Origin of the sequence: Dinoroseobacter sp. S76, from assembly GCF_049801095.1 — a bacterium.
In the GTDB taxonomy this organism is placed as follows: Bacteria; Pseudomonadota; Alphaproteobacteria; order Rhodobacterales; family Rhodobacteraceae; genus Dinoroseobacter.
Window position 1 is genome coordinate 1 of the sequence record NZ_JBNAGH010000013.1, and the last position, 54861, is coordinate 54861.

Annotated in this window: 65 protein-coding genes (1 of these 65 only partly in view); 32 read left to right on the forward strand and 33 right to left on the reverse strand. The window is 60.3% G+C overall.

What is annotated here, in order from left to right; all coding sequences use genetic code 11:
- From ACP153_RS20755 to ACP153_RS20795, 9 genes are all read right to left on the reverse strand, one after another.
- A partial coding sequence (locus ACP153_RS20755) for a type IV secretory system conjugative DNA transfer family protein (RefSeq protein WP_424972920.1) occupies positions 1–1211 on the reverse strand: 1211 nt, incomplete at its 3' end.
- Positions 1211–3118 (reverse strand): relaxase/mobilization nuclease domain-containing protein, encoded by a 1908-nt coding sequence (locus ACP153_RS20760; protein ID WP_424972921.1) that lies wholly within the window; start codon positions 3116–3118, stop codon positions 1211–1213. The genes ACP153_RS20755 and ACP153_RS20760, both read right to left, overlap by 1 nt.
- The gene (locus ACP153_RS20765) at positions 3111–3695 is read right to left on the reverse strand and encodes a helix-turn-helix domain-containing protein (protein ID WP_424972922.1); all 585 of its coding nucleotides are present in this window, start codon (positions 3693–3695) and stop codon (positions 3111–3113) included. The genes ACP153_RS20760 and ACP153_RS20765 overlap by 8 nt, the downstream gene beginning before the upstream one ends.
- A gap of 329 nt (positions 3696–4024) precedes the next feature.
- Complete coding sequence (locus ACP153_RS20770) at positions 4025–4252, reverse strand: hypothetical protein (RefSeq protein WP_072779902.1); 228 nt, start codon at positions 4250–4252, stop codon at positions 4025–4027.
- Complete coding sequence (locus ACP153_RS20775) at positions 4249–4608, reverse strand: DUF2958 domain-containing protein (protein WP_424972923.1); 360 nt, start codon at positions 4606–4608, stop codon at positions 4249–4251. Before ACP153_RS20775 ends, ACP153_RS20770 begins: the two co-directional genes overlap by 4 nt.
- A 64-nt stretch (positions 4609–4672) precedes the next feature.
- Positions 4673–4879 (reverse strand): hypothetical protein, encoded by a 207-nt coding sequence (locus ACP153_RS20780; protein WP_424972924.1) that lies wholly within the window; start codon positions 4877–4879, stop codon positions 4673–4675.
- Positions 4880–5282: 403 nt separating this feature from the next.
- Positions 5283–5831, reverse strand: a complete 549-nt coding sequence (locus ACP153_RS20785) for a methyltransferase family protein (RefSeq protein WP_424972925.1) — start codon at positions 5829–5831, stop codon at positions 5283–5285.
- Positions 5831–6466 carry a cation transporter gene (locus ACP153_RS20790; protein WP_424972926.1) on the reverse strand — a complete coding sequence of 212 codons (636 nt, stop codon included), beginning with the start codon at positions 6464–6466 and terminating at the stop codon, positions 5831–5833. The genes ACP153_RS20785 and ACP153_RS20790 overlap by 1 nt, the downstream gene beginning before the upstream one ends.
- Entirely contained in the window at positions 6466–7236 is a 771-nt protein-coding gene (locus ACP153_RS20795) for a transglutaminase-like domain-containing protein (RefSeq protein ID WP_424972927.1), read from the reverse strand. Before ACP153_RS20795 ends, ACP153_RS20790 begins: the two co-directional genes overlap by 1 nt.
- A gap of 70 nt (positions 7237–7306) precedes the next feature.
- Between ACP153_RS20795 and ACP153_RS20800 the strand changes: the two genes are divergently transcribed.
- Positions 7307–7723 (forward strand): MerR family transcriptional regulator, encoded by a 417-nt coding sequence (locus ACP153_RS20800; protein WP_424972928.1) that lies wholly within the window; start codon positions 7307–7309, stop codon positions 7721–7723.
- A 126-nt stretch (positions 7724–7849) separates the two neighbouring features.
- Here ACP153_RS20800 and ACP153_RS20805 read toward each other — a convergent pair whose 3' ends face one another.
- From ACP153_RS20805 to ACP153_RS20850, 10 genes are all read right to left on the reverse strand, one after another.
- Complete coding sequence (locus ACP153_RS20805) at positions 7850–8749, reverse strand: ArdC family protein (protein WP_424972929.1); 900 nt, start codon at positions 8747–8749, stop codon at positions 7850–7852.
- 271 nt (positions 8750–9020) lie between these two features.
- On the reverse strand, positions 9021–10184 hold the full coding sequence (locus ACP153_RS20810) for an ATP-binding protein (RefSeq protein WP_424972930.1): 1164 nt from the start codon (positions 10182–10184) through the stop codon (positions 9021–9023).
- A gap of 61 nt (positions 10185–10245) precedes the next feature.
- Entirely contained in the window at positions 10246–11511 is a 1266-nt protein-coding gene (gene repC, locus ACP153_RS20815; protein WP_424972931.1) for a plasmid replication protein RepC, read from the reverse strand.
- A 164-nt stretch (positions 11512–11675) separates the two neighbouring features.
- Complete coding sequence (gene repB, locus ACP153_RS20820) at positions 11676–12671, reverse strand: plasmid partitioning protein RepB (RefSeq protein WP_424972932.1); 996 nt, start codon at positions 12669–12671, stop codon at positions 11676–11678.
- 73 nt (positions 12672–12744) lie between these two features.
- The gene (gene repA, locus ACP153_RS20825; protein WP_424972933.1) at positions 12745–13962 is read right to left on the reverse strand and encodes a plasmid partitioning protein RepA; all 1218 of its coding nucleotides are present in this window, start codon (positions 13960–13962) and stop codon (positions 12745–12747) included.
- A gap of 515 nt (positions 13963–14477) precedes the next feature.
- Positions 14478–14816 (reverse strand): DUF736 domain-containing protein, encoded by a 339-nt coding sequence (locus tag ACP153_RS20830; protein ID WP_424972934.1) that lies wholly within the window; start codon positions 14814–14816, stop codon positions 14478–14480.
- A gap of 822 nt (positions 14817–15638) precedes the next feature.
- Positions 15639–17495 carry a ParB/RepB/Spo0J family partition protein gene (locus ACP153_RS20835; protein WP_424972935.1) on the reverse strand — a complete coding sequence of 619 codons (1857 nt, stop codon included), beginning with the start codon at positions 17493–17495 and terminating at the stop codon, positions 15639–15641.
- 138 nt (positions 17496–17633) lie between these two features.
- Entirely contained in the window at positions 17634–18002 is a 369-nt protein-coding gene (locus ACP153_RS20840) for a hypothetical protein (RefSeq protein WP_424972936.1), read from the reverse strand.
- Between the two features lie 529 nt (positions 18003–18531).
- Positions 18532–19089, reverse strand: a complete 558-nt coding sequence (gene petA / locus ACP153_RS20845; protein ID WP_424972937.1) for a ubiquinol-cytochrome c reductase iron-sulfur subunit — start codon at positions 19087–19089, stop codon at positions 18532–18534.
- Positions 19090–19196: 107 nt separating this feature from the next.
- Positions 19197–19721 carry a hypothetical protein gene (locus ACP153_RS20850; protein WP_424972938.1) on the reverse strand — a complete coding sequence of 175 codons (525 nt, stop codon included), beginning with the start codon at positions 19719–19721 and terminating at the stop codon, positions 19197–19199.
- Between the two features lie 126 nt (positions 19722–19847).
- Between ACP153_RS20850 and ACP153_RS20855 the strand changes: the two genes are divergently transcribed.
- Entirely contained in the window at positions 19848–20360 is a 513-nt protein-coding gene (locus tag ACP153_RS20855) for a Crp/Fnr family transcriptional regulator (RefSeq protein WP_424972939.1), read from the forward strand.
- On the opposite strand, the gene ACP153_RS20860 is transcribed toward ACP153_RS20855, so the two are convergent.
- From ACP153_RS20860 to ACP153_RS20875, 4 genes are read right to left on the reverse strand one after another with little or no spacing between them, the layout of a single operon-like run.
- Positions 20357–20806, reverse strand: a complete 450-nt coding sequence (locus ACP153_RS20860; RefSeq protein WP_424972940.1) for a DUF411 domain-containing protein — start codon at positions 20804–20806, stop codon at positions 20357–20359. The genes ACP153_RS20855 and ACP153_RS20860 overlap by 4 nt on opposite strands.
- Complete coding sequence (locus tag ACP153_RS20865; protein WP_424972941.1) at positions 20803–21816, reverse strand: cation diffusion facilitator family transporter; 1014 nt, start codon at positions 21814–21816, stop codon at positions 20803–20805. The genes ACP153_RS20860 and ACP153_RS20865 overlap by 4 nt, the downstream gene beginning before the upstream one ends.
- Before the next feature lies 1 nt (position 21817).
- Positions 21818–22474, reverse strand: coding sequence for a TVP38/TMEM64 family protein (locus ACP153_RS20870; RefSeq protein WP_424972942.1), 657 nt, complete (start codon positions 22472–22474; stop codon positions 21818–21820).
- A gap of 6 nt (positions 22475–22480) precedes the next feature.
- Positions 22481–22867: a DUF6010 family protein gene (locus ACP153_RS20875; protein WP_424972943.1), complete on the reverse strand. Its 387-nt coding sequence runs from the start codon at positions 22865–22867 to the stop codon at positions 22481–22483.
- Positions 22868–23112: 245 nt separating this feature from the next.
- Here ACP153_RS20875 and ACP153_RS20880 point away from each other — a divergent pair, with 245 nt between their 5' ends.
- The 10 genes from ACP153_RS20880 to ACP153_RS20925 all read left to right on the forward strand — a co-directional run bounded on the left by ACP153_RS20880 (position 23113) and on the right by ACP153_RS20925 (position 30980).
- Positions 23113–23841, forward strand: coding sequence for a response regulator (locus ACP153_RS20880; RefSeq protein ID WP_424972995.1), 729 nt, complete (start codon positions 23113–23115; stop codon positions 23839–23841).
- Complete coding sequence (locus ACP153_RS20885; protein WP_424972944.1) at positions 23841–25292, forward strand: ATP-binding protein; 1452 nt, start codon at positions 23841–23843, stop codon at positions 25290–25292. The genes ACP153_RS20880 and ACP153_RS20885 overlap by 1 nt, the downstream gene beginning before the upstream one ends.
- A gap of 121 nt (positions 25293–25413) precedes the next feature.
- Positions 25414–25983, forward strand: a complete 570-nt coding sequence (locus ACP153_RS20890; RefSeq protein ID WP_424972945.1) for a L,D-transpeptidase — start codon at positions 25414–25416, stop codon at positions 25981–25983.
- Positions 25984–26108: 125 nt separating this feature from the next.
- Entirely contained in the window at positions 26109–26423 is a 315-nt protein-coding gene (locus ACP153_RS20895; protein WP_424972946.1) for a c-type cytochrome, read from the forward strand.
- A 25-nt stretch (positions 26424–26448) separates the two neighbouring features.
- Complete coding sequence (locus ACP153_RS20900) at positions 26449–26793, forward strand: copper resistance CopC family protein (RefSeq protein WP_424972947.1); 345 nt, start codon at positions 26449–26451, stop codon at positions 26791–26793.
- A 3-nt stretch (positions 26794–26796) separates the two neighbouring features.
- The gene (locus tag ACP153_RS20905; protein ID WP_424972948.1) at positions 26797–27663 is read left to right on the forward strand and encodes a CopD family protein; all 867 of its coding nucleotides are present in this window, start codon (positions 26797–26799) and stop codon (positions 27661–27663) included.
- Positions 27660–29045 carry a multicopper oxidase family protein gene (locus tag ACP153_RS20910; RefSeq protein ID WP_424972996.1) on the forward strand — a complete coding sequence of 462 codons (1386 nt, stop codon included), beginning with the start codon at positions 27660–27662 and terminating at the stop codon, positions 29043–29045. The genes ACP153_RS20905 and ACP153_RS20910 overlap by 4 nt, the downstream gene beginning before the upstream one ends.
- Positions 29042–29518 (forward strand): c-type cytochrome, encoded by a 477-nt coding sequence (locus tag ACP153_RS20915; protein WP_424972949.1) that lies wholly within the window; start codon positions 29042–29044, stop codon positions 29516–29518. Before ACP153_RS20910 ends, ACP153_RS20915 begins: the two co-directional genes overlap by 4 nt.
- A 10-nt stretch (positions 29519–29528) precedes the next feature.
- Positions 29529–30257 carry a DsbA family protein gene (locus ACP153_RS20920; protein WP_424972950.1) on the forward strand — a complete coding sequence of 243 codons (729 nt, stop codon included), beginning with the start codon at positions 29529–29531 and terminating at the stop codon, positions 30255–30257.
- A gap of 54 nt (positions 30258–30311) precedes the next feature.
- Positions 30312–30980: a L,D-transpeptidase gene (locus ACP153_RS20925; RefSeq protein WP_424972951.1), complete on the forward strand. Its 669-nt coding sequence runs from the start codon at positions 30312–30314 to the stop codon at positions 30978–30980.
- Between the two features lie 14 nt (positions 30981–30994).
- On the opposite strand, the gene ACP153_RS20930 is transcribed toward ACP153_RS20925, so the two are convergent.
- Genes ACP153_RS20930 through ACP153_RS20940 form a run of 3 tightly spaced genes read right to left on the reverse strand, consistent with a single transcriptional unit; the run spans position 30995 to position 31830 of the window.
- Positions 30995–31264, reverse strand: a complete 270-nt coding sequence (locus ACP153_RS20930; protein WP_424972952.1) for a hypothetical protein — start codon at positions 31262–31264, stop codon at positions 30995–30997.
- 8 nt (positions 31265–31272) lie between these two features.
- Complete coding sequence (locus tag ACP153_RS20935; protein WP_424972953.1) at positions 31273–31485, reverse strand: heavy-metal-associated domain-containing protein; 213 nt, start codon at positions 31483–31485, stop codon at positions 31273–31275.
- Between the two features lie 51 nt (positions 31486–31536).
- Positions 31537–31830, reverse strand: a complete 294-nt coding sequence (locus tag ACP153_RS20940; RefSeq protein WP_424972954.1) for a DUF2933 domain-containing protein — start codon at positions 31828–31830, stop codon at positions 31537–31539.
- Between the two features lie 205 nt (positions 31831–32035).
- Here ACP153_RS20940 and ACP153_RS20945 point away from each other — a divergent pair, with 205 nt between their 5' ends.
- Together ACP153_RS20945 and cueR are read left to right on the forward strand one after the other, a co-directional pair.
- A complete protein-coding gene (locus ACP153_RS20945; RefSeq protein ID WP_424972955.1) occupies positions 32036–34546 on the forward strand; it encodes a heavy metal translocating P-type ATPase in 2511 nt (836 codons plus the stop codon).
- Positions 34547–34558: 12 nt separating this feature from the next.
- Positions 34559–34960 carry a Cu(I)-responsive transcriptional regulator gene (cueR, locus tag ACP153_RS20950; RefSeq protein ID WP_424972956.1) on the forward strand — a complete coding sequence of 134 codons (402 nt, stop codon included), beginning with the start codon at positions 34559–34561 and terminating at the stop codon, positions 34958–34960.
- Positions 34961–35027: 67 nt separating this feature from the next.
- Here the strand turns inward: cueR and ACP153_RS20955 are convergent, their stop codons facing one another.
- The 3 genes from ACP153_RS20955 to ACP153_RS20965 all read right to left on the reverse strand — a co-directional run bounded on the left by ACP153_RS20955 (position 35028) and on the right by ACP153_RS20965 (position 38456).
- Positions 35028–37142, reverse strand: a complete 2115-nt coding sequence (locus tag ACP153_RS20955) for a protein-disulfide reductase DsbD family protein (protein ID WP_424972957.1) — start codon at positions 37140–37142, stop codon at positions 35028–35030.
- 16 nt (positions 37143–37158) lie between these two features.
- Entirely contained in the window at positions 37159–37554 is a 396-nt protein-coding gene (locus tag ACP153_RS20960) for a rhodanese-like domain-containing protein (RefSeq protein ID WP_424972958.1), read from the reverse strand.
- Between the two features lie 119 nt (positions 37555–37673).
- Positions 37674–38456, reverse strand: coding sequence for a DsbA family protein (locus ACP153_RS20965; RefSeq protein ID WP_424972959.1), 783 nt, complete (start codon positions 38454–38456; stop codon positions 37674–37676).
- Between the two features lie 134 nt (positions 38457–38590).
- Here ACP153_RS20965 and ACP153_RS20970 point away from each other — a divergent pair, with 134 nt between their 5' ends.
- From ACP153_RS20970 to ACP153_RS20990, 5 genes are all read left to right on the forward strand, one after another.
- The gene (locus ACP153_RS20970; RefSeq protein ID WP_424972960.1) at positions 38591–38983 is read left to right on the forward strand and encodes a hypothetical protein; all 393 of its coding nucleotides are present in this window, start codon (positions 38591–38593) and stop codon (positions 38981–38983) included.
- 218 nt (positions 38984–39201) lie between these two features.
- Positions 39202–41484: an efflux RND transporter periplasmic adaptor subunit gene (locus ACP153_RS20975; protein ID WP_424972997.1), complete on the forward strand. Its 2283-nt coding sequence runs from the start codon at positions 39202–39204 to the stop codon at positions 41482–41484.
- Positions 41481–44663: an efflux RND transporter permease subunit gene (locus ACP153_RS20980; RefSeq protein WP_424972961.1), complete on the forward strand. Its 3183-nt coding sequence runs from the start codon at positions 41481–41483 to the stop codon at positions 44661–44663. Before ACP153_RS20975 ends, ACP153_RS20980 begins: the two co-directional genes overlap by 4 nt.
- 33 nt (positions 44664–44696) lie before the next feature.
- Positions 44697–45038 (forward strand): copper-binding protein, encoded by a 342-nt coding sequence (locus tag ACP153_RS20985; RefSeq protein WP_424972962.1) that lies wholly within the window; start codon positions 44697–44699, stop codon positions 45036–45038.
- A 91-nt stretch (positions 45039–45129) separates the two neighbouring features.
- Positions 45130–45645, forward strand: coding sequence for a disulfide bond formation protein B (locus tag ACP153_RS20990; protein ID WP_424972963.1), 516 nt, complete (start codon positions 45130–45132; stop codon positions 45643–45645).
- On the opposite strand, the gene ACP153_RS20995 is transcribed toward ACP153_RS20990, so the two are convergent.
- Positions 45642–46283 carry a hypothetical protein gene (locus ACP153_RS20995; protein ID WP_424972964.1) on the reverse strand — a complete coding sequence of 214 codons (642 nt, stop codon included), beginning with the start codon at positions 46281–46283 and terminating at the stop codon, positions 45642–45644. The two genes, ACP153_RS20990 and ACP153_RS20995, sit on opposite strands and share 4 nt — an antisense overlap.
- 184 nt (positions 46284–46467) lie before the next feature.
- Between ACP153_RS20995 and ACP153_RS21000 the strand changes: the two genes are divergently transcribed.
- Complete coding sequence (locus ACP153_RS21000; RefSeq protein ID WP_424972965.1) at positions 46468–47817, forward strand: ISNCY family transposase; 1350 nt, start codon at positions 46468–46470, stop codon at positions 47815–47817.
- On the opposite strand, the gene ACP153_RS21005 is transcribed toward ACP153_RS21000, so the two are convergent.
- Positions 47814–48221 carry a MerR family transcriptional regulator gene (locus ACP153_RS21005; RefSeq protein WP_424972966.1) on the reverse strand — a complete coding sequence of 136 codons (408 nt, stop codon included), beginning with the start codon at positions 48219–48221 and terminating at the stop codon, positions 47814–47816. The genes ACP153_RS21000 and ACP153_RS21005 overlap by 4 nt on opposite strands.
- Positions 48222–48258: 37 nt before the next feature.
- Here ACP153_RS21005 and ACP153_RS21010 point away from each other — a divergent pair, with 37 nt between their 5' ends.
- The 5 genes from ACP153_RS21010 to ACP153_RS21030 all read left to right on the forward strand — a co-directional run bounded on the left by ACP153_RS21010 (position 48259) and on the right by ACP153_RS21030 (position 49863).
- Positions 48259–48657, forward strand: a complete 399-nt coding sequence (locus ACP153_RS21010; protein ID WP_424972967.1) for a hypothetical protein — start codon at positions 48259–48261, stop codon at positions 48655–48657.
- Positions 48654–48863 carry a mercury resistance system transport protein MerF gene (gene merF, locus ACP153_RS21015; protein ID WP_424972968.1) on the forward strand — a complete coding sequence of 70 codons (210 nt, stop codon included), beginning with the start codon at positions 48654–48656 and terminating at the stop codon, positions 48861–48863. The genes ACP153_RS21010 and merF overlap by 4 nt, the downstream gene beginning before the upstream one ends.
- On the forward strand, positions 48839–49063 hold the full coding sequence (locus ACP153_RS21020; protein WP_424972969.1) for a GDCCVxC domain-containing (seleno)protein: 225 nt from the start codon (positions 48839–48841) through the stop codon (positions 49061–49063). The genes merF and ACP153_RS21020 overlap by 25 nt, the downstream gene beginning before the upstream one ends.
- 356 nt (positions 49064–49419) lie before the next feature.
- Positions 49420–49632, forward strand: a complete 213-nt coding sequence (locus ACP153_RS21025; RefSeq protein ID WP_424972970.1) for a helix-turn-helix domain-containing protein — start codon at positions 49420–49422, stop codon at positions 49630–49632.
- Between the two features lie 33 nt (positions 49633–49665).
- Complete coding sequence (locus tag ACP153_RS21030; RefSeq protein ID WP_424972971.1) at positions 49666–49863, forward strand: hypothetical protein; 198 nt, start codon at positions 49666–49668, stop codon at positions 49861–49863.
- A 1-nt stretch (position 49864) separates the two neighbouring features.
- On the opposite strand, the gene ACP153_RS21035 is transcribed toward ACP153_RS21030, so the two are convergent.
- The gene (locus ACP153_RS21035; protein ID WP_424972972.1) at positions 49865–50113 is read right to left on the reverse strand and encodes a hypothetical protein; all 249 of its coding nucleotides are present in this window, start codon (positions 50111–50113) and stop codon (positions 49865–49867) included.
- A gap of 158 nt (positions 50114–50271) precedes the next feature.
- Here ACP153_RS21035 and ACP153_RS21040 point away from each other — a divergent pair, with 158 nt between their 5' ends.
- Positions 50272–50736: a helix-turn-helix domain-containing protein gene (locus ACP153_RS21040; RefSeq protein WP_424972973.1), complete on the forward strand. Its 465-nt coding sequence runs from the start codon at positions 50272–50274 to the stop codon at positions 50734–50736.
- Positions 50733–51311: a PIN domain-containing protein gene (locus ACP153_RS21045; protein ID WP_424972974.1), complete on the forward strand. Its 579-nt coding sequence runs from the start codon at positions 50733–50735 to the stop codon at positions 51309–51311. The genes ACP153_RS21040 and ACP153_RS21045 overlap by 4 nt, the downstream gene beginning before the upstream one ends.
- A 14-nt stretch (positions 51312–51325) precedes the next feature.
- Here ACP153_RS21045 and ACP153_RS21050 read toward each other — a convergent pair whose 3' ends face one another.
- Positions 51326–51904 (reverse strand): hypothetical protein, encoded by a 579-nt coding sequence (locus ACP153_RS21050; protein WP_424972975.1) that lies wholly within the window; start codon positions 51902–51904, stop codon positions 51326–51328.
- Between the two features lie 128 nt (positions 51905–52032).
- Here ACP153_RS21050 and ACP153_RS21055 point away from each other — a divergent pair, with 128 nt between their 5' ends.
- The 5 genes from ACP153_RS21055 to ACP153_RS21075 all read left to right on the forward strand — a co-directional run.
- Complete coding sequence (locus ACP153_RS21055) at positions 52033–52389, forward strand: hypothetical protein (protein WP_424972976.1); 357 nt, start codon at positions 52033–52035, stop codon at positions 52387–52389.
- Between the two features lie 82 nt (positions 52390–52471).
- Positions 52472–52954: a lytic transglycosylase domain-containing protein gene (locus ACP153_RS21060; RefSeq protein ID WP_424972977.1), complete on the forward strand. Its 483-nt coding sequence runs from the start codon at positions 52472–52474 to the stop codon at positions 52952–52954.
- 21 nt (positions 52955–52975) lie between these two features.
- Complete coding sequence (locus ACP153_RS21065; RefSeq protein ID WP_424972978.1) at positions 52976–53257, forward strand: TrbC/VirB2 family protein; 282 nt, start codon at positions 52976–52978, stop codon at positions 53255–53257.
- Complete coding sequence (locus tag ACP153_RS21070) at positions 53257–53535, forward strand: type IV secretion system protein VirB3 (protein ID WP_424972979.1); 279 nt, start codon at positions 53257–53259, stop codon at positions 53533–53535. The genes ACP153_RS21065 and ACP153_RS21070 overlap by 1 nt, the downstream gene beginning before the upstream one ends.
- Positions 53525–54861: the 5' portion of a type IV secretion system protein B4 gene (locus ACP153_RS21075; RefSeq protein WP_424972980.1), read on the forward strand. It continues 1045 nt past the right edge of the window; 1337 of the gene's 2382 nt are visible here — the first part of the coding sequence; it begins with the start codon at positions 53525–53527; its stop codon lies off the right edge, out of view. The genes ACP153_RS21070 and ACP153_RS21075 overlap by 11 nt, the downstream gene beginning before the upstream one ends.

The window sequence follows — 54861 nt, forward strand, 5'->3', positions numbered from 1 at the left end:
AGATAGGGCATCGCGCCCATTTGCTGAAACTCGTCGATCATCATCATGACCGGCCACGGCTCATCGGGACCCGGCTCATTCTGCCGTAAACTGGCGATGAGATCCGCGAACATCAGGCGCAGGAGCGGTGCCAGCGTCGCGATGTGGTCTTCCGACACCACGATGTAGAACGCGTGCGGTTTTTTCCTGAAGTTCGCAAACTCAAAATCGCTCGCATCGGTTGCCGTCCGCACCGCCGGGTTGTCCCACTGCTTCAGACCGGCCGTCATCAACGCCTGGATGTTGGACGTCAGAAGCCGTGACGACGCACTCGCGGCATTGATCCAAAGCTCGCGCACCGTCGATTCCTTGGCCTCTTCGGCATAGGCACTGTACTGTGCGTTCTTGTAGTCTCCGCCGGTGACGATCTTGTTGACCTCGCCCAAGGTCGGTCTGCCGCGTTGGATCGCCAGTAGGCAGGCCGCGACGAATATCGACTTGCCTGCCTCGGAGAAGGTGTCGAGTGTCTTGTTGTCCTTGTCGAGGAAGAGGTCTGCCAGGATCGAAACTTCCGTGAATTGTTGGGCAAAACTGGGGGCGGCCGCGATCCGCGCGAGCGGGTTATAGCGATGCGAGCTGTTCGCCCAATCGAATGGGCTGAAGCGAAAGACTTCGTCGCCATTGAGCGCCCTCAGCCGCGCCGTTTTCTCGAAATTCTCGCCCTTCACGTCCAGCACCACGACGGAGCCCGCGAAGGACAACAGATTCGGGATGACAAAGCCCACGCCTTTCCCGGCCCGGGTCGGCGCCACCATCATCACATGCGGGATGTCGCTCGCTGAGATGTAGGGAGCCTTTGACGCGGGCTTTCCAAGCTTCCCACAGACAAACCCGGATCCTGGTGCTTGAAGCATGCCGTTCGCCTTGAGCTCACGTCTGGTCTGCCAATGTGCGGATCCGTAATCATCCCGGTCCTGCGCCCAGGTCCAGCTGAAGGCCAGAACCGCCAGTCCGACAGCCCCGAAGCCAACGGCCCCAAACGCGACCTTGAACGCTTCGGGATGGGCGGCGCGCAGACCCGCGCTCGCCGTCCAGACGGCAAACATGTCAAATTCGGCAAATCCTGTTCTCAACGCCAAAGCGAGATAGAAGCTCGCTGCGATTGTGCCGAGCGCCGTTCCACAGAGAGTCCCGACGGGCACGGCAGCCCAGAGAGGAAGCCGGGTGCTCATCAGAAGCTGATCTCATCGTCGAGATCGCGCGATAGCCCCCTGCCCCGCTGCATCTCGAGATGGGTATCACGGGCCAACGCTTCGACCTTGTCCTGCTGCAAGGCGGAGGCACGGTCGGTAAAGACCTGATCACCGGTCTCTTCATGGGTCAGTTCGAGGAATTCCTGAGTAACAGTGATCTGATCGATCCGATTTGGAAGCACCTCTGCCAGCACCTCGTAGTTGCCGCGCCGCAGCTCCCCAAGACCTTCCTCGCCCAGCTCCTTGAAAAGCTCGGCCGCAAGGGTGCGTTCGACGGTCTCTTCCTGAGCCTCTGACAGGGTGCCGTCACGCAACATGTCCGCGAGGTCGTGCAGATACGGGTTGGGCCCACGGTCATCGTCATCGATCAACTGCAAGTCGTCCGATACGCGCGACAGATCCGTCGCGATGCCGAGCTCCTTTGCCCGCTCCAGCAAACGGTCCATGAGCCGATCGACTGTCTCCAACGCGCGATCTTGTTGATCATCGCTGGCCTGGGCGAGATCGATGCCATCCTTGGCCAGAACCGCCGCCATGTCGCGGTCCACCCAATCCTGAGCAAGCCCATAGTTCGTCGTCCCACCAGCTTCGATCCGGGCAGCCATCTCTTGCGGATCGAGACCGACCTTTGCAGCATCTGATTTCAAAGCCTCAAGGACAGCGTCCTGGCCCGATGAGAGCGCGGCACTCAAACGCGCGTCGCCGGCTCCCGGCGGATAGGGCTCGATCAAGTCGCGTCCAAACCGGGCGCGTAGTTCGGGGTCTGGCACCATCTGCGAGAGATCACGAACGACGCCCGCCGCCCTCGTCTCGAAACCCGGGCGTTCGGTGGGATCAAGTTCCTCTGCTTTGAGCCGCAACGCCTCGATGGTTTTCTCGGCATAGTCGATGGCCTCGCCGACCGTTCGAATGGTCTCCATATCGATCTCTCCTGCGGTGAATTTGTACGGCGTGTCCGACCCTAGCGAAGCCGCCATGCGCCGCATCACGTAGGCCAGGTGTTTCTGATCCATGCGATCCAGCACATCGGCCAGGGCGTGGTAGTCCTTGGCGAACCCGGTGACCTGCGCCTTGACGATGGCCCGCTCCTCAACCGACAATGCGATCTCGCGCGGCAGGCGCGCCTCGTCTTTTGCCCGGTAGATTTCTGCGATCCCTGGAGCCTTCTCGAAGATGCCACGCTCGAGCCGGGTCGTGGCCTCGAGCATCACACCGTAGCGTTCGGCGATCTCCGCCTGCTTTTCCCGCATCAGCTGGGGCGACATCACGCCCTCGGCCCAGCAGGAGAACCAGCTGCCGTTGGCGAGGCCCCGGTTGTTCAGCAGGATATGCGCATGCTTGTGGGCTCGGTCATCATGCACCGAGAGCACGTAGTCCCACTGATCGCCGTAGTCGCCACTCTCAAAGAAGTGCTCGGCCCAATCGAGTGTGATCTCGCGTACCTGATCCACCGTGACGTCGGTCGGGAACGACAGCAGCATATGTGAGGTAAACCCGAGCTTCGTCGAACCGCGCCAGGTTTGCGACCAAGCCTCGACGATCTCCGCCTTTTGCGCCTCGGACAGAACGGCCTCAGCCATCAGCGGGTTGGTCATCGTCGTGTATGTGAAGACCGCCTTGTCATTCACATAAGACAGCTGGTTGCCAAGGCTTTGCTTCGTCTTGCACCCCCCTGCCCTGATCCGCTTAAACACTGCGGCGCGGCTCTCCGGCATGACTGACTTCAGCAGATTGCGCGCCGAGGCCCGGCCTACGCGCTGGTAACTGCGACCCTGCCGCCGCCCTGCCAGCCGCGCGTCTATGCGCGCCTGACGCTGACCCTGGATGCGCTCCGTCTCCCAGAGCCTGCCCATGACGGCGTGATAAAGGGCGAGCGGCTCAGACATGGTCCACCAACTCCTCTTGCGGGCCTGAAGCCTCGGGATCCGCCGCGCTCCACCCCACGCCCCGCCGCTGACTGGCTGACGCTTTCAGTGCAGCCAATTCGCGGTAGGTGCGCTGCGCGAGATCATGCAGCGCGACAAGCGTCGCACGGTCCTCCGGCGACAGCGTCAGCTGTCCGCGCTGCACCGCCTTCGCCAGAACGCGGCCGCTGTTTGCAACGTCTTGTGCCTGCTGCAACGTCTCCGAGAACGCCCGGAGATCGTCTCGCATCAGATCAAGCAGCCCGCACCGCGCCCGCACAACTGCCTGCAAGGCCTGGCTGCGGCTCGTAAAGCCACGGGCCTGCCAAGCGGCGTCGAATACAGCCAACTCAGAACGCGCCGCGCGGAAACTCACCGCGATCGAAGGATCTCGAACCTCCTGCCCTTCGCCCCGCTCCTCCTTGGCAAGCCGGGTCACGTGCCGCCGCGACACACCGTAGGCCTCCGCCAGAACCTTCGGCGTCTCGCCGGCATGGTAGCGGCGCGCGAGTTCGATCCGCTCTTCGAGTTTCAGGCGTTTTGGGCGTCCCGGTTTCACGTCTCAGACCCCTCGGACAAAAGTCGCAGACATTTGGCATATCCTGCCAACGTCCCTCTCTTTTCATCCTTAGGACTATATCAATTCGTTACTTTGCGCAATTTGTCTTTTTGCGCACCGTATCACTGCGCAAAATGCTGCCGAGTCGTCGGGATCAGTCTAGCACGGCTCGGAACTCAGACTCTTGGTGAGTCGAGATGCGAAGGGCCCGTACAGATTTGCCATGAATGCGGGATGTAGATATGCTGACGATACGCCTCTACGCAGGAAAAAAGCTGGCGTATCGCGCTGATGCTTGGCGGGCCACCGGAGCGGCCCGCAGCACAATGTCAGGCCGGTCTTCCCCCGTGGTCAGTGACTACCATCGTGTCAGTCACACTGACGAAGAGCGGCGTGATGACATATTCGCCTCCCGCGTCTTCAGGTGCTGTTACGGCGACGATGGCCGAGGCCGGCGCACCGTCCACGAAACAGGAGAAAAGCGCGAAGTTCTCGAAACGACCGGACGTCAGCGCCTCGAAGGCGCTGACGTGATCTCTGCGGATGTTAGTGCTCACGCGACGATCCCTCCCGCTGCACGGGCGCGCTCGGCATAGGCGCTGAGCGGGCCGTCGGCCTTGAAGTGCAGATCCCGTTCGACAGGCAACCCCAGGCGGCCCCGAACGGCGCGAATTTCGCTGAGGCGCACCGAGCCAATCTCGGGAAAGCCAAGCCCAAGGTCGCAGAGGCCGTGCGCAATATCCGGGTCTTCCGGATCGGTTTCGGAAAGCAGCCAGGTCGCTCCGGCATCGGGGGTGAAAAGCTTCACCACTGGTTCGAAGTCAAAAGTGTCTTCGCCTGCTTCGATGCGGTCTTGGTTGGTGCGCCCATTCGCAGCAAGCTGCTCGAGCATGGATTGTGGCAGAAGGTCCATAAGGTGTCTCCTTGGATGTCGGTTTGGAAAGACCGGGACGTCACGAACCGGCCCAGAGGGCGGCTCACTCGACGAGGGCAGGGGCATCGCCCTGCCCGTCGGGCTTCGGCTCGAAGAGGACCAACTGGCCGGTCACAGGCACGGCAAAGAGCTGGATGGTGAGGAAGGATTTCGCGTCAGGCTTTTGCGGGAAGGCGACACCGATCTTGTGGAAGCGGGTCTTGCCGTCCTTGCCTTCTTCGGGGGTGGTGACGGTGTAGTAGCGGGTCATGTCGATCTCCTCTCGTTTTCGATGCAAGAAGAGAGCGGGACCGGACGGATCGGCTGTCAGGCGGAACTTTGTGCCGCGAGGAATGACCGCATCGGCGGTCAGGGGAAAGTTCTGCTTGAAGGAAGCAAGCGGCGCGCGCGACCGTCAGCCGAGCCAGGTTCCGCAGATTGCATCAAAAGAAAACGCGAGGCGATCGACCGGTCCTTGTCGCGGTACCCCACTCCGGGGTGCTGGCATGACGCGCAGGCGCACCAAAGGCGCGGGGGTGCCGAACCATAGTCCGCCGTACAAAGCCAGAGAATGGCAGCTCAGGGAACGCAGTCGCCGCAGCATCCGGGTTCAGCCTGACATTGTGGTCAGGGCCCATGCCTCCAAAGGTACCGGAATGTGTCGAAAGCCCGTTTCAGAGAAAGCGCCGAACGCGCGAGGCGTAACCCTCGAATTCCGATCCATATTGCGCGCGCAACCATGGCTCCTCAGCGAACGGCGCGGCCAACAGCGCGAGGATAGCTGCGCCTCCCACCACCGAAACCAGTGGTGCGGCGGAAAAGAGCATCCATCCCAAGATCATCACCAAGTCCGCAACATACTGGGGATTGCGGGAGTGGCGATAGAGGCCACCGGTCCGAAGTTCTCCCACCGCCCCGCCTGTTTGGGCGATGCCGAAACGCGAGACTTCTAACCAGACCGCCGCATTGCCGAAAAGGATCAGTGGCACGCCAAGCCCGAAGCGGACCCATGCTGGCAATGGCAGGCTCCCCCATCCAAGAATGCCAAGAACGATGAGTATCCCAAACAGCGTGAATGTGGGTATCCAGACCAGAAACGGCGTCCACGTTGTGTAGTCGTCTGGTGGCCAGAGGCGGCGCGACGGATGTGCGACAGACCAGAGGATCGCCGCCAGTGTGCCGAGCGCAATCCCTAAACCGAGACACGTCAGGGCGGTCTCCATCAGACTTCGGCGTGGCTATGAGCGACAACCTCACGCCGTTCCGCAAGCGCCTGACGAATGATCTGATACGCTGAGGACAGGAACAAGCTTGCCATGATCGCGGCGACGATGAGGTCCGGCCATCCCGACGCAGTGCCCCACACACCCAAGGCGGCGATCATGACGGCGACATTGCCGATGGCATCGTTGCGCGAGCAGAGCCAGACCGAGCGCACATTGGCGTCACCATCCTTGTAGCTGACAAGGAGGACTACGCTTGCGAGGTTTGTCGCCAGAGCCAAAGCGCCAATGACACCCATGATCTCCGCTTCCGGCACGCCGACATAGAACACACGGTAGACGGTGGAGCCAAAAACCCACGCCCCCATCAGAAAGAGGCTGACCCCCTTCGCCAAGGCCGCGTTGGTGCGCGCGCGAATGGATGCGCCGATGACGGCAAGTGAGATGCCATAGGTCAAAGCGTCCCCAAGAAAATCCAAAGCATCCGCCTTCAATGCCTGCGACTGCGCAATCTGGCCCGCCGTCATCTCGACGCCAAACATGATCGCGTTCAATGCGATGACAATCCAAAGCCGCCGCTTGTATTCGTCCGATACACCATCGAACTTAGCGTCGTTTCCGCAACATCCGGCCATCACACGCCCTCCTTCAGTTCAAAAGGCATCTGAGCCGGTTCAAGACTGTTTTGGCCGCCGGGGATTGTGGGCACTTGGCCAGCCCGGATGCGCGCGACGCGCCTGTTCATCCAATGCCGGATGACCAGGCGATAGACCAGCCCGCGCAAACCCGACAGCTGATGGTGGTCTGCATAGAAATCATCGGGGCTGTCGAAGACCCCGAAATCGTGGTTGATGCCTGTCTTCTGGATATAGGTGCTGTCGCCTGTCCATTCGACGCGCGGGGCCTGCAGGCAATCTGTCCCGGCGCCATAGGCGCAAAGCGATGTGCGATGTGAGAAAGCTTCCTGAAGCGCGCGCAACACGCCCTGGTCGAGAATAAAGCCTTCAAGATTGATCCAGGTGCCATCGATCAGAACCTCGACCCAGGAATGGATGATGTTGCGCGGTGCGATGGGATAGACCAGTTCCGGCACCACCCCGCGCTGCAATCCTTTGTCGATGAAAAAGCCATGAAACCGACAGGGGATGTCCAGCGCCCTGAGGAGCGCCATCAGAAGCGTGCCTTTGGTGTTGCATTGACCATATCCGTCAGCCAGCACCTGAGAGGCAGGCAGCGCATCGTCGCTGTTGTAGCCGAACAGGATTTCGTTGCGCACAAAGTCATAGGCCGCGCCAATGCGCGCGTGGGGGTCAAGTGAGGACCATCCGCGTTCAGCGACCAATGCTTGAATGGCATCGGATCGAAAATCGAGGATGGGGGTTTCGGCAAGGTATTTCCGGGACATGATTCACTCTGGTTCTGGTGTCCCACATCATATACGATCTCTAGTGACTAGAGGTTCAAGAGGTTTCTTCATGTTCTCTATCGGCGAACTGTCCCGGCGCACAAACGTTAAGGTTCCGACCATCCGATACTATGAGGAATCGGGGCTTCTGGACGCCCCGGAACGGACGGAGGGCAACCAACGCCGGTACGATGCGGCGGGCCTAGAGCGTCTGAGCTTCATCAAGCACGCCCGCGATCTCGGCTTTTCGATTGAGGCAATTGCCACCTTGATCGATTTACAAGGCCACCCGGATCGGTCGTGTCGCGAGGCGACAGACATTGCGACGGCCCAACTCTTGGACGTTCGCGCAAAGATCAAACGCCTTCGAGCGCTTGAAAAAGAGCTGGTGCGGATTTCGAAAGGCTGTGACGGCGATGGCGTGTCGGAAGACTGCTACGTGCTCGCCTCATTGTCTGACCATGACCTCTGCGAACGTGAGCACTGAGAGACGACAAGATCTTCACATAAGATCAAATGGTCGGTTAACCCCGCAGTCCGGTCAGCAGTGGTTCCATGAGGGAAGCTCCAGACGTGCCAGGGAGGCATCGCCTGTTGCTTCCCTTGAGGGCACCTAAGCGGCGGCCTCGTCTTTTTCAGGCTGCAATTCATACAGAAAATCGACCGCACGCTGCGCATGGGCCGCGGCCTGGAAGATATATCGTGTGTCGCTCCGAAGACCGCGAAGCCAGTGGTCGATATAGGCGGCATGCTCTGCGCGCGGTTCCAGCGATAACCCCAGATCGGCGGCCAGAAATGCAGCGCCCAGTTCAGCCACAAGCTCCTCTTGCGCATAGCCTTCATCACCCCAGCGTTTTCGACCGAAACTCCGGTCCAGGCGATCGGGATGGCGGGTCCAGTGGGTGATCTCGTGACCGAGTGTGGCGTAGTAGCTCTCGGGGTCTTGGAAGGTCTCGAAGGGCGGCATCTGCACATAATCCGGCTCAACCGCATAGAATGCCTGGGCTCCCCCGTGACGAATGTCGGCCCCTGTCGCTGCAAAGAAGGAGTCTGCGGCCGCATCGCGATCGACTGTGTCAGGCATCGGCTCCGGGACGGCGTAGAACGCCGCGGGAAGGCCCTCGATCTGGTCGACGTTGAAGACCGTGTAGCCTTTCATGAAGGGGATTGCGACCTCGCGGTCCTGACCGGCCTCATCGCTTTCGGTCTTGCGGAATGTGTCGGCATAGACGACCAGCTCGCCCTTCGCGCCCTTGCGCACCTGGCCGCCGAGTGCCAGCGCCTGACGATAGGTCATCCAGGTCGGCGCCGCGAACCCTTTTGTGACCGAAGCGGCCCAGAGCAAGACGATGTTGAGACCGCGATAGGCGACGCCATTGTGCCGCAGGGGTCGTGAAATGCGCCCTGCAAGGTGTTCAGCGCTCCAGGGCTTGTGCCAGGGCCGGGTACCGGCTTCGAGATCGGCGATGATCTTCACGGTGACGCGGGTGTAGATGTCGGGTCGATGTGCCATGATGTCCTCCTTTCGGCAGGTCCCTCGTGCGGGACGCGGAAAGGCAGGACGGACGCAGGAAGCCGACGGCGCATGGTCAACACGGGGGGAGCGCCCGCGACCGGCGCGGGCAGACCATTGCGCTGGCGGCGGCGTCTGTCAGGCCCGCGCTCCCCTGCTCGCACCGGGGATCTGACGGGAGGCGCGGCTGGCAAAAAGAAACGGAGCCGACGGGTCCGTGTCATCGGGACAGATCATCGGATCCAAGGGAGCAGGAGCCAGAAATGCAATTCTAGAGCGCGCGCAGCTGGTCGATTGCGGCCGACAGCGGCATGGCACGGAGCCCGCCGGGCCCCGGCACTTCGCGGGTCTCGGCATAGACCAGAAGCCGCTCCGCCACGTCGAGATCGTCTGCGGCGATGTGGAACCCGCGGGTGACCTTGGGGCTGGTCGTGCGTTTGACCTCAATGGCCCAGAGCGCGCCGCCTGGCAATTTCAGGACCAGGTCGATCTCGGCCCCGGCCGAGGAGCGGTAGAAACTGGCTTCCGTGCCGCGTGGGGCGGCGGCGATCAGGTTTTCGATGCAAAAGCCTTCCCAGGACCCGCCAACCACCGGGTGACCGAGGAGCGCCTCGGACGTCTCCAGCCCGAGAAGCGCGTGGGTCAGGCCCGCATCGCGGATGTAGACCTTGGGCGATTTCACCAGCCGCTTGCCGGTATTCGCGTGCCAGGGCGGGAGCCGTCGCACCAGCATGAGATCCACCAAGAGATCGAGATAGCGGGCAACGCTTTGGCCGGAGACCCCGAGACCAGCTGCCAGCTTCGCCGCGTTCAAGAGCCCGCCTTGCTCATGGGCCAGCATGGTCCAGAATCGCCGCAGGGTTTCGGCCGGGATGCGCAGACCGAAGCTCGGGATATCGCGTTCGAGATAGGTGCGAATGAAATCCTCGCGCCAGCTCAGGCTTGTCCGGTCCGACTGTGCGAGAAAGCTGTCGGGAAAGCCGCCGCGCAGCCAGAGCCTCTGCAAGGCCCCCTGCCCCGCCTCGTCCAGCGTGAACGGGGTCAGCTCGTGATAGCTGACCCGGCCTGCCAGCGATTCAGCGCTTTGCTGCAATAGCGTATTGGAAGCCGACCCCAGAAGCAGGAATTGCCCGGTCCGGTGCCCGGCCCGCCGACGGCGATCGATCTGTCCCCGAAGTGCACCAAACAGCCCCGGCATCAGTTGCACCTCGTCGATCACCACCAGCTTGCCCATCTGCGCATCAAGATAGAGGTCGGGCTCCTCGAGAATCTGACGGTCTGCGGTCCGCTCCATGTCGAGATAGACGGCCTCACGGGTCTCCGCGATATCCTGGGCCAGCGTGGTTTTGCCGACCTGGCGGGGTCCGAGAAGGACCACACCCGCCTGGGCATCGAGGGCATCTTCGACGCGTTGGAGGTGATTGCGGACGATCATACCTTGCATTTATTCCATCCATTGGAAGATTTGCAAGGATATTGAAGGATCGAGCACAGTTTCACGCCGCCATCCCGCTCAGCCGACCGAAGAAGCTGCGCTCCAGATGCAGCTCCCCTGCCCCGGCCTTTTCAACCATGCCCCGCAAATATCCGCCCGGTGAGTTGACCTCGCCTGAATGGACCTTCTCGAAGACCAATGCCAGGGCTGCAGCAGCGGCGGGTTTGCCCATCTGCTCCTCTGCAGCGATCCAGGCATGGTCCGAAATGCCGATCATCGGCCGCAATTCACCGGCAACCCGCACGAAATCGCGCCAATCCCGGATATAGCCGCCCAGATTGCGGCCCCAGGAGGTGAATTCCGGGCAGGCTTGCAATATGGTCCCCAAGTCGATCCCGACCTGCGCTCTGGCCGCCTCCCCTGCCCCATTGTCCGACGCTGCCCGTGCCACAGGCGCTGGCTTTGCTGATCTGGGTGGTTCGGTTTCCGTTTCCTCATTTTCTGAGGAATTACAAATTACAGGATGAAGTTGTTTTGTAATTCGTATGTGGGGTTCGGAATTGACCTCCCTGGGGTCCATATTTTCTGTTTCCTCAGTCATCTCTGTACTTTGACCCACAGGGTTTGCCTCCCACAGAAACACCTTCTCGACCCGCGACAGCAGGTCAGCGAAGCGATCAGCCAGTCGCTGAAGCATGTCGGCTCCCGCACGCGGGCCCGGCAGGCGCGCCAGAAGCGCCTCGAAGGCCTGTTGCAGGCTCCGGAGCCCCTGCATGTGTTCCTCGCGCTCCAGAGCCGCCTCGAGACGCGCCCGGATACTGCGCCGGGCGATCGTGATCTGACGCCGCAGACGCTGACAGAGCGCCCGCTCCGTCGCCAGATCGGCGGCCAGCGCCTCGAACTCTGCGACGCGGGCGCTCAAGGGGGCGAGATCGAACCCGTAGGCCTCGACAATCAAGCCGTCGGCATCGCGGCGGCCCCAGCGTTTGCCATTGGGGCTGTCTCGGAAGGTGAGCACACCGACCTCGGCCAGGCGCCGGGCGTGGCGCTTGAGCGTCGACAGGGAAAACCCGGTGCGCTCCATCAGATAGGCGTTGGACGCCCAGACGATGGGCCGCCGTCCCTCTTCCCAATCCTGGGGCTGGGTGAAGGCCGCCAGCGTATCGAGCAGCAGAAGATCTGCCGCTTTCAACCCGATATGGGCCCCCACGCGTTTCGCCGCGACGACACTGCGTGTCTTAGCAATAGAAATCTGTTCGCCGTCTCGGGCCAGCTGATCCGCGGTCCCGAGAGCCGGCGTCGGCTTGCGCCAACCGCTCTGTGTCATGCCTGTATCTCACCTCCGGTTTTGTGGAGGCAAAAGGGTCCCGTTCGCCAAAACGACGTTCTTTCGTTGACAGTGATTCGCGGGAGCGGTATCCAGAAGGTGTCTAATCTAATTGGATAAGCTCTCGGGCCGGATCGGCTTGGGGGCTTTTCTTTTGCCTCAGGTCATGATGTCGATGTCTCCTCTGATTGAGACAGATACTCCGCGTAGAGCTGATCGAGGTTCTCCGAGAGAAACTCTCCAAAGCCTGCGGAATCCTTAGATGTCAGCGAGATCGTATAGGCACGGCCCGCGCGTCCGATGACGCCCTTGATCCGGCCTTCTCCGGCGGTCCAGGTGCGCTTGGCCGGAGTGGCTTTCGCCGCCCGGCGCCGGGGTGCCCTGCCCGCCTCGGTCACCTTGCTGTGCAAAATCTCGAACTTGGTATCGCTGTCGAGCTGGTCGAACCCCTCCGTGGCCAGGATACGATCGGCCACCGTCACGTTGCTTTTGACCGCCATCAGCTTTTTGAAGTCTTCCCAGCGGTCCCGCCCGATTTGCTTGGCCGGTCCAATCGCGGCGATGACATGGCCCGGCACCGTTCCCGCCACTGACAGCATGCGCGACAGCAGCGTGCCGTCGATGGTCAGCGCCTGCTGGATCACCTCCTTGGCCTGGCCGAGATCATGCAGGTTCTTGGCAAAAAGCGCCTTCTCGATAAAGGAGAGATCGGCCCGGGCCGTATTCTCCTGGCCCTGTGCGAGCACATGGGCGACGTCATCCATCTCCTTGACCACGGCGCGGACCGGCCGTCCGAGCGCGCGGGCGACGCGCACCCGGCGATGCCCGAAGACGACCATGTAACGGTTGGCGGCCTCCGGATGCGGTCTGAGCAGGACCGGCGTGTCCTGCCCGCTTGATGCGATCGAGGTTTTCAACTCGTCGAAGGCCTCGTCATCGCCGCTGAGCCGGTCATTGACGAAGGAGGCATCGATCAGAGCGGGATCGATCTCGACGATGGTTTCGCCTTCGAGGAGGCGCTTGGAGTTTTCGGCAAGACTGTCGATCGAGACTTTCATGGATTTCGACGCACCGCGCATCGCATAGCTCGAACGGCCCCCATCGACCGGCGGATCGGTCGGTTGCCCGATTACGGATTTCAACAGGTCTTTTCTGGCCATGATGCCCTCCTTTCCGAGGCAGGGAATCCCTCGTCTGCACGGCTGTCAAAACGCATCTGCACGGCTGTCAAACTCATGGGCTTTCGCGCCCCCAGGCCTGATGCACGAGACCGGCGATTTCATCATTGACGGCGTTCAGCGAGGTGATTGCGCGGTCATAGGTCGACCGCACGAACTGCGCCCGCTCGACCTCGTAAAGCGTCTGCTTGGTGATCCCGGCATCCGAGATCGCCGTCGATTTCACCATCTGCGCTTCGAGCATCTGGTTGGGAAACATCGCCTGCAGGAAACCGACCATCTGCTTTTGCGGGCCGTCGGTGGGTTCGAACCGTGTCACCAGATACCGGAACCATTTGAGCCGCATCTCGGCCCCGGCTTCACGGATGGTGCGCAGGATGCCACCCAGCATCAGAAGGAACTGACTCATGGACATCACATCGAGCATCTGGGGATGCACGGTGATCAGCACTGAACTCGAGGCTGTCAGGGCCGTTAGGGTCAGATATCCAAGCTGTGGCGGGCAATCGATCACCACCACATCGTAGCGGTCTTCGACCTCTTCCAGTGCCTTCGAGATGCGCGTGAAGAAGGCGCGGCCTTCAGAGGGGTCGCGGCTGGTCAGGGCCACTGGCGTGTCGTATTCATATTCCTGCAGATCGAGGCTGGCCGGGACGATATCGAGGTTCGGGAAGTTCGTGGGCCGGATGACCGCGCTGATCGGCTGGCGCTCCGCGTCGTAGCGCAGGGTCTCGTAGAGCGAGGATACAGAGTCTAATTCAGGCTGAATCCCGTGCAGTGCGGTGAGCGAGGCCTGCGGATCGAGATCGACCGCCAGCACACGATGGCCTTTGAGCGCGAGGTGTTGGGCCAGATGGGCGGCGGTCGTCGTCTTGCCGCTGCCACCCTTGAAGTTGACGACAGAGATGACATGCAGCTCTTCGCCTTCGGTGCGATGGGGCAGGTACCGGCGCTTGCCCGGACGACCATGGGCATCGAGATAGGCGCGCAGCTCGAGCATTTGTGCTGCGGAATAGGATCGCCGCCCAGAGGCCGAGGTTTCTGGCTCCGGCCCTTTGCCCTCCAGATGCAGCTTCTTGATCGTCGACTGCGTGACGCCGAGAAAATAGGCCACTTCTGCGAGAGAAAACTGTCGCAGACCCTTCTGGGCATCGGGGGGATATTGTTCCTGACGCAAGATATTGAGTCGGTCGGAAATCAGTTCTCCTTGCTGGAGAATGATTTCATCGAAGGCCAACTCGCCTGTATCCTGCCGGAATGGTGCTGTCGCCATCCTGCCGCCTCGCCTAATATCGCTTTTATCGCGATTTCTTTCGTTAAACTGTGACTACAGCGGAAGTGGGTTATCCACAACGATTTTTTCAGCCGGTGGCAAAGCGCTGCCGGATCATGGCAGAGATCGGGGAGACCACAAGACCCCGTAGACAGGGCAAGAGAACCTTCAACATCTGGTAGGACGGAGCGCCGATCCAGCCAGCGCACCCAAGCATGAAAGGCGACAGAATTCACGTATATTATTGTTTTAAAATCTTTTTCTCGATTTGCACGGCTGTCAAAAAGCAAATGACGGTCCGCAGCACATAGACCGCGCAGCCAGACAGACGGTGCCTGCGACCACCCGCGCAGGCTTGAGACACAAGCACGGTCTGCCGCAGAGAGCGCATTGCAGCCATCCTGCCGGAATGCCGGTGAGACACAATCCAAGTTGCCGTATCGGCGAGAATCGGACGGCTGATTCTCAGGCCCAAGTCCGGGTGGGTTGGCCGGGTGTCCCGGCCAACCGCTGGCTCATGCGGCTTCTTTCGGGCCCCAGGGGATCACAGCCTGCAGGGTCGGGTCGTCCTGATGCGCTGCCTGGCCGAGATTGGCGTTGAACCCATAGTCCCGGATCGTCAGCGTGAAATAATCCGCGCCGGTTTCCCGGTTCTGTTTGCGCCAGATGCCGCCGCATTCGACGAGACGACCGCGGGGCGAACGGCCCAGCACCCGGTGGGTGGGGGCCATCGGATTGTCGCTGGTCACAGGTTCCACGGAGATGTCGAGATCGAAGGTCAGGGTCGAGATCGACCCGGTGCCCTTGGCGGTGCCGATCTCGGCGGTGTCGAATTTGATGCAGTTCGGGGTCATTGCGTGTCTCCTTGACTGGTGTTGCAATGCCGGTGACAGAAGCAGGGTACCCGAGGGGCAGCACCGCAGGCGGAGCGCAGCGGAGAAGGGCAGGGGACCGCGCTTTTTGCTCCGCGCGGAATGGCCGGAACGGGCAGGGGAAAAAGACGGGCTCCCACCTTTGCGGCCCCCGGGCGCCCTGCCACCGGCCACGCTCAGCAACACCGGTCGGAGACAGGCCGGACTTCCGGACAGCAACAGGTGACCGCCCCGGTCAGCGCCAAGGCGTCGGAACTGCTCTACGCAGCGGCGATGCATGCCATCGGACACTCAAAATCGGCACGCTATCCCGCCTCTCACCCTGAAACTTGCTGGCCCACCGCCGCCGCCCGTCATCGGCATGGGCCCCGCACCGCACACCCCGGAGGCGGCTTCACCCGGTCGTCGGCCTAAGGCGATCCCGTACTATGCCCGTCAGGGTCTCGGCCCAGGTCGCCGCGGGCAGACCATCCATCCAAGCCCCATGCCTGCAGCGCCGGGCGTCACCCTCCCGCCCGGCTGCGCGCCACCGGCCCGGTCCTCTGGCCAAGACGGCACATTCGGGAGGCACCACAAGGTATCTCTCCAAGACCCATCCGTCTGACGCCCCCAAACTGAGGGTCTCGCCGGCCTCTCACGTCGCGCAGCGACCCCCGCGCGGGCAGCGCCGGTCCGGCGGCGGGGCAGGGGACGTTCCTCTGCCCCGCCGCCGGACAATTTTTGGGTCATCCCGCAATCATTCTGGCCAAAGCAAAAAAAGACCCCGCCGGAGCGGGGCCAGGTGGTCTTCCCACGAAGGAAGGCTCAGAGGCAATCCGGGACCCAGACTGCCAGCTTGTGTTTCTGCTCGGAGGTCAGCCCCATGAGTTTCTGCGTGGTCGCATCGCCGATCAGCTTTTCCAGCTTCTCGGCCTTGTCCCCCTTCTTGAGCTTGCCGAAAGCCACCACCCGCGCGTCGCGGGCATCGCACTCAAGGAAGGTGCAGAGCAGTTCGGTCAGCACTCCGGCAGAGACGCGCGAGAAGAAATTCTCCGCCGTGGGTGTCCAGTGGGCGCGGATATCGGCCTTGGCCTCGGCGGCGATGGCCGCAAAGAACCCGGCATCCCCGGCCTGATCGGGCAGGGCGCGCGCGAAGGCCTCGGTGAGCACTGCGTTGCGGGCCTTCTTGCCGGTCGCCCGAAAGGCCGCGAAGGCCCCCTCCAGATCATCGACACGGGTGCCGTCCTGCCATGCTGTGGTCGGATCGCGACCGTGATCGAGGCGCGGCTCGCGGTCAAACCCGTCCTCAACGCTCGGGATGTTGATCGGGCGTCCGAGGCGCAGATCAAAGAGGCTTTCGAAAGACCCGGAGGTCTCCGACAGACCGAAGGCCAGCAGATCGAGCACCAAGTCCGGTTTGGCCAGAAGGGCCGATTGCACCGCCGCCAGCCGGATCGCCCGCATATCGGCAGACAATTTTTGCGAATACGGTGATTTCGGCGCCGGGGCAGGGCGGTCAGGGGCGGTGAGCACCCCGGCGGCAACCGCCGCGTCCTTGTCTTCGGGGCGCACGAGACCGCCGGTGATTTCTACCTTACCCGATTGATTCACAACGACAAAGCAACCTGAAACGCGTTTCTGATCATCGGTGTACTCTCCGTCGAGAATGGCTTGCAACTCGGCCAAGCGCGCCTCGCCCTCCGCGTCGAGCACGCCCGCCTCGCACATCTCGGCCAGCCGGTCGTAGGCCTCGACCTCCGTGTCGCTCAAATCGCCCTCGACCGGATAGAGCCGTGTCAGCTTCGCCTGATCGATTTCGTAATAGTTCAGCCATGGCTCGCGCTTGGCCTCGGCCCAATGCCAGCCGGTGTTGTTTACAAGGGCCGCGCGCGCCGCCTCGAGACCTTGGTCAAAAAGATCGTCGAGCAAACCCGGATCGGTGAAGTAGACCGCCTGCGAGAAGAGATCACGCGTGATCGCGCCGCCTGCCGCCTCATAGGCCTCTTGCCCGACAAAGAGGGCGCGGCGGTCACTGCCGGTCACCGCTTCGGGGTTGAGCGCGGATTTCAGCTGCGCCTCGGAGATCGGGTGCCCCTTGATCTGGTCGAGAAGCGTGAGCGTCAGCGCCTCGTCCTGCGACAGGGTGAAGGCCTTGGCCGCGCCAAGGGTGATCTCGCCTGCTGCCAGCGCGTCAATGACCGGGCCGGGCAGGGCGGCCAGCGCCAGCCGCTGATAGACACGGGCCTCGCTGGTGGCGAAGGCCAGCGCGATATCTGGCACGGACGCGCCCTTGGCCGTCATCGCCCCGAAGGCACGGATTTCATCTGCCGGGGTCAGGGCTTCACGCGCGGCATTCTCGGCATTGGCCCAGATGGCGGCTTCCTCGGCATCTTCGGTGATGCGCACAGGGACGGTGACCGGGGCAGGGGTTTCGGCCTCGGCGGCGATCTTCTGCAGTGCCCGCAGGCGGCATCCGCCTGCGACGATTTCGACGCGGCCTTTCTTTCCGCGCAGGCCTGCAAGGTTCTGGATCAATCCGAAGCGGGCGATGCTTGCCGCCAGCGTGTCGATATGAGCGTCCGAGACGCTCTTGCGCGGATTGATATCCGAGAGCGTGAGGGCGTCGAGAGGCACCAGTTCGATGCTGCCTGCGTCGATGGGGATTGGGTCTTGCTTGGTCATGGGAAAGTCTCCTTTCGGTTTGGATGGGCAGGGGCCGCCCCGCGCCCTGTGGGCGGCGCAGAAAGGCCTGTGGTTGGAAAAGGGTGGGGGAGAGGCCAGAGACGCGCTCAGGGCGTCGCTGAGGCGCTGTCGGGCAACCTACCACCAGCAGGAATAGATCACGGTCGATCCGGTCTGCATTTCGGCCCGCGCCCAAGCGCAGAAATCCAGATCATAGGCGCGGTAGTCTTGCGCCTGTTCGTCCTGAAACTGGTGGCCATAGAAAAAGCCGCCCTCGCATTGGGGCAGCGTGCCATCGGTGACGGCCTGTTCCAGACGGTCGATATCCTCCGGCGCGAGCCGCAACTCGCCGCAGTTGAGGTCGCTGGCAGGCAAGCCGGTGCGGGCAACATAGAGAGTTTCCATGAAGGTCTGCAGTCTGGAATGCTTGCGCCAGACGAACGCGGGCACTTCCCCTTCGTCTCCGCTTTCGGGTGTCTTGAGATAGGCATATTGATCGAGGCCCATGGTCTCGCTCCTTTCCTTCGTGGTTGGCGCGGCATGGGTCTTTTTTGCTTTGGCCCATTGTCCGCCTTGGGCGCGGGCCATCCCTGTCTCTGGCGTTCGGAAGACCCCCGCGTCTTCCGAAGGGCAGAGCAGGGGAGGGCACAGCCCGACCTGCGGCCGGACGGCGGCGGGACACAGGGGGCCGGAGCGGTGAAATCGGGAGGGGCCCGTCGGCCTCAACCGACGGGAGGCACCGGATTTCTCCGGCGGAGGCTGACGCGCCAGCGGCACCCGAGCCCCTGTTCGCGCTGTCGCCCGGATGTCAGGCGGAGGAAGAATGCAGAACTGTCGGGGGTGCCACAGCAGAGCGGCGGCACCCCCGTCGATTGGCCCCGTGATCGCGGGCAGTCCCGCGATTGCATTTTTGTTGTGCCCGAAGGATCGTTACCCGGGAGGGCGGAGACAGCATTGGCTCCGGGGCATCTTACGCCCTAGAGCCTGTCCAACCGGACGGTTGGCGGGCCAGTCCGATTGGCAAGGCCTCAGGCGTTTAACCGAGCGTCAGCACCATGTCCTCGGATAAGGCCAGGGGTGGAATGTGCAGGTTCTCCGGCGCGGGCCCTTTGCGAATGCGTCCCGCAGTATCGTAATGCGACCCGTGGCAGGGACAGAACCATCCCCCGAAATCGCCCGCGCCATCGCCAAGCGGGACACATCCCAAATGCGTGCAGACACCGATCATCACCAGATAGGCGCCATGGCCGGGAATGGCGCGGTTCCCATCCAGCGCTGCGGCCTCGCCAGAAAGATTGGGATTGCGCGCATCGGTGTCAGGCAAGGTTGAGACCGCCTGTTCACGGGCCTGGGCCATCTCCGCCTGCGTTCGGTGGCGGATGAAGACCGGTTTCCCGCGCCAATTGACGGTCAGTTGAGTGCCCTCGGCGAGCCCGGAGATATCCACAGAGATCGTCGCCAGAGCGCGCACATCCGCCGAGGGGTTCATCTGATTGATCAGCGGCCAGAGCGCCGCACCGGAAGCGACCGCGCCCGCGCCGGCGGTGGCATAATACAGGAAATCCCTGCGTTCAGTGTCGTCGGTCGCCTCCATAGCCGAGAAGTCTGCACCCTTCCCGCCCCGGAACGTCAACGTTGAGTTTGTAACGTTTTGTCTGCATCCCGAACGCAAGCCCTGAGCGTCCGTACGCCGTGTGACACTCAGTGGTGGGGCGGTGCGCCTTTCGCCATCATCAGATGGTGCTCCTGGTGATGCGCGCCGATGGTCATCAACCCGAAGAACCCCAGACCCTGTATCTGACCGGAATCGCCGTCGACAAGGAGCGCGACACCGTCCCCGAACTCCTCTACCGTGACCTCCCAGCCCGTCTCGGCCGCCAGGAACGGCGCATGGGCAGGCACCATCGCGCGAATGGCCTCGAGAACGCGCGGTGCCCCCCGGATCTCAAAGCGGATACCGGAGGGCCGCACACGGCGAGTGACCTCGGCTTGCGTTGTCAAAAGCTCCATGTCCACGAGATGTCGCCTCAGAGCCGCGATATCGACCTTGGCCCAATCTGTGTCGGGATCGGCACGCAGGAGCGCCACGATCTCGGCCATAGCAGCAAAGGCCGATTGCCCGGTTTCCTGCGGACGCGGCATCGCATGTCCGGTCGTGGAATGGCTGTGCTGGGCCGCGACGGGTCCGGAGAATGACAGGGCGAGCAGGAGGGCTACAAGGCGCATGGCGGGGTCCTTTCGAGGGATACATCAGGTTTGCCTCTAGCACGCAGGCCTGCTTCAGAATATGATTTCAATCATATGCTGCCAGAGCCCTATCACCTTCTCCCGACATCTGCCCTGCGGCCGCAAATGGTTTCGGCGGGCGACGTGCTCTTTCGAGAGGGTGCACGGACCCGGGGCCTCTATGTCTTGAAGACTGGGCGCGTGCATCTCGAGCGGGCGGGGCCAAATGGCGAGCGCCTCATCATTCATCGGGCGACATCCGGGACCAGTTTCGCCGAAGCCTCGGTCTTTTCGGAGCGCTATCATTGCGATGCCATCGTGATGGACGCAGCAGAGCTGGTCCGGATCGACAAATCCGCAGTCCTTGCCGCCTTCGCGAACCCGGATTTCGCGCGGGCCTATGGACGCCACGCCGCGCAGCAGGTTCAGGCCCACCGGCAGATCATGGAAATCGTCGGCATCCGCCGCGCCGAGGACCGGGTGATGGCGGGGATGGTCGCGGGTCTTCTGGAGGGCACCGTCGTCGACTTCGCAGCCCGCCTCCAGCTGACGCATGAGGCCACGTACCGCGCGTTGCGGGCTCTCGTCGAAGCGGGTCGGGTCACCAACCCGTCGCGCGGGACCTACAGGTTGGCCTAGCTGTGGCTGGCAAAGACCGATGTCGCGCCATCGAGCCCGACGAGCAACGTATCGAAGGTATCCCCCGCCCCGGGACCGCCCATGCCGGGGGAACTCATCGGCATGCCCGGCACAGTCAGACCGCGCGCCGCCGGTTGCTCTGCGAGAAGCCGGGCGATGTCTTCAGCCGGCACATGGCCTTCGATGAAATAGTCGCCGACCACCGCAGTGTGGCAACCGGCAAGCTCTGGCGCGATCTGGAGCCTGTCTTTCAGCGCATAGAGGGTGTCTTGATCGACATCCTGGGCTTCGATGGGCAATCCGGCCTGCCGGACATGATCGACCCAGGCCGTGCAGCATCCGCAGGTCGGGGTTTTGACAACCTTGATGATTGGTCCGGTATCGGCCATGGCCGGAAGCGCGAGCGTCGCGGCAGCGCCGGTCAGCAGAAAGGTACGTCGTTTCATGTGTCGTTTCCTCTTGAATTGTTGTCTAAACTAACATCGGGAGCGGGCCTGTCGAGGTGATCGTGGTGCGCGGATGGTGCATGATGCTTTGCCTCCGGTTCCATCGATTGCGTTATGTCCAGATCCTCCGCGTGGCGCTCGTCGAGGCAATCCGTTTCAAGCTGCAGGGTCACCATGTGAAACCCGTGATGCTTGGTCAGGTGCGTATAAGCGGTCTCAAGGATATGGGCGGCATCGGCAGGCTCGGCGTGGCGCAGATGGGCCGAGAAGGCGTGCTTGCCGCTGGTCAGCGTCCAAGCGTGAACATGATGGACATCGAGAACGCCGTCTTGCGCGCGCAGATCTGCGGTCACAGCGTCGAGATCGGTGTCCTCGGGGGTGCCCTCCAACAGAATATGCACCGCCTCGCGGATGACCCCGACCGAGGCCCAAAGGAGCACGAACCCGAAGGCCATGCCGAGGATCGGATCGATCGCCAGAAAGCCGGTGAATTCGATGACGAGGGCGGTCACGATGATCAACAGGCTGCCGACAAAGGTCTGGATGATGTGCCAGAGGGCGCCGCGGGCATTGAGATCATCCTGGCTGGATTTCCACATCAGGCCAAGCGAGATCACCTCGGTGACCAAGCCGCCGAAGGCCACCCAGAGCATCGGACCCGTGGGCAGATGGATCGGATCCCCGAGCCGCATCGCCCCCATCCAGATCACCAGAAGCGCCATCCCGAGAAGAAAGCCGCCATTGACCAGCGCGCCGATGATCTCGGCGCGATACCAGCCGAAACTGCGCGCCATGTCCGCCGGGCGGCGGGCGATCCGCTGCGCGATGATGGCGACAAGCACACCTCCGACGGCGGACAAGGTGTGAAATGCATCCGACAGCACCGCGATCGAGTCGGTCCAGAGCCCAACAGCCAGTTCGATCACGAAGTATATGCCGGTCAACCAGGCGGATATGGCCAGAGCCTTGCCCGAAGATGGCATGTGTCCCGCGTGCGCATGAGCGGCCATGTCAGATTTCCTTTTTTGCAGTGTGGTTGCCGCGCCAGACCGCAACGAGGACGGACAGGGCGGTGAACCCGCCGAGCGCCAGCGCCGTCCAGGTGGCGGTTTGCACGTCGCCATTCATGGCCTCGCTGCCGAGATGAGCGAGCAAGAAGCTGGCCGGTATGATCCCGACGAGTGTCGCCAGTGCAAACCGCCAGAGATGTAGGACACTCAATCCCGCCGCGTAGCTCACCATGTCGAAGGACAGGAACGGCAGCAGCCGGCTCCCGAACACCACAAACGTCAGGGTATTTTGTGATCCCAGCAGCCCGCGCCCGATCGTCTCGCCGACATGGCGTTCCACGAAAGGGCGCCCCAGCCCGCGCGCGAGCAGAAAGGCGGCAAGCGCGCCGATTTCAGCGCCGAGCACGACGAGCAGGGTTCCGAAGGTGTGCCCGTAGGCGGCCCCGGCGGCGAGCGCGATCGGCGCCGAGGGCAGGGGGCTGGCCACGATCGCCAACGTCATCAGCGCCACGACCAGAACCGGGCCAAGAAGACCGGCCGCATCGATCCAGCGACGCAGGTCGTCGCGCTCCGGCAGATCGATATCGAGGCCCGCAAGGTCCGGACGCGCCAGTATGACCAGCACAAGCCCCAGAAGGATGAGAACGACGAGACGCACCTTGGCCTACCTCGTATAGAGCAGCACAAGAAAGGCTGCCGCCATCAGGTCGAAGACAACGCAAAACGGGATGTACCAGCGCGGGACCCAGGCAAGGCGACGCGCATTGTGATGCGCCAGGTCCCAGAGCGCGTGGAGCGTGAGGCCCAGAGACAATGCTGCCCAATGCCAAAGGAGACCCGCTACGGCCGCCGCCCCGAAGACGAGAGCGACCGCCAGCTCGGACCAGAACACGGACCGGCGGCCATCGGCGGCCCCGAACCCGATATAGGCCCCGCCGATCAGGGCCAGAGTGATTGCTGCCAGAACCAGCGAGCTGTCCTGTTCCACAAAAAGATGGGCGGGCAGCGTTAGCCCAAAAAGTGTTAAACCGAGCCACGTTGGCCGCCCCACGCTCTGTTGCTCCCGGTGGCTTGGAAATTGCCGTGATGGGTTAGGGTATACACCTGTCATGCAGAGTGACTTGGGGCTTCCAGCTACTGGAGGGTCAAGACATGTTAGGAGTATTGATACATATTGCGACAAACGACAGGCGGGCCTTTCCGCAAAGATCAATCTATTCTGTGCGTTATGACGAGAGAGATATTGGATGTTTGGTGGATGAAGCAGTTATCCCGGTGTACCGGGGTCAAGAGCTGATGGGATCCGCTGCGCATATTCTGGTCGTCGACGATCACGCCGAGATCCGGCACTCTGTGACGCGCTATCTTGAGAAAAACGGGCTGCGCGCGACAGGCGCCAAGAGCGCGGGCGAAATGGATGCGCAGCTTGCCGAACACAGCTTCGATCTGATCGTGCTCGACATCATGATGCCGGGGGAAGATGGGCTGGCCGCCTGCGCGCGATTGCGCCGCGAACAGCAGCAGACGCCAATCCTTATGCTGACAGCACTCGGCGATGATGACGATCGGATCAAGGGGCTGGACACCGGGGCTGATGACTATCTGGCCAAACCGTTCAATCCGCGTGAGCTTCTGGCGCGGATCAATGCAATCCTCCGCCGTGCGGGAGACGGATACACCCCGCATGGCGGAACATTTGCGGGCAAGCGCGCAACGTTTGCCGGGATCACATTCGATCATGATGCCAGGCAAGTCATTTGCCCTGACGGCACGGTCAATCCACTGACAACGGCAGAAGCAAACCTGCTGACAGTCATGCTGGAGCGCCCCCGGGCGGTGATCAGCCGGGATGAGCTCCTGGAGCTGAGCGCCGGCCGCGTCGCCGGACCCTTCGATCGGACGATCGACAACCAGGTGTCGCGCCTGCGCCGGAAAATCGAACCGGACGTGCTTCGCCCCCGCATTATATCGACAGTGCGCAATGGCGGGTATTGTCTCAATTGCGACGTGGAGATCGAGACCTGATGCGTATGGGGTTCCGCTCGCAGATTGCCCTTTTGGTGGTGTCGGTGCTGTTCGTGGCGCAGGTCGTGGGTTTGTGGCTGTTTGTCGATGAACGATCGCTTGCCGTCCAAGCGGCCATCGGCAGTGAGGCCGCCGGACGCGCGGCAAACGTTGCCCGCCTGATCGAGGAAGCCCCGCCTGAATTGCATGAGGACATCGTTGCGGCCGCGAACTCGCCCCTCGTACGCTTCGATCTCGGCGACACGCCTGCCGTCACGCACACCCACCATGATGAGAACGGGGCGATTGAAGCGCGTATTCGTGCGCTTTTAAACGATGGCTACACCCGCGATATCCGGGTCGAGGTGCACGAGATTGAACAGGGGCTGTTGCCGCTGCCAAACCTCTCACCGGAAATGGCGGAAATGCACGCCGAAATGATGCAGGGAACCCTGGCGGCCATCGAAATGGAAGTCTCGATCGCCATTACCGGGGGTCAATGGCTGAACGTCGCTACCCGATTCGAGCGCCCGCCAATCCAATGGTCATGGGCCTCCACGCTTTCCTTCGTGTTGACAGCCGCCGTGTTGCTGCTGGCGATCTTCTGGTTCCTGCTGACCCGGCTGACGCGACCCCTGAATGAACTCGCTGCGGCAGCCGAAGAGTTTGGGCGCGGTGGCGGTCAGGGACCCCTCACGCCGGTCGGCCCAAATGAAGTGCGGAACCTGACGACGGCCTTCAATGACATGCAAGCGCGTCTGGCCCGCTTCGTCACGGACAGAACGCAGATGTTGGCCGCCCTGGCCCATGACTTGAGATCCCCGCTCACCGCGCTCAGGGTTCATGCCGAGATGGTGGAGGATGCGGAGACCAAGACCGGCATCGCGGCCTCTCTCGACGAGATGCAGGATATGGTGGAAGCGACGCTGGCCTATGCGCGCGGCGTGGGACAGGACGAGGCCCTGCAACGGATCGAGATTGGCGCGTTTCTGACCGACATTCAGGACACAACCCACGATACGCTGGATGTATGCCCGGGACCTGAGGCAATGGTGCAGATCAAGCCCAATGCTCTGCGCCGGGCCTTGCGCAATCTGATCGACAATGCGGGGCGCTACGGGCGCAACCCGACCCTGTCTTGGGCCATCTCCGAGGGCGGCATCGAGATCTTGGTCGAGGACACTGGGCCCGGGATCCCAGACGACCGCTTGCGCGATGTCTTCCAGCCGTTTCTGCGCCTCGAAGGATCGCGCTCCCGCGAGACCGGAGGCCATGGGCTCGGCCTTTCGATCGCCCGCAGCATCGTCTTGCAACACGGCGGCACCATCACGCTTTCCAATCGCGCGGAGGGCGGGCTGTGTGCCCGCATTGTTCTGCCGGTGAACGCGCACCAGACCACGACCATTCTCCCATCCGAGCATCCGGAAACGGGCACCGAAACCGGGGTTCCCATTCAGACCACGAAGGTGTGACGCCGTCGTCCGACGCGCGGGTTGATACATAACCTTACAAAATTCCAAGGCCTCACAAGTTCCGTCGCTCACTGATCTTCGATAGAAAACAAAGCGCTCGACATGGAAATGAGGCAGTCTCATGCAGGCAAGAAATCGATCCTCTCTGTCGCGTCGTCGTTTTGTTGGCGGCATCGGCGCAGCGCTCCTGTTTGCGCCATCGGTAATGCGCGCCGAAACTCTCGCACCGGTTCGGCGCAACGCTTCAGGCTTCCGAACCCACAATTGGAAAGACCACTTTGATCGTCTGGGCAAAGGCATCATTATCGCAGACACCAATTCCCGGGCGCTCCAGCAATGGACAGCCGACGGTGAAATGTTCCTTTATCCGACATCGGTCCCTATGACGGACGAACTGTCGCGACGGGGTTATACTGAGATCATCTTCAAGGACCCTGAGCCGGATTGGACGCCGACGCCATCGATGCGTGAACGCGATCCAACCTTGCCGGCCTACATGCCGCCCGGTCCAGACAACCCGCTCGGGGTGCGGTCGCTGCATTTGACGTGGCAATACTACCGCATTCACGGGACCCACGATACGCGCAAGATCGGTCGCCGTTCGTCCAGCGGCTGTATCGGTCTTTACAACGAACATATCATCGAGGTGTTCAATCGAACCCCGGTCGGCACGCAGGTCAAACTGATCTGATGGGGCGGTACGCGATCGTTGCCGTCGGAGTTGCCGTGGTTCTTGGCATAGGCTTCCGGTGGACCGGACCAACCGGCGATGCCGTTGCGCCTGCCGCGGACGACACGGCACAAGCGGCTGCACCCATGGTTGATGTACTGGTGCCGGAAACGCTGTCTGCCAATGCGGAGATCGGCAAACTAGCCTACGAAGCAAAATGCGCGGCCTGTCACGGTGCGAATGCCGCCGGGCAGGACGGCGTGGCCCCTCCGCTTGTGCATAAGATCTACGAACCCAGCCACCATGCGGATGCCGCCTTCCTTCTGGCGGCAAAGAACGGCGTCCGGGCGCATCACTGGCGGTTTGGGAACATGCCTCCCGTCGAAGGCGTCACGGACGGCGACGTAAAGATGATTGTGGCCTATGTTCGTGAATTGCAGCGCGCGAATGGTATAAACTGAAGCATGAACCGACGAAGGACGATCCGTGAAATATAGATTAGCACTGACAGTTTTCTTGGCGCTGACAAGCGCGCAAGCACTCGCACATTCCGAAAAGGAAAGTATGACCCCTGAAAACGGTGCCGTTCTTGATGCCGTGCCAGAGACAATTGGATTGCGGTTCAACGATGGGATGCGATTGACAAAAGTCGAGATGACCCATGCGGAAACACACACCGAGTCACTGGACCTGGGCACACAATCTGGCTTTGTCAAAGAATTCTCGCTTCCGCTTACGTCCATGGGACCGGGGACATATCAGATCGAGTGGCGTGGGCTTGGCATTGATGGGCACCCGATGAACGGTGCCTTTTCCTTCGAAGTGCGGTGAGCAGTGCCAGATTTCTGGGGACAGGCTGCGATTGCCGCAAAGTTCTTGCTTTACCTCGGCGTCCTCACGAGCGTCGGGCTTGTATTGTGTCGCCAAGTGTATTCAGACCAGTTGCTTGGAATTGATCGTTTTGTCCGCGTTTGGGCCGTGATCTTTGCGCTTCTGGCCATGGCGACGTCTTTGTTCGGCTTTGCCGTGCAAGGCGCAGTACTGATGGATGACGCTTCGGGCATGATCGATCCCGCGATACTGGCACTGCTCTGGGAAACCCCACCTGGAACTGCCCTGCTGTTGCGGGTTCTGGGCTTGGGTGCGCTGCTGGTAGGAACGGTCCTGGGCGGACGATGGCTGTGGGTGGCCCTTTTGGGTGGTGTGGTGGCAATCTGGAGTTTTTCAGAGATCGGCCACGTGGCCAGCGAAAATCGCCTTTGGTTTGAGGCCGTTCTGTTTCTTCATCTCATTGTGGCTGCCTTTTGGATCGGCGTGCTCCTTCCGCTTCAGAGGCTGTCGGGGCCGGGGAACACAATGAGCGGGGCTGCCATCCTCGGGCATCGTTTTGGCCAAGCTGCATCCGTTGCAGTCCCGCTTCTGCTTCTCGCGGGCGTGGTGATGACCTGGCGTCTGGTGGGATCAGTTCCGGCGCTGATCGGTTCGGCTTACGGGCTGACGCTGTTGACCAAGATAGCCGTCGTCACCGCCCTGCTGGCCTTGGCCGCGATCAACAAGACCCGGCTTGTTCCCGCTTTACAGCGAGGCGATGCAAAGGCGGGCGCCCGTCTTGCAAGATCGATTACCGTGGAATGGATCTGCATCGGTTTGATCCTGCTCGCCACGGCCGTATTCACATCCATCCTGCAGGTGCCATCATGAACATATCAAAACGTGACTTTCTTCGGATGAGTGCAGCGGGTTTGGCTTACATGCCAAATGCACTGTCCGCACAAACGGATCTGCTTTCTGTGACGGCCCGTGTCGCCGATGTGCAGCTTTTGCCTGATGACTATGGAAAAACGCAGATCTGGGGGTTCGATGGCATCGCGCCCGGCCCGGAAATCCGGGTTACGCAAGGCGCACGGGTAAAAAGACGGATCATCAATGACCTGCCCGATCCGACGTCGACCCATTGGCACGGAATCCGCATCGAGAATGCGATGGATGGGGTGGCGGGCCTGACGCAGGACCCAGTACGCCCCGGACAGAGTTTCGACTATGATTTCGTCGCACCCGACGCGGGGACCTATTGGTATCACGCGCACAACCGCTCGTTCGAGCAGGTCGCGCGTGGTCTGCAGGGCGCGCTGATCGTCGAAGAGCCGGAGCCGATTGATGTCGACCGGGAAGAGGTCCTGATCCTGGACGATTGGCGGATCGATCCGGAGACAGCCCAGATTGCTGATACTTTTGGAGCGATGCATGATCTTAGCCATGCGGGACGTATTGGAAACTACATCACCACCAACGGGACCTATAATCTCGCGAGGAAGGTGAAGCGGCACGAGCGCCTCCGCTTGCGACTGATCAATGCGTCCAACGCCCGCATATTCCAGCTCGGCCTGGATGGTCTGGAGGGCTGGGTCGTGGCGATGGATGGCATGCCGCTGGCAACGCCCAGACCTGTGGAGGGTCCCTTCCTCTTGTCATCTGCGCAACGGGTGGACTTGATCGTCGACGTGACCGCAGAGATGGGCAGCGCAGGTCACCTCGTGCAATTGGGCGGCGATGAAACCTTCTCGCAGGTGGCTTTCGAAGTGACCAGCGACGGCGCACGTGCGCCGCGGGGAACACCTCGACCCCTTCCGCCAAATGCCCATGCCATGCCCGATCTGGCAAACGCCAGAGACATAACTCTACTGATGGAAGGCGGGGCCATGGGCGGCATGCGCGGTGCCATGATGGGCGGGCGGATGTCGTCCATGCGCGACATGATGCAGGCTGGAAACTTCTGGGCGTTCAACGGTGCAGTCGGCGGCATGGATGGCCCGCCCCTGGCAGAGCTATCGCTCGGTGAGACTGTTCGGTTGAAGATCACCAATGACACATCGTTTCCGCATGCCATGCATCTCCACGGAATGCATTTTTATGAGATTGAACGCGATGGTAGCCTCGGCGCGTTTCGAGACACCACACTGCTCGACCGGGGCGAGGTGCGCGCCATAGCCTTCGTAGCCGACAATCCCGGCAAATGGCTGCTGCACTGCCATATGCTGTCGCACGCGGCGTCCGGCATGATGGCTTGGGTCAAGGTGGCATGAACGGGAGAGCGGCAATCCTCGGGATTGGTGTCTTGGCGGCACTTGGGGCAGGGGCCTATGTGTGGACCGGGTTTGCCGCCGATGTCCAAAGCGGCGTGATGCCAGCCACTGTCGATCTTGTCGCCGGCAAGGCCCTCTACGCCGAAACCTGCGCGGCCTGCCATGGGGCAAACCTGGAGGGTCAGGAAAACTGGCGAAGTCCCGGCGAGGACGGTCGGCTGCCCGCACCGCCACATGATGAAACCGGTCACACCTGGCATCACGGCGACCAGGTTCTGTTTGACTACACGAAACTTGGGGGCCGCGAGATGATGGCTGCCCAGGGCATGGAATTCGACAGCGGTATGCCCGGCTTCGGTGACCAACTCACCGACCAGGAAATCTGGAACATCCTCGGTTACATCAAGTCCACCTGGCCCGAGGAAATACAGGACATGCAGGCTGCGCGCACCAATGGTGTGCCGGTGAACTAGGAGAGCTCTCATGAAGACTGCAATGGCAATGGCTCTGGCCGCCACTCTGCTCACGCCGCTCGCGTCTCATGCCGACGGGCTCAGCGAAGACCGGGTGAAGGAACTGGTTCTCGAGGCCATCCGCGAGAACCCCGAGATCGTCCTCGAGGCGGTTCAGATCATAGAACGGCGTGAACAGGAGCGGCAGGCGGCCGCAGCGGCGAGTGTGCTCTCTGAAAACCGCGATCTCCTCGAGAACGACCCGAACGCGCCTGTGCTCGGCAATCCCGAAGGCGATGTCACGGTCGTGGAATTCTTCGACTACAATTGCCCCTATTGTCGTCGCGTGAAGCCGCATATCGAAGCGCTGTTGGACGAAGATCCCAATGTGAGGCTGGTCTATCGCGAGTGGCCGATCCTCGGAGATGGCTCCGTTTTTGCCGCACGCGCTGCATTGGCCGCGCGCGAGCAAGGCAAATACCAGGAGTTTCACTGGGCATTGATGGGCATGCAGGGCCGGGCCGAGGAAGCCTCCGTCATCCAGGTCGCGCAGGACATAGGGCTGGATATCGCGCAGCTGCGACGGGACATGCAGGCGCCCGAGATCGATGCCCATATCGCGGCGTCAATGGAAATGAGCCGCGCGCTTGGTTTTAACGGCACACCATCCTTTGTGATCGGAGACGCGTTGGTTCCGGGAGTCATCGAAGCAGATCAGATGATCCGTCTCGCGCAGGAAGCGCGCGTCGCCGGTCAATAGAGTCCCGTCAATTGGCGGACGAACATCGTCACAACGAGTGGAAGAGGTAATTTGATGGCCAAACTGACGCGTCGGCACTTTGTGGTAGGGTCTGCAATGCTCTTTTCGGCACCGCTCGCCGTGCCGACATCGGCAGCGCCCTCGTCCCCGCGCGCGATGTGGGATGTTTGGGATGCGCAAGTGACGCCTGCGGGCTATGACCCTTCCACATCCAATCCCTGGGGGGTTCATCCGCGTTTCTTACCGGTACGGGTTGAAACGAAGGCGGGCCTCGTGCCGGGTGATATCCATGTCGATGCCGTTGCGCGCTACCTGTATCATATCGAGCCGAATGGAGGCACGGCGATGCGCTATGGCGTGGCCATCGCACGCGGGACATTGTACGAACCGGGCGTCTACACGATCCGACGAAAAGCCAAATGGCCAACTTGGCGCCCAACCGACGCCATGATCGAACGGGACCCGGACCTTTATGCGCAGCACTCGGAGGGGATGGACGCAGGGCCGACCAACCCACTGGGGTCGCGTGCGCTTTATCTCTACATTGGGAACCGGGACACCTATCTGCGTATTCATGGATCGCCTGAGCCGCGATCAATCGGAGGTCGTGCAAGTTCGGGGTGTGTGCGCATGATCATGGCACATATCAACGATCTCTATCCTAACGTAGAGACCGGCAAGACCGCGCATCTTTACCCGCCTGAAGATGCGATCGGCGGCTAACCGAACACCTTGGACTAGCTCACCGCCTGGCAGATTGGATTGCCCTGTGACGTTCTCAGCGGCAACCAGGTCGCTTCGACCGGGCCGTCGTGCAAATACCAGAAGCAATTGTCATTCGGATCGAGCCTTACCTTCCTGAGGTTTTGATATGGCGCGGCGAGACCGACGAGTGGTTCAGGCAACTCAGCGAAGGCACCATCCGAATCGACTGCCGGTGTCGTGGCACATCCGGTCAGCAAAAACGCACCAAAAATCAGGCCCAATGCCTTAAAGGTCGCGCTCATCCGGGGCGTCACTCTTCTGGACCTTTTTCTAGAGCCGTCGCCTGATAACCCGCTTCCGCAAGAACCTGAAGCAGGGCGGCCGTGGGGATTGTCGTGTCGATCTCTGTCGAGTGTGCAGCCAAATCCGTCCGGATGATTGCTGACGGATCTGCAGCCTTTACCGCTTTTTCGATTGCAGCGACGCAATGGCCGCAGCTCATCTCCGGGACGTGAAATATCATGGCGCATCCTCTTCTCACCAATTGGAAATAGGGGGTCCAGTTGGTGGAAGGTCAAGCGTCCATCGATGTTGGAACTGGGGCTTTTGCCGCGACGGGTGCGTCCCCCTTCGATGTCTTGCGGTCTCCGTGGCAGGACTTCCCCATGAAGAAGAACATCACGCCATGTGCGCCGAGGCAGAGGACGATTGGGGCGAGAACGCCCAAACTGTCCTGAAGCCCGGAGAGCGTGCCGCCTCGGGCAAAGAAAACGAGCAGCGGAAGCAGCATGACCGCGCAGCACACCCACATGCCGACGTGCATGATCTTTGAATTTTGCGGCTGGTTTTCTTGATCTGACATATTCATCGAACACACTCCTATACCGGAAATAGCGCACCAATCGCTCGTCCGACAAGCTTACATATCGATACAATTCACTTGGAAACAGAGGGTTAGAGATACTGTAGACTCGTGCTGTTCCCACCGAAAAAGAAATATCCGTTAACCCCTTGAGCTTCCAGTGACTGGAAGCCCTATATCTGCCTCGGACACGCAATCGAGGTAACACGCCATGACCGACATCAACCAAACAACGCTCAGCATTGAAGGCATGACCTGTGCATCCTGCGTGGGTCGTGTTGAAAAAGCCTTGGCCGGGCTCGAGGGGGTTTCCGATGTCTCCGTCAACCTCGCGTCTGAAACAGCGCGCCTTTCGCTGGATGATCCGGCTCGACTTACCGACGCCACGCAGGCGCTCGCCTCCTTGGGGTATCCGGCGCGGACATCCCGCGTCACCTTGAACATCGCATCCATGTCCTGCGCCTCCTGCGTCGGACGGGTGGACAAGGCGCTCGCGGACGTGCCCGGTGTGCTTTCAGTGGGCGTGAATCTGGCGGCAGAAACGGCGACGGTCGAGTTTCTTGAGGGCGCGGTGTCCTTGGGCGACTTGATGGCCGCATTGGCAGCGATTGGCTATCCGGCCGAGATTGCCGAGGCGCAAGCAAGCCAGTCTCGTGTCGCACGCAAGGCAGAAGAAGCGGACGGGCTGCGCCGCAGTGTCTTATTGGCGGCTATCCTGACGCTGCCGGTCTTCATCCTCGAGATGGGATCCCATCTTATTCCAGCCTTTCATCATTTGGTGATGACGACGATTGGTCTTCAAACGTCTTGGATCATCCAGTTCGTCCTCGCAACACTCGTCCTATTCGGGCCGGGACGCCATTTCTACACCAAGGGGTTTCCCGCGCTCTTCAAAGGCGCGCCGGACATGAACAGCCTCGTCGCCGTCGGCACCGGCGCGGCCTGGGGATATTCCGTAGTCGCAACTTTTCTCCCGGGGCTTCTGCCAGAAGGGGTCCGCGCGGTCTATTTCGAGGCCGCGGCGGTGATTGTTGTCCTCATCCTGGTTGGCCGCTGGCTCGAGGCACGCGCCAAGGGCCGGACCGGTGCCGCGATCCAGGCTCTTCTTGGTCTTCAGGTCCGCACTGCCCGCGTTTTGCGAAATGGAGAAACGCAGGAGGTCGATGTCGATGCGTTGGCGGTTGGAGATGTGATCCTCGTCCGACCGGGTGAGCGGATCCCGGTAGATGGCGAGGTGACCGAGGGATCGAGCAACGTCGACGAGAGCATGATCACCGGAGAACCTGTGCCCGTTCAGAAAACCGCAGGTGCCCCAGTAACGGGCGGGACCGTCAACGGCACCGGTAGCCTGACATTCAAGGCCGCACGGGTCGGTGCGGATACCACGCTCGCTCAAATCATCCGCATGGTCGAGGAGGCGCAAGGCGCCAAGCTGCCTATCCAGGGCCTTGTTGACCGCGTGACCCTGTGGTTCGTGCCTGCGGTTATGGTGCTCTCTGCGCTCACGGTGGCGGTCTGGTTGCTTGTCGGTCCCGATCCGGCTTTGACCTTCGCGCTCGTGGCCGGCGTCTCGGTTTTAATCATCGCATGTCCTTGCGCCATGGGACTGGCCACGCCCACCTCGATCATGGTGGGCACGGGGCGCGCAGCAGAGATGGGGGTCTTGTTCCGTAAGGGCGATGCGCTGCAAGCTTTGTCCGAAGTCGATGTCATTGCCCTCGACAAGACGGGGACAGTCACCGAAGGCCAGCCGTCTTTGACCGATCTGGTCACCGCCAACGGCTTCGACCGGGACCGGGTCCTGACCTTGGTCGCCGCCGTCGAGGCCCAATCCGAGCATCCCATCGCTGAAGCCATCGTCCGCGGCGCGCGGTCCGAAGGCATCGCGGTTCCGAATGCGAGCGGCTTCCGGTCGATCACGGGCTACGGCGTTGCCGCGACCGTTGAAGGCCAGGAGGTGATGGTGGGCGCGGACCGTTACATGACCCGCGAAGGCATCGAAATCGCCGCTTTGGTTGAAACGGAAGCCGAGTTGGCAAAGAGGGGTCGGACAGCGCTGTATGCGGCCATTGACAGCAAACTGGCCGCAGTGATCGCCGTGGCGGACCCCGTGAAACCCGCGAGCCAGGAGGCCATCGCAGCACTTCACGCGCGCGGTTTCACGGTCGCGATGATCACCGGCGACAAACGCGAGACGGCGGAGGCCATCGCGTATGAGACCGGGATCGATCACGTGATCGCGGGGGTCCTGCCGGACGGCAAGGTAGCAGCCCTCGACGACCTGCGCGCGGGAGACCGAAAAATTGCCTTCGTGGGCGACGGTATCAATGATGCCCCGGCCCTGGCCCATGCGGATGTGGGCATCGCCATCGGGACCGGAACCGATGTCGCCATCGAATCCGCTGATGTGGTCTTGATGTCGGGCGATCTGCGCGGCGTCGTGAATGCGGTCGAGGTCTCCAAGCGCACCATGTCGAACATTCGCCAAAACCTGATCTGGGCCTTCGGCTACAATGTTGCGCTCATCCCGGTTGCCGCCGGGGTTCTCTATCCGGCCTTTGGTCTGCTTCTCTCTCCCGTCTTCGCGGCGGGTGCGATGGCCCTTTCGTCGGTCTCGGTTCTCACAAACGCCCTGCGTCTGCGCCGCATCGCGCCAGCCTTGCGTGAAGACAGAGACACCATCGCGCCCAAGATCAGCGCACAAACTCAACCCGCAGAATAGGAGGGTCGTCTTATGAACATTGGAGAAGTGGCAGAACGATCCGGCATCCCGCCCAAGACCATCCGCTACTACGAGGATATCGGCCTCGTCAGGCCTCAGCGCAGCGGAAATGGATACCGCGCGTTCCGGGAGACCGATTTACACAAGCTTGCGTTTCTCGGGCGTGCGCGTGCGCTTGGATTCACCATCGAGGATTGCCGGACTCTCTTGAGCCTCTATGAGGACGAAGCGCGCGAAAGCGCCCAGGTGAAGGCTATCGCCGAAGAGCATTTAAGTGCCATCGAGGACAAGATCACGCAGCTTCAGGAGATGCGCGAAACATTGTCGTATCTCGTCGAGGCCTGCCACGGAGACCACCGACCAGATTGTCCAATCCTGAAGGACCTCTCTGGGAATTTGAAGAATATCGCTTGAAAACGTGCCTGAATTGGATTCCCCCAACTCGGCACACTTGATCCTTATCGAAACGTCAGAAGCGATGTCATTCTGAAGCGAGACTGCGTATGGACGCGGTGTCGAGCGCCTCGAGCACGGCCTGCGGCGTGAGTATCTCTGGGAGAGAAATACCGGAAGGAGCCCCCGGCCCGAAAACGATATTGAACGGAATGCCGTAGCGGTCATGACGCTCGAGAAACCGCGCGATGCTGTCATCCGGCCGGGTCCAATCCGCTTGCATGGCGATCACGGTCCCATCGCGCAAGCGCGTGCGCACCGGATCCCTGTCGAGAACGAGAGACTTGTTAGCTTTGCAGGTCAGGCACCAATCCGCGGTCACGTCGACGAACACCGTCTCCCCTTCCGAGACGTGCCGCGCGATGCCGAGCGGGTCGAAATCCTGCCAGTGGGACGTTGCATCCAGCGCTACACTGGTGCTGTCAGATGCTGAGAACCGACTTGCCCCGAAGACCGCAAGAAGAACGCAGGCGGTCAAAACGGTGCGTCGCACCCACCGATTCTCCAACGGGATCGACGTCGCGACGATCAACACGATTGTCAGCGCCAAGACCAAAGTGGCGATGCGCGCACCTGCCACGCCGATGAGGACGAACAAGAGCCAAGCGGCCGTTGCCAGTAGCAGACCGCCCAGGAGTATCCTGACCAGAAGCATCCAACGACCGGGCCGCGGCAGCCGCGTGACCAATCCGGGAAATATGGCAATCGCAAGATAAGGAAGGGCTAATCCAAGGCCGAGCGCGGTGAATATGACCATTACATCCAGCGGCGTTCCCGCAAGCGCGAAGGTGATCGCGGTACCGAGGAATGGAGCAGAGCACGGCGTGGCGAGGATGGCTGCGAGAAGGCCCGTCCCGAAGTCTGAAAAGTACCCGGATTTGGCGCTGCCAGCGCCCAAGCCGTTCTGTAGGCTCGCGGGCAACGATATCTCGAACGCCCCGAAGAGGTTCGCAGCAAAGACGGCGATCACCATAAACATCAGTGTCACGAAGACCGGATTTTGAAACTGCACACCCCAGCCGACGGACACACCGATCCACTTCAGAGCCAGCAGGACGGCCGCAAGCGCCCAGACAAAGGCGAAAACGCCCAAGGCCGCAAACAGGAAGCCGTTGCGCGTCACTTGCCGGGATTGACCCGTTGCGCTCAGGACGGATGCAAGCTTGATCGACAGGACAGGCAGAACGCACGGCATAACATTCAGGATCAGACCACCGAGAAAGGCGATGCCGGCCACCGCCACGACCTTCAGTACACTCGATCCAGAGTTCGTACTCGAATACGGTGGGGGAGGGGGATCTGAAGTGAGCGTGACCGGTGCTGTGATTGCACGAGCCGTGTCCGTGATCGTCACCGAAGGCTCTGCAGGATCATCGGTCCAGGCATTGATTGGGATTTGCGCCCAAAGTTCTGTTCTATCACGACCCAATCTAATGTCTGGTTTGCCGAAGGTCACGAGCGGTCCGAATTCCGGGAACACATCGACCTCGCCGAAGGGTCTGTCGCTTGTCGCCACAACGACGAGAGCGGAGGCGCGCGCATCGAGGGCCGCGACCGATACATCGATATCGCTGTCCTCGGGTGCAGCAGGTACACGATCGGCAAAAGTGGCGATCTTGTCTGCCGAACTTGCATCGATTCCGACCCCGTGTGGCAGGACGAGCGACAGCTCAAATTCATGGGGCACGCAGACAGTCGAGCATGTCAGCAGCGCAACGCGTGCGCGCAAGTCCATGGGGCTGCCCGGGTCCTCAAGTGTAGCTCGGATCGGCAAGACAACCTGATTGGAGTAGCCGAAGTTCTCGATCCCGAAAGCCTCGAAGCGTTCTGGCGCGGGCCAAAGGAGATCCGTGGCTTTCAGGTTGACCGAACCTGACCAATCGATCTCCGGCGCCAGTCCAACCTCGCCGGGCGTTCGCCAATATCCCTTCCAGCCCTCGCCGAAATCCAACGCCAATCCAAGTGAGACGGAGGCGGTATCCGGCGCAATCCCGTTTTCGACTGAGATCAGGCGCGCGGTGACTGCAGGATTTGAAAAAGCCTCAGATTCCGCGGCGTTGGCGACATGGGGTGCGGTTATGCTTGCGAAACCGAGGGCGAAAAACAGTAGCCAAGAATGGAGGTGAGAGAGCCAAGTCGTCATATACGCAGGTCCGCGATCAACGCAGAGCATCGGGCAGGCTCGTCAGTGACGTTTCCAGATCCGTCACAGGCAACCCGCGTGCGATCCAACCGGGCCCCACCGTTGAGCCAAGCATACCTTCCGAGACATCAATGAAGCCCGCATACCCGGCGCGTTTCAAGGCTCTCAAAAGACGACCGCTGCGCCCACCAGTGGCGCAGATCAGCGCAGTGGGTTTATCGCCTGAGAGATCGCGTGCCGCGAACAAGCGTTGCTCAAACCCGGACTCGTGCATGCTGATTGGCCAAGAGCCTGTCGCAACGCCTGTTTCTACCCATTCTGGGCGCGACCGCACATCAATCAGAGAAATCCTGTCCTGCGCCAATGCGTCGGCCGCCTCGGCAGCCGACCAGATCTCGCGCGTCGCGGCCACAACGACCTGCGGTCCCAAGACCCACGTCGATGCAAGCAGGATGAAGCGCCGCCTATCCACATTGCCTCCACAGTCGCTTGATGTGTAACGCCAAGACGTCCCGGAGCGCCCTCTGGAGCTTAAGCTGACTGACAAGCATTTTGCCAACCCTCCTCGCGTTCCAGCTCGATGATCTCCCGAACCATTCTGTCACTGATCTGACCCTGGACCACGGTACGCCCGATCACGAGGGCCGGCGTGCCGACAAAGGCGAACACGCGGGCAAGTGCTGCGCTGTCTTCCAACTCGCGCGCGATTTCAGGGCTCTCCATGTCCGAGATCAATTGCTTGCTATCGACGCCGATGTCATCGGAAAGGCGGGCAAGGTATTCCCGCGACGCTTGAAAGGGTGTTGTCATCAGACGTTCATGGAACGCGACGTAGGCGCCTTGTCGTTTCGCCGCCAGGGCTGCTTTGGCCGCGAGATTGGAACTGTCGCCGAGGAGCGGCAACTCATGCCACGCCACTGCGATCTTGTCCGGCATCTCGCCGGTCATGCCAGCCAATCGCTTGGTCTGCACCCGGCAAAAGGGACAGTAGTAGTCTGAGAATGACGCCATCGGGACCTGGGATGGCGTGGTATTCAGACCGCCATACAGGGCATCACAAATGTTCTCGGAGACACGCTCCAAGGCATCGGCTTTGCGCGCGGCGACTTCGGCGCTGTCCGCCGTTCCCAAGCCTATAAAAGGATCGAAGCCGCCCGATGTCTCACCCGCGACAAATCTGCGGAACCCTTCGGGTCTATCGAGCGCCTCCAATTCCAGTTTTTCCGGCAGCAAGGATGGAACTGTGCGCAACGCGGCGTAACCCGCGATGATCGCACCGATCGTCAAAAGCGTTGATCGTTTCTTGGAATCCATCTGATGCCTGATCTGGTCGCGTCCCTATGAGGGTCGTAGTGTGACGTCTTGTAAAAGGTCAACTTTACAAACTGATACAATCTTTCCGCCTCGCTCCAGTTGCCGCAACTTCTGAACAGCGCTACCTCGGGCGTATGATTTGGGACCCGTTCTTTTTCTTGCGATCGGCATGTCTTGCCTTTGTATGTCTGACGATCACCGTCGTCGGAACGCAGGCGATGCCGTTTGATGGAGAGATCAGCGGCATGGAGCGGGGCCCGCATATGGAAGCTGCTGCTTCCGCAGGAGAATTGCCCAGACACATCCACGCACACCACGTCGAAAACAAGAGCGAGCGGCATTTAGATGCTCACTCCGGACACGGCGACGGGTGCCACACTGCTCTTTGCTGTGTCATGGACTACCAGCAACACCTTGATCATCGGCCTGAAGAAAACGCGTTTACTTCGCCGACGCAGGTCGCGATTTTCAAGGCTCATGCATCCCGTGAGACCCTCGTCCCAGATCGCCCACCCCAACATTCCTGACATTTCGGTGCCCGCATATGCGGGTTGTTTGACCAATCGATCGCTGCATCCAATGCAGTCGTCAGGAGAAGATGTTTATGCGTGGAAGATACGCGGCACTTTCCGTTCTTGCCTTGGCAGTCGGCCTGGGCGGCGGGGTTTACGTTGAGCGGGTGTACCTGAATCCAGCGGTGCAAGGAGGGTCTGAAGGCCCCGAGATACTTTATTGGGTTGCGCCCATGGACCCAAATTTCCGTCAACCGGGACCTGGCAAGTCACCCATGGGCATGGATCTCATTCCCGTCTACGCCGGACAGGAACCATCTGGTGATCCCGCCGAAGTCACACTGAACGCGGCCGAAATCAACGCAATCGGCGTGCGAACGGCGGTTGCCCGCATGAGCGAGGTGCAACCTCGGATCGAGACTGTTGGTTTCGTGGGCTATGACGAGCATCTGACCAGCCATGTCCATGTCCGCGCTGAAGGGTGGATTGAGAAGCTCAAGGTGCGAGCGGTCGGTGATCGGGTGGGTCAAGACCAAGTGCTCTTTGAGCTCTTCTCGCCGCTCATTGCGACGGCAACCGGAGATCTGGTTCGTGCCGTCGAGGCCGGTGATCCGCGCATTCTGGATGCAGCGCGCAGCAAGTTGATGAGCCATGGTATGTCAGCTCGGCAGATTGCAGAGATCGAGGCAGGTGGCGAACTGGTTCGCAACATCGAGATCGAAGCGCCACAGAACGGCGTGGTTATCGCCCTGAATGCGGCCGATGGCATGTATCTGCAACCCGGAACGCTTGCCTTCTCCGTTGCTGATTTATCGAAGGTCTGGCTGATTGTAGATGTTTTTGAACGCGATATTGCCCGGCTTTCTGAGGATATGCGGGCCATTGCCCGGTTCGAACACTTACCCGGGCGCGTGTTTGAAGGCGACATCGACTACATCTATCCCGAACTCGATCCCCAAACGCGGACGCTCCCTGTTCGACTGAGGTTTGACAATTCCGATGGTGTGCTGCGCCCCGGAATGTTCGGAAGTGTCAGTCTCACGCCCAACGAAAGCCGTACAGTCCTGACAGTGCCATCTGAGGCCGTGATACGGACCGGGTCGGCTGAGCGCGTCATCCTGAAAACAGGGGAGGGGACCTTCCGACCGAGATTGGTTACTGCCGGTCTCCGGGACAGTTTCGGAGAAGGCGGGCGCACAGAGATTCTTCAGGGCCTGGGTCCGGGTGAAGAGGTCGTTGCCTCCGCACAATTCCTCATCGACAGCGAAAGCGCACTGAGTGCCGGGTTTACGCGCATGGCACCAACGGATGCCGACCCGGCACGGGGCAAGGGCGTTCTCGTTGCTCTCGATCCTGAGAGCCGGGTGGCAACGGTGCAGCATGACGCCCTGGAAAGCCTGGACTGGCCAGCGATGACATCCGACTTCCCTGTGAGAGCCGATGTGTCCCTGGATCGGCTAGCCGAAGGAGAGGCAGTCGCATTTCTCGTAGCCCGTGGCACAGATGGTCTCCTGAGCCTTACCGAACTTGCGCCAGATGATGGAATTGCCGGAACAGGTGCAGGAATTGCACGCGCGGTGACGTCGGATGGCAAGCTGACGCTGGAGCATGGACCGATCCCAGAGCTTGGCTGGCCCGCCATGACGATGGACCTGCCGGTATCAGGAGTCGATCTTGAGACGGTGCCCCTCGATGCGCCGATCGAATTCGATCTCACAGTAGGAGACGACGGCCTTTTCTCCGTCGTCGCTGTTCGCGCGGAGGGTGCCGGTTCCAAGGAAGTGGAGGGGACTGAAACATCTGCCGCAGCGCCAATCATGGTGTCTGGCACGATCAACGACCTCGATCTCGATTCCGGGACCGCGACGATCACCCATGGGCCCATGGCGGAGATCGGGATGCCAGGAATGACCATGGATTTCCCCATCGATCCGAGCATGGCCATCGCATCGCTTAAAACCGGCGTCGAAATGACCCTAACATTTGCGCGGCCGGATGGCCTGAACATGGTTTTATCCGATGTCGAGCTTGAGGCAGCTGCCGCACCACCCATCGTGGTCTCAGGCACGATCGAGAGCGTCGACACAGATGCGTCGAAGGCCACGATCACCCATGGACCGATGACCGAAATCGGCATGCCCGGAATGACAATGGCCTTTGACATTGATCCGTCTCTCGACGCTGCTGGGTTGGTGACAGATGTCGAGATGGTGCTCACTTTCGCGCGCCCGGACGGCATGAACATGGTGCTGGCATCGGCCGAACCCGCTGCCCCGCCCATGCAGGTTTCAGGTCAAATCAACTCGATCGATGCTCAATCACGGACGGCGAACATCACCCACGGGCCTATGACCGATATCGGCATGCCCGGAATGACCATGGACTTTCCGTTGGCTGAGGAGCTCGAGATTTCCCAGCTCACAACGGGAACGAACGTCACGCTCATCCTGCGGCGCAACCCGGATTTCTCGATGACCTTGATCGATGTCGTCCGTGACGTGAGGGTAAGCCAGTGATTCCGGCGATCATCCGCGCCTCGCTGGCCAATAGGTTTGTTATTCTGGTCCTTGCCGTCATGATGGGCGTCGCAGGCATCTGGGCCATTCGCGAGACACCGGTCGATGCGATACCCGACCTCTCCGATGTGCAGGTGATCGTTCGCACTCCGTATCCGGGGCAGGCGCCGCAAGTGGTCGAAAACCAGATCACCTATCCGCTCGCCACATCTTTGCTGGCGGTACCCGGCGCACAGGATGTACGCGGCTTTTCCTTCTTTGGTGACAGTTTTGTTTATGTCGTTTTTGAAGATGGCACGGACTTGTACTGGGCAAGATCACGCGTCCTCGAATATCTAGGGCAGATCACCGGCAGCCTGCCGGAGGGGGTGTCCCCTCAGCTTGGCCCGGATGCCACCGGAGTCGGATGGATCTACCAATACGCGTTGATCGACAGAACCGGCACACACGATCTCGCGCAGCTGAGAACGCTGCAGGACTGGTTTCTGAAATACGAACTTCAAGCCGTCGATGGCGTGTCCGAGGTCGCAACGATTGGCGGAATGGTCAAACAATACCAAGTCGTCGTCGATCCGAACAAATTGCGGGCCTATGACATCACACTGACACAGCTCAGAAACGCAATACAGGCGGCCAATCGCGAAACCGGCGGTAGCGTGATCGAGATGGGCGAAGCGGAATTCATGATCCGCTCGTCCGGATACATTGATGAGCTTTCTGATCTTTCCAGTGCACCCCTGATGATCAACGAGCGCGGAGCCGCTCTGACCCTTGGCGATGTTGCTGACATTCGCCTGGGACCGGAATTGCGCCGCGGCGTAGGAGAGTTTGACGGGCAGGGCGATGCCGTTGGCGGTGTGGTCATAATGCGATGGGGGGGTAATGCCCTCGCAACCATTAAAGCGGTCGAAGCCCGTATCGAAGAATTGCGGCCGAACCTACCTGAAGGTGTCGAGATTATCACGACCTATGACCGGTCCGGCGTGATCGAGCGCGCAATCGAAAATCTCCAGAAGAAGCTGACCCAGGAATTCATTGTCGTTGTCCTGGTCTGTGCGGCCTTCCTGCTGCATCTGCGCTCATCGCTGGTGATCCTGCTGTCGTTGCCCCTGGGCATCTTTGCCGCCTTTATTCTGATGAAGGCGCAGGGTGTGAATGCGAACATCATGTCGCTTGGGGGCATTGCGATTGCCATCGGGGCCATGGTCGATGCGTCCATCGTAATGATCGAGGCGATGCACAGGCGGCTGGAAAAGGAAAAGCTGACCGCCGAGAACAGGTGGAGGATCGTGCAGGAATGCGCCTCTGAGGTGGGTCCAGCCCTCTTTTACTCCTTGGCAATCATCACGGTCAGCTTTCTGCCTGTCTTTGTACTGGAAAATCAGGAGGGCAGGCTTTTTGCCCCCCTGGCCTATACAAAGACCTACGCCATGGCCGCCGCCGCAATCCTATCGATCACGCTGGTTCCGGTCCTGATGGGATACTTTGTCCGGGGTCGGATTTTGCCCGAGCGTAAAAATCCACTGAACCGCCTCGTAGTCTTTCTGTATCGTCCCTTCCTAGACGCGGCCATCGCCTGGCCGTGGGCGACAACCTTGCTTGCCGGAGCCCTCGTGGCTTCCATGTGGTATCCGTACCAGCGGCTCGGGTCCGAGTTCATGCCCGAGCTGAACGAGGGCGACTTCCTCTATATGCCAAGCTTCTACCCGGGCGTGTCGATCGGAAAGGCACGCGAGGTCATGCAACAGACCAATCGCCTGATCGCTACGGTTCCAGAGGTTGAAACCGTGCATGGCAAAGTGGGGCGTGCAGAAACTGCGACCGATCCTGCACCACTCACAATGGTGGAAACCACGATCCAACTCAAACCGGAAGCTGAGTGGCGCCCGGGTATGACCATGGAGAATATCCGCAATGAACTTGATCGGATTGTGCAGATCCCGGGCGTGACCAATGTCTGGATCCAGCCGATCAAAAACCGGATCGACATGCTCGCCACCGGGATACGAACGCCTGTTGGTGTCAAGATCTCGGGTGCCGATTTGAATGTCATCACAGATATCGGGATCGAAGTAGAGCGGGCCGTGTCGGATATCGAAGGCACTGCCTCCGCCTATGCCGAGCGTCCGGTAGGCGGGCGCTTCATCGAAATCGACGTCAAACGCGACGCCGCTGCGCGATACATGATGAGCGTTCGGGACGTTCAGGATGTGGTCCAAACCGCCATCGGTGGCATGCAAGTGTCGGAATCCGTCGAAGGGCTGGAGCGCTTTCCAATCAACCTGCGCTATCCGCAAGCATGGCGCGATAGCCCCGAACGGCTCGAAAACCTGCCCGTTGTCACCCCTTCAGGAGCCCATGTGCCACTGACAGCCTTGGCCGATATCCGAATTGTCGATGGCCCTGGCATGATCCGGTCAGAAAACGCCCGGCGCACGGGGTTCGTGTTTATCGACATCGCGGGACGAGACCTTGGCGGATATGTCGCCGAGGCGCAGAGGGTCGTGGCCGATCAGGTGCGCCTGCCTCCCGGATATTCTCTCACATGGTCCGGGCAGTATGAGTACATTGAGCGGATGCAGGAACGGCTGGCTATCGTCGCACCCGCAACCCTGATGATCATCACGCTGATGTTGTTCATGGCATTCAATAGGGTGATCGAAGTTGGTATCATTCTGGCCGCACTGCCAGTCGCGTTGGCGGGCGGCGTCTGGTTTCTGTGGTATCTCAGCTTTGACATTTCGATCGCGGTCCTCGTCGGCTTTATTGCTCTGGCGGGCGTGGCCGTCGAAACGGCCATCGTCATGCTGCTCTATCTCAATCTAGCTTGGGAGAAGCGGCGAAAACTCGGCCAATCCGAACGTCGCAAGCTGACACGGGACGATATCGAAGAGGCCGTTTTTGAAGGGGCTGTTCTGCGGGTGAGGCCCAAGGTCATGACGGTCGCCACCATCTTCGCGGCTCTAATCCCGATCATGTATGGCACCGGCACCGGTTCGGAGATCATGCAGCGCATCGCTGCACCGATGATCGGCGGTATGGTGACAGCGACCCTGCTGACGCTTTTTGTCATTCCTTCCATATTCGTGATTTGGAAACGGCTCGCGCTGAAACGCGTAAACCGCGAAATCACGTCCCCAATTCAGCAGCCCGTCGATGCAGCACTGCCTGCCGAATAATCGAACTCACAAACCTCAAGAATGGAGCTTCTCATGAAGATACTGACTACAAGTCTCGCACTTCTGACCCTGGCCGCGACAGGGGCTATCGCGCAAATGAACCACAATATGGATCATTCGAACATGCCAATGTCGGCCGAACAAATGGAGGGCGCGGTTCACGCGAAGGCCGTGATCAATTCGATCGGCGACGGCACCGCAAATGTGAGCCATGACCCGATTCCCGAGATCGGCTGGCCTGCAATGACGATGGATATGACGGTTTTGGAAGACGCGCAGATGATGGGAGAGGTGACCGATGGTGACGAAGTCACCCTGATGCTCGTCAAGGGCGAGGATGGCATGTACGCAATCGGGGCCATAATGCCGAACTGATTACGAAATCGCAGTTGCCGCGAAATCGGCAACTGCGGCGTGTGCTTGGAGAGTTACACCACCGTGCTGCCTGTAGGCGAAAGGAAGATGAATGACCCTGTCTCCGAAAGAACGTGGTTTGATCGCTGCCGGCGGATCGACCGTCCTTTTGCTGGCCGCCTTCCTGTTTCAGGCAGCGGGCTATGCACCATGCGCGATGTGCATTTGGCAGCGGTATCCTCACGCCATTGCCATTGCTCTTGGCGCGTTTCTCATGGTCGGTTTGCCAGTCTTACCGCTTTTAATGGCAGGAGCTGCCGCCGCCTTCACGACAGCGGGCATCGGGATTTTTCACACCGGCGTCGAACGGGGTTGGTGGGAAGGCCCGACGGCGTGCACAGGCTCTGGTCTTGATATGTCTAATTTGACAGGTGCGGACCTTTTGCCCTCCGCATCATCCGCACCATCAACCTTGGTCATGTGTGACGAAGTCGCATGGGAGTTCCTGAGCCTATCTATGGCGAGTTGGAACGCGCTTTGGAGCCTTGTTCTCGCAGGGATCTGGATGATGGCATTTGCCAAGGCGAGGCGCATGTCTCGATCATCTAAAAACCTTACAGCAACCTAGCTCTGAAGACGTATGACAACGACTGCGATAATCGTCAGACACAAAGCTGCCGACACGAAGGCGGCCAGAGCTATCAGAACAGTGCCGACCTTCTTCGGGAAGAGACCAACGAATGGTTGCAGAATTGCTGATCTTCCGGCTGCTGTTGCATAAAGCGGCAGTGCGCTAACCAACGTGGCGTACAGGTAGACACCGGAAATATTCTCAAAGAGTGCGGACCGCGCCAGTGTAGGCGCAACCACTGAAAGAGCCGTCGCCCGACTTCCGCCAAATGAACCGAACCAACTGGCGGAGAGTACGTAAATCAAGGCGTGAAGAACGAGAAAGAGGGCAACGCGGATTGCAACATCAAAGACAATTAATAACGCGGGCTCACGACCATCGGCACCTTTTTCATTCAGCACCGCGAATAGAAAGAAGCTTACGTAATTGATGATGAAGACGACGGGAAGTCCATTTGTCAAAACCTGCCTGAGGAATCTCGAAAGCGCTGGTCCGCCGTTAATCAGCGCCGAAGAGAAGCCAGGAGCGAGCAGAACGTAAACGAACAGAACGGGCAGCAGACCGATCAGGCTGAAGACCATGACGTTGGTCAAAAACTGCAGGCCCGGCATCTTGGTTGAAAAGAACCGTTTCATGTGTGCACGTTGGCATGCCTGCGAGCCACAGTCGACTTGCTCAACAGCAAGTCTTTCTGGCATAAACTTTACATAATAAAGCTTATCGGACTCAGTTGATGTAGCCGCAAAGCTAAAATGTCACCTGTCTGCAAATCAGGAATGTCACTCTCGCCCATAACGATAACAGGCAGAGAGATCGGGCATGGGATGGGTGATTATGAGCGAGCGCGAGCTGAACCGCGTGGAAGTACTGGCACAGGTTGATGATGGACGACTTACCGTCGACAATGCGGCGAACATGTTGGACCTGACGCGTCGACAGATTTTCCGGCTTTTGAAGCGATATCGACAAGACGGCGCCTCCGCGATCCGGCACAAGGCGCGCGGCAAACCTCCGAACAATCGCATTCATCATGCAAAGCGTGACTATGCGTTGAGCCTGATCAAAGAGAACTATGCAGACTTCGGGCCGACCTTGGTTGCTGAGATGCTAGCTGAACATCACAGCCTTAAAGTCTCGCGCGAGACGGTGCGCAAATGGATGCAGGAAGATGGGATTTGGTTATCCCGCAAGCAACGTCGGACGTTCCACCAGCCGCGCTTGCGCCGGGAATGCTACGGCGAACTGATCCAGATCGACGGATCAGACCACCGTTGGTTCGAGGATCGGGCTGATCCCTGCACCCTGCTCGTCTTCATTGACGATGCGACCAGTACGCTTATGGAGCTGCGGTTCGTCATATCCGAGAGCACGTTCAGCTACTTCGATGTGCTGGAAAGCTATCTGTTGAAGCATGGCCGACCAGTTGCATTCTACAGCGACAAACACACTGTTTTCCGCGTCCCCAAACCCAGCAAGCACATGACGGGAATGACCCAGTTCGGGCGGGCTCTGGCGGAGTTGAACATCGAGATCATCTGCGCAAATTCGTCTCAGGCCAAAGGTCGTGTCGAACGCGCGAACCGCACGTTGCAAGACCGCCTCGTCAAGGAGCTGCGCATTGCGGGGGTCTCAAACATGGAGGATGGCAATGCTTTTCTGTCTGGCTTCATCGAACGCTACAACAGCAAGTTTGCCAAGGTTCCGGCCAAACCGGATAACTTGCACCGCGCCCTGAACATCGAGCCGGATCGCCTTGCCGAGGTCTTCTGCCTCCGCGACAAACGCTATGTCACCAAGGATTTGACGCTGAAGTATGACCGTAAGCGGATCAAGCTCGAAGTGAACGACCTGACCCGCGGTCTCGTCGGCACATATGTGGATGTCTACGAGATGCCCGACGGACGTATCCAGGTAAGGGCCAAAGGTATCGCCCTGCCCCATTCGATTCTCAATCCAGAACGGCGAGTCACTCATGCCGCAATCACAGAGAACAAACATCTCAGCGCAGTGCTGGCCCACATCAAGGCCGAGCAGGAAGCCCAGCCAGCCAATCCCAAGGTCAAACCGGTCAGCCGCAAGAATGGATACGTCAAGACTGGGCGGCGACCGCCAGGAAGGCCATCTAAACTTGAACTTCACTACGCAGCAAAGCGGGCCGCAGAGACCTAATGTCCCTCGGTCGAGGTGGAGGTCATCAGCGCGTCCAGCATTGGGCAATCACGCGTGCCTGCCGAACAGTTTTCGACCAACTCGGATAAAGCCCCTTCAAGTTTCTGAAGCTCGACGATCTTCGTTTGGACATGCGCAAGATGTTTTCGGCCAAGTTGTTCGACGGCTTCACACGCGTCCGATGGCACCTTTGCCAAGTTTCTGAGCGCCACCGCATCGTGGACAGAGAAGCCCAGATCACGGCACCGTTTGATAAAGCGGAGCTCAGATATCTCGGTGTTTGAGTACAACCTTCGGCCCGACGCCGTGCGCTGTGCTTTTGTAATGATACCCTCGCGTTCATAGTAGCGGATCGTTTCAATCGATACGCCACTTAAACGCGAAGCTTCTCCAATCGCGATCACGTGAACATTCTCCACTTGCTCCTGTAGCAGCTACAGGATGTATCAGAAGTTCATGGCATCGAACACCGATACCCTCGAAGATGAAGTGAATGGCCCAAACCGCATTCTGATCGGCGGAGCGGGTTTTCTCGCCTTACTCAGCGCGTCTTGCTGTGTTCTGCCTATTGGGCTGTCGATTATTGGACTCGGTGGCACGTGGCTGACGATGCTTGGTCCCTTCGTTGCCTATCGTGTCGAGATTCTGGTTGTTGTTGGTTTGATCCTGGCCTGGGGATGGGCCCGGCTTTGGCAGAGATGGAGTTGTGCGCGTCGGAGACGATCCACGGCCATCCTTCTTGGCTTTACAACACTCGCATTTCTTTTGGCTGCCAGTTCACCATTGTGGGAAGAAGACGCGGCCCGCACCATGTGGGCATTGTGGAGGCAATCGCGATGAAGGGTTGGTTGTTACCCGTAAGTTTAGGAGGAGCTGGACTGGCTGCAGTCTGCTGCCTAACTCCCTTCCTGCCTTGGCTGTTCGGAACACTTGGGATCAGTGGAGCGCTTAGCTACGTCTACCGTGACGACGTATTGCTGCCGATCCTGGCCGGTTTTCTTATTCTTTCAGGATACGCACTATGGCGACGCAAACGAACGAAGTAGCGCTACAATCCACGATCACATGCCCGGAATGCGGGACATCAGTCGAAGAGACGATGCCGACAGATGCCTGCCAATGGTTCTATGAATGCACAAATTGCAAGGTTGTGCTGAAGCCGAAGCCGGGCGACTGCTGCGTCTATTGCTCCTACGGAACTGTCCCCTGCCCCCCCATTCAAGAAGGTGGCTCGTGCTGCGGCTGAAGCTCCGCAAGGCTTTTCAGCCCTGCGATATTTGAGGTCTCCGGGCTGCTAAGCCTTGCTGCCGTCGCGCTCTGTGGTGACACTTCTGCTTTGCAAACCGGGTGACCTTTCTACTTGGTTGCAACAGTTGATCTGATGCGGCACACCCCTGCCTCGGCCGCGACTATGGGCAAAACCTCGCCCAATAGGATCACTCCGCCTCGCTGGGTGAGGTCACTATGCTATCTTATTCAACCAAATGGCGAGCTTGATCGACACCTTCGGAAACAGAAAATTACGCAATCTCAGCCGCTTCACCGTCGAATGTATAGTATATTGCGTGGTTAAATACACCACATCATGGCCGTGCTTCGGTCATGAATCTGAAGGAACGAGTAGGACTGAATCTTCAAGATGCCCGGCGCGCCAAGGGCATCAGCCAGGAGGAATTGGCGCATCGTGCAAGCGTGAATCGCGGTTATGTCGGCAAGATCGAAAACGCCAAGTACTCCGCCTCGCTGACAACGCTCGAAAAGATCGCGCAAGCTCTGAACATCGATCCTTCGGAACTTCTCAGACCTCGCAGCTAGGAGGCCGGTCGACACCCTGCTCCGGGATGGCGGGTGGATGACCGTCCACTAAAAGGCGTGCCCGTACGCGAGGGCGTGTCCATCTTGGACGGGTCCGAGCTCGTGGTCTGGCAGGAGCATCTCTGGAACACTGGCGAACGCACACGGGTATGGTTCGTAAAGCCCGATGAGATCTGCGCCACCCGCATCGTCGAACGAAACATTCGTCTCCCCGTCGAGGATCCGGAGTAGCCTAGCGCGCCTTGTTCGACTGCGAGAGAACCGTTCCAGCCAAAGACTTGGTGTCACTGCTGTACTTGTCACTCTGCAAAACCTTGGAAGCCCTGTCCTCCATTGCAGCTCCAGTCTGTTTCCCAGTCCCTGACTGCGCCAGCGCCGACGCAGCCAGGCTTTTGGCGGTCGCCGAGGCGTTCGGGTCACTCAGCGTTGCCGCTGCCTTTGATGCGACTTCGCGTGAGGTGCGTTTCGTATTCTTACCCATCAAACTGCTCCGTGATGCGATTCTGTTCCTGTTTTGTTTACACCCGGTTGGCCGATCCGTCCATCAAAACCGTTACACTTATTTCACTTATTCCAGTTATTTCTCTTGTATAGGCGACTCCATAGGTACATCTATGGGGTAAACCGAGGAGAGAAATCATGGCCGATACCTCTGACAGACCAGCTCAGAGCGGGCTCATGGAGCGCCCGCCCACTCCGGAAGAAATCGACAGCGCCGCCCATGCCGCAACGGCCATTGCGGTGGCCATGGAGTTGGACGGAGGCCTGAAAGTGTCGGGTGAGAACGGCGATCCGGTCTCCATCGCTCCAGAGGTCGGAAAGCTGATTATCGAACTGCTCGGCCATGTGAGCAACGGAAATATGGTCACGCTGGTTCCGGTTGGCACCATGCTTACAACCCAAGAGGCGGCCGACATGCTGAACGTGTCCCGTCCCCATCTCACAAAGCTGCTCAAAGAGGGCAAGATCCAGTTTGAAGAGGTTGGCAAACATCGGCGTGTGCCCCTCACGGCATTGATGCAGTACCGGGAAGAGAAAGCCCGGCGGCAGGAACAGGCTATGCGCGACCTTGCGCGATTGGGTCAGGAGTTCGACAACGCATGAGCTTTGTGGCCAACCCCTTCGTGGTTGTCCTCGATGCCAACGTCCTGTTTCCGTTCCGGGTTCGGGACGTCCTTTTGACATTCACACAAGAAGGCCTGTTTCGGGCACGGGTTACCGAGGAAATTCTCGATGAATGGACACGCAACCTGATCGCGCTCAAACCGCATCTCGAAGAGAGTGTCCGACAGCAGGAAGCCGCGATCAAAGAGACTTTCGAGGAATGCTTCGTGACCGGATACCAGCCCCTGGTCGCTGGTCTCGACCTGCCAGACCCAGACGACAGACACGTTCTCGCAGCGGCGATCCGCTGCTCGGCGCAGGTCATTGTGACAGAAAACCATCGAGACTTCCCAAGCAAGGTTCTCGAGGATTATGGCGTCGAAACGCTCGGCGCGGATGACATGTTGGCCAATACCTACGACCTGTATCCATCGGGCGCCGCTCGCGCGCTCAGACGCGTTCGCAACAGGTATGAAAATCCACCGATGACGCCGTCTGAGTTCCTGCTTGATCTGACACGACATGGCCTGTCGAAACTGGCGGCGCAGGCCCGCGTCGATATCGAATACCTGTAATTGGCGACCGCGCCTCAGTATCTCACCCAATCGGTGTAATCCATGGTGCCGTCGTAATCGCCATACTCCATCATGACGGCCCGGCTATAGAAGGTCCAAAGCCCACCCGAACCGGGTGTCGGGATGTCCTGACCGTTTTCCGATGCGAACGTAGCCGGCCAAGGCGAATGTGAGCCGTAGACCCGCACGATGTAGTGACAGTTCTTGTTTTCATGATCGCAGGATCTGATGGACCAATCCCATTGACGCGGTTCATCGCGCGGCTCGTAGGATCGACCGCGCCACCAAAGCACCCGCGTGCGGCGCAACCATTCGTAGTCCGGTGTCGAGATATCGAGAGCATCCTCTCCACCCGGTCCACCCAAAGCAACCGGAACAGCGGCATAGGTGCAGACCCCAAAGGGAGGCCGGCTCGGCCATGGCGTTATCCGCCGGATCATTTCGGCATAGGCGGCGGAGCATACAGCACTCGAAGGAAACCCACCGGCCATGCACAGCATGATGGCGCAATCCATGTCGTAGGCATGGGCTTTCTGGGTATCGACCATCAGCCCGGCTGCCAGAACCAGTGACGCAAGTCGGGTGTGTCTCATATCGGCCTCCTCGAGTGATTAGGCCAATTCTCGCTCAAAATACGTATTGCGCAATATTATATATTGCAGAGTGATGGCTTTCTGCGGAATGCTGCCGATTGTAGAAGGACTCCCAGTGGGGGAGTCCGGTGCCGATCGCAAGAGACCAAATCTTGATTACTATTGATGGGGTGAAGGACCTCATCGGGTCGGGAGTCGACTTCCGCTGTCGGTACGAGCTTGTCGAGTTCACGGACGATGGGAAGCCCCGCTATCAGTGTGTCTACCTGCGCGAAGGAGAGCCCGAGGCGATCCTGGTCTCGACACGGTTCGGACCCTACGGGCCGGAACCCCGCCTCTTCAACATCTGGCCGGGGCTCTTCAAACATCACCACGAATTCGGCGATGGTCGCACTCTGTGTTTTGACAGCGACTACTCTATCCCCTTCGACGCTTCCGGCGGAAGCCATGATCTTCGGAGCGGACGGAAGCGTCAGAACGACTGACGGCTGGACGGTTCACGGCCTAGACCAGAGGAATTCCCCGCCCACACACTCGCGAAGCTTTGCGACCCCGGCCCCGTCGGATGTGCTGGCGGCCATTCAAGCGACAGCTTCGAGACATGAACGCAATCGGGCCCTGCGAGAACTCGAGCTCAGTTCCGATGACTGGCTGGCTCTGTTCCGCGCCCTGATCGAAGCCGAGAGCGCCTATCGTCCTGACGCGACCAGCGCAAAAGGTGCCTATGGTCTCGGCCAACTCATGGCCACCACCGCACGTGACCTTGGCGTAGACAGAACAGATATTGCGCAGAACCTCGACGGGTCAGCACGGTATCTTTTGGCGCAGCTGGCCCACTTCAATGACGTCGACCTGGCGCTGGCCGCTTACAACGCCGGGCCGCATCGCGTGGTAGCATATGGTGGCGTGCCACCCTTCACGGAAACACGCGAGTATATCGCCCGGGTGCATCGCATCCGCGCGCGCCTTTCCGGCACAGCCACCCAAGACCTGACCAGACCGACAAGGCGTGACGTCACGCGTCCCGTCGTCGTGCTCGACCTGAAGTAAGACCTGAAACGAGGGAAACCGATGCGAAGATTGCCCCCAGGATACCTGCCTCCAGTTATCGGCCTCTTGGCCTTATGGGCCTCCCCCGCCCTCGCCCAGGACCTCTCGCCCATCCAGACGATGCTCGAGACAATCGAAGCCGCGCTTACGGGCCCAATCGGCATCGCAGTCGCGACGCTCGCCGTCATTGGCACCGGGTTCATGTGCATGATGGGACGGCTGAATTGGGGGTGGTTCGCTTCCGTGGTGATCGGGATCGTCTTGATCTTCTCCGCGGGTACCATCGTTGACGGATTTACCTGATGGCCACGCGGTCCCCTCTCTTTCTCGGGTTGGCCCGTCCGCCGAAATATCTCGGCTTGCCGGTCGGATATCTCGTGGTGCTCACGCTCGGCGTGGTCTTGCCCTTTATCTGGACGAAGTCACCGGTCTTCTTTCTGGTTGGCGCTCTTGCCTATCCCGTCCTGTGGTTTGTCGCCGACAAAGAACCGCATTTCTTCGAAGTTCTGCGCGTCTCCTATGGCACGGTGCGCGGCACGCGCAATCGAGCACTTCACGGCGGAGACAGCTATGGCGCTTGACGGGCTGAGATACGCAAAGCCCAGTCCGGCGGTCATTGAAACCGGCGGCAAAGGCCTGGCGCGCGAGAGCCATCTCGCCGAGCACCTACCGTTCATCGCATTCGCCAAACCCGATGTCATGGTCTTGCGGGAGGGCGATCTGATGGCCACGCTCCGTCTCGAAGGACTTGCGGCACTGACAACTCCGGACGCCGATCTCGATGCCATGAAGCGCGCGGTCGCGGCGGTCATCGCGCAAACGGGCAACCTCTACGGCTTCTATGTCCACCGCGTGTTTATCCCGCAGAACCTCTTGTTGCCTCATGTACAAGGTGACGGCTTTGCCGCTGAGATCGACCGCCGCTGGCAGGCTCACATCGCACAACTGGCTCCCACGAAACCACAACTCTATCTGAGCATCTTGCGCCGTCCGGAGATCGGCGCGCGGGTGCCACTGCTCAGCGCCTTTGCCAAGCGAACATGGATGAAGGACCGCGCAGCGCGCGCGCGCGAACTCGATGAAGTGGCCGGATTTTTCGAGACGGCCCTCGGATCTGCGAAACCCAAACGCCTCGACAATTCGTCTGGCGAGTGGCTCGGTTTTCTCGCCACGCTGCTCACTGGCCAATACACCCCGATTGCACCGCCGAACGCCCACTTGCCCCTGGCTTTCACGCTTGGGTCCTGCCGAGCGACTTTCGACGGCGATACGACCCGGATCACATGTGGCGCGACAGGAGAGACACGATTTGGGGCCCTCTTCAGCATCAAGAGCTATCCTGCGGTTACGGACGTCTCTCTATTTGACGGTCTCGACCTCCCGCTTGATGTCGTGCTGACCAATTCCTTTACCCCGATCCCCACGAACATCATGGCGGAACGGATTCAACGGATCGTTCGGCAGATGCGCGCCGCCGATGACGCGGCAGTCTCTTTGCGGGATCAACTCATGGAAGCGGCCGATGATCAGGAAGCCGGGCGCATTGCGTTCGGTGATCACCACTTGTCCGTCGCGGTCTATGCGCCCGATCAACCTACGCTCGAACAGGCCGCAGCTGAAATCAAACGTCTGGGTCAGGAAATCATGGCCGTGATCGTGCGAGAGCGTATGGCTCTCAAGGCGACCTATTTCGCGCAGGCTCCCGGTAATTACGGCTACCGTGCCCGAAAGACGCCGATCTCCACGATCAACTTCGCGGATTTCTCGGCGCTGCATGGCTGTGTCGAGGGACGTTCGGATTGCGAGACACCATGGGGATCGCCCGTCGCGGTCTTCCCGACGACAGGCTCCTCTGCCTACGGCTTCAACTTCCACGAGCCCGGATCGCCCGAGCGTGAACCGACCGT

Bases quoted from the DNA above. Each gene is read 5' to 3' on its own strand.
- ACP153_RS20760 (WP_424972921.1), bottom strand. From the start codon at position 3,118: ATGTCTGAGCCGCTCGCCCTTTATCACGCCGTCATGGGCAGGCTCTGG.
- ACP153_RS20775 (WP_424972923.1), bottom strand. From the start codon at position 4,608: ATGGACCTTCTGCCACAATCCATGCTCGAGCAGCTTGCTGCGAATGGG.
- ACP153_RS20780 (WP_424972924.1), bottom strand. From the start codon at position 4,879: ATGACCCGCTACTACACCGTCACCACCCCCGAAGAAGGCAAGGACGGC.
- ACP153_RS20785 (WP_424972925.1), bottom strand. From the start codon at position 5,831: ATGGAGACCGCCCTGACGTGTCTCGGTTTAGGGATTGCGCTCGGCACA.
- ACP153_RS20790 (WP_424972926.1), bottom strand. From the start codon at position 6,466: ATGGCCGGATGTTGCGGAAACGACGCTAAGTTCGATGGTGTATCGGAC.
- ACP153_RS20795 (WP_424972927.1), bottom strand. From the start codon at position 7,236: ATGTCCCGGAAATACCTTGCCGAAACCCCCATCCTCGATTTTCGATCC.
- ACP153_RS20800 (WP_424972928.1), top strand. From the start codon at position 7,307: ATGTTCTCTATCGGCGAACTGTCCCGGCGCACAAACGTTAAGGTTCCG.
- ACP153_RS20805 (WP_424972929.1), bottom strand. From the start codon at position 8,749: ATGGCACATCGACCCGACATCTACACCCGCGTCACCGTGAAGATCATC.
- ACP153_RS20810 (WP_424972930.1), bottom strand. From the start codon at position 10,184: ATGATCGTCCGCAATCACCTCCAACGCGTCGAAGATGCCCTCGATGCC.
- repC (WP_424972931.1), bottom strand. From the start codon at position 11,511: ATGACACAGAGCGGTTGGCGCAAGCCGACGCCGGCTCTCGGGACCGCG.
- repB (WP_424972932.1), bottom strand. From the start codon at position 12,671: ATGGCCAGAAAAGACCTGTTGAAATCCGTAATCGGGCAACCGACCGAT.
- repA (WP_424972933.1), bottom strand. From the start codon at position 13,962: ATGGCGACAGCACCATTCCGGCAGGATACAGGCGAGTTGGCCTTCGAT.
- ACP153_RS20830 (WP_424972934.1), bottom strand. From the start codon at position 14,816: ATGACCCCGAACTGCATCAAATTCGACACCGCCGAGATCGGCACCGCC.
- ACP153_RS20835 (WP_424972935.1), bottom strand. From the start codon at position 17,495: ATGACCAAGCAAGACCCAATCCCCATCGACGCAGGCAGCATCGAACTG.
- ACP153_RS20840 (WP_424972936.1), bottom strand. From the start codon at position 18,002: ATGGGCCTCGATCAATATGCCTATCTCAAGACACCCGAAAGCGGAGAC.
- petA (WP_424972937.1), bottom strand. From the start codon at position 19,089: ATGGAGGCGACCGACGACACTGAACGCAGGGATTTCCTGTATTATGCC.
- ACP153_RS20850 (WP_424972938.1), bottom strand. From the start codon at position 19,721: ATGCGCCTTGTAGCCCTCCTGCTCGCCCTGTCATTCTCCGGACCCGTC.
- ACP153_RS20855 (WP_424972939.1), top strand. From the start codon at position 19,848: ATGGTTTCGGCGGGCGACGTGCTCTTTCGAGAGGGTGCACGGACCCGG.
- ACP153_RS20860 (WP_424972940.1), bottom strand. From the start codon at position 20,806: ATGAAACGACGTACCTTTCTGCTGACCGGCGCTGCCGCGACGCTCGCG.
- ACP153_RS20865 (WP_424972941.1), bottom strand. From the start codon at position 21,816: ATGGCCGCTCATGCGCACGCGGGACACATGCCATCTTCGGGCAAGGCT.
- ACP153_RS20880 (WP_424972995.1), top strand. From the start codon at position 23,113: ATGGGATCCGCTGCGCATATTCTGGTCGTCGACGATCACGCCGAGATC.
- ACP153_RS20885 (WP_424972944.1), top strand. From the start codon at position 23,841: ATGCGTATGGGGTTCCGCTCGCAGATTGCCCTTTTGGTGGTGTCGGTG.
- ACP153_RS20890 (WP_424972945.1), top strand. From the start codon at position 25,414: ATGCAGGCAAGAAATCGATCCTCTCTGTCGCGTCGTCGTTTTGTTGGC.
- ACP153_RS20895 (WP_424972946.1), top strand. From the start codon at position 26,109: ATGGTTGATGTACTGGTGCCGGAAACGCTGTCTGCCAATGCGGAGATC.
- ACP153_RS20910 (WP_424972996.1), top strand. From the start codon at position 27,660: ATGAACATATCAAAACGTGACTTTCTTCGGATGAGTGCAGCGGGTTTG.
- ACP153_RS20915 (WP_424972949.1), top strand. From the start codon at position 29,042: ATGAACGGGAGAGCGGCAATCCTCGGGATTGGTGTCTTGGCGGCACTT.
- ACP153_RS20920 (WP_424972950.1), top strand. From the start codon at position 29,529: ATGAAGACTGCAATGGCAATGGCTCTGGCCGCCACTCTGCTCACGCCG.
- ACP153_RS20925 (WP_424972951.1), top strand. From the start codon at position 30,312: ATGGCCAAACTGACGCGTCGGCACTTTGTGGTAGGGTCTGCAATGCTC.
- ACP153_RS20930 (WP_424972952.1), bottom strand. From the start codon at position 31,264: ATGAGCGCGACCTTTAAGGCATTGGGCCTGATTTTTGGTGCGTTTTTG.
- ACP153_RS20935 (WP_424972953.1), bottom strand. From the start codon at position 31,485: ATGATATTTCACGTCCCGGAGATGAGCTGCGGCCATTGCGTCGCTGCA.
- ACP153_RS20940 (WP_424972954.1), bottom strand. From the start codon at position 31,830: ATGAATATGTCAGATCAAGAAAACCAGCCGCAAAATTCAAAGATCATG.
- ACP153_RS20945 (WP_424972955.1), top strand. From the start codon at position 32,036: ATGACCGACATCAACCAAACAACGCTCAGCATTGAAGGCATGACCTGT.
- cueR (WP_424972956.1), top strand. From the start codon at position 34,559: ATGAACATTGGAGAAGTGGCAGAACGATCCGGCATCCCGCCCAAGACC.
- ACP153_RS20955 (WP_424972957.1), bottom strand. From the start codon at position 37,142: ATGACGACTTGGCTCTCTCACCTCCATTCTTGGCTACTGTTTTTCGCC.
- ACP153_RS20965 (WP_424972959.1), bottom strand. From the start codon at position 38,456: ATGGATTCCAAGAAACGATCAACGCTTTTGACGATCGGTGCGATCATC.
- ACP153_RS20970 (WP_424972960.1), top strand. From the start codon at position 38,591: ATGATTTGGGACCCGTTCTTTTTCTTGCGATCGGCATGTCTTGCCTTT.
- ACP153_RS20975 (WP_424972997.1), top strand. From the start codon at position 39,202: ATGGACCCAAATTTCCGTCAACCGGGACCTGGCAAGTCACCCATGGGC.
- ACP153_RS20985 (WP_424972962.1), top strand. From the start codon at position 44,697: ATGAAGATACTGACTACAAGTCTCGCACTTCTGACCCTGGCCGCGACA.
- ACP153_RS20990 (WP_424972963.1), top strand. From the start codon at position 45,130: ATGACCCTGTCTCCGAAAGAACGTGGTTTGATCGCTGCCGGCGGATCG.
- ACP153_RS20995 (WP_424972964.1), bottom strand. From the start codon at position 46,283: ATGAAACGGTTCTTTTCAACCAAGATGCCGGGCCTGCAGTTTTTGACC.
- ACP153_RS21000 (WP_424972965.1), top strand. From the start codon at position 46,468: ATGGGATGGGTGATTATGAGCGAGCGCGAGCTGAACCGCGTGGAAGTA.
- ACP153_RS21010 (WP_424972967.1), top strand. From the start codon at position 48,259: ATGTATCAGAAGTTCATGGCATCGAACACCGATACCCTCGAAGATGAA.
- merF (WP_424972968.1), top strand. From the start codon at position 48,654: ATGAAGGGTTGGTTGTTACCCGTAAGTTTAGGAGGAGCTGGACTGGCT.
- ACP153_RS21020 (WP_424972969.1), top strand. From the start codon at position 48,839: ATGGCGACGCAAACGAACGAAGTAGCGCTACAATCCACGATCACATGC.
- ACP153_RS21025 (WP_424972970.1), top strand. From the start codon at position 49,420: ATGAATCTGAAGGAACGAGTAGGACTGAATCTTCAAGATGCCCGGCGC.
- ACP153_RS21035 (WP_424972972.1), bottom strand. From the start codon at position 50,113: ATGGGTAAGAATACGAAACGCACCTCACGCGAAGTCGCATCAAAGGCA.
- ACP153_RS21040 (WP_424972973.1), top strand. From the start codon at position 50,272: ATGGCCGATACCTCTGACAGACCAGCTCAGAGCGGGCTCATGGAGCGC.
- ACP153_RS21045 (WP_424972974.1), top strand. From the start codon at position 50,733: ATGAGCTTTGTGGCCAACCCCTTCGTGGTTGTCCTCGATGCCAACGTC.
- ACP153_RS21050 (WP_424972975.1), bottom strand. From the start codon at position 51,904: ATGAGACACACCCGACTTGCGTCACTGGTTCTGGCAGCCGGGCTGATG.
- ACP153_RS21065 (WP_424972978.1), top strand. From the start codon at position 52,976: ATGCGAAGATTGCCCCCAGGATACCTGCCTCCAGTTATCGGCCTCTTG.
- ACP153_RS21070 (WP_424972979.1), top strand. From the start codon at position 53,257: ATGGCCACGCGGTCCCCTCTCTTTCTCGGGTTGGCCCGTCCGCCGAAA.